General features: G+C 55.6%; 56 protein-coding genes, 2 pseudogenes and 1 riboswitch (1 of these 59 running past the window's edge). Of the genes and pseudogenes, 27 read left to right on the top strand and 31 right to left on the bottom strand.

Features of this window, described 5'->3' with window-relative positions:
• Window positions 1–296, top strand: the 3' end of a protein-coding gene (locus ACWPM9_RS18995; protein ID WP_484756155.1) for a right-handed parallel beta-helix repeat-containing protein. The gene continues 658 nt to the left of window position 1, outside the view; the window shows 296 of its 954 coding nt (coding positions 659–954); its start codon lies beyond the left edge, outside the window; the stop codon is at window positions 294–296.
• Between the two features lie 20 nt (window positions 297–316).
• Here the strand turns inward: ACWPM9_RS18995 and pyrF are convergent, their stop codons facing one another.
• The 3 genes from pyrF to dnaN form a co-directional block, all read right to left on the bottom strand.
• A complete protein-coding gene (gene pyrF, locus ACWPM9_RS18990; protein WP_484756154.1) occupies window positions 317–1015 on the bottom strand; it encodes an orotidine-5'-phosphate decarboxylase in 699 nt (232 codons plus the stop codon).
• Between the two features lie 120 nt (window positions 1016–1135).
• The gene (gene pmtA / locus ACWPM9_RS18985) at window positions 1136–1729 is read right to left on the bottom strand and encodes a phospholipid N-methyltransferase PmtA (protein WP_484756153.1); all 594 of its coding nucleotides are present in this window, start codon (window positions 1727–1729) and stop codon (window positions 1136–1138) included.
• A 111-nt stretch (window positions 1730–1840) separates the two neighbouring features.
• On the bottom strand, window positions 1841–2959 hold the full coding sequence (gene dnaN / locus ACWPM9_RS18980; RefSeq protein ID WP_484756152.1) for a DNA polymerase III subunit beta: 1119 nt from the start codon (window positions 2957–2959) through the stop codon (window positions 1841–1843).
• Between the two features lie 261 nt (window positions 2960–3220).
• Between dnaN and rsmI the strand changes: the two genes are divergently transcribed.
• The 13 genes and pseudogenes from rsmI to ACWPM9_RS18915 all read left to right on the top strand — a co-directional run bounded on the left by rsmI (window position 3221) and on the right by ACWPM9_RS18915 (window position 15976).
• Complete coding sequence (rsmI, locus tag ACWPM9_RS18975) at window positions 3221–4138, top strand: 16S rRNA (cytidine(1402)-2'-O)-methyltransferase (RefSeq protein ID WP_484756151.1); 918 nt, start codon at window positions 3221–3223, stop codon at window positions 4136–4138.
• Window positions 4125–4493 carry a YraN family protein gene (locus ACWPM9_RS18970; protein ID WP_484756150.1) on the top strand — a complete coding sequence of 123 codons (369 nt, stop codon included), beginning with the start codon at window positions 4125–4127 and terminating at the stop codon, window positions 4491–4493. The genes rsmI and ACWPM9_RS18970 overlap by 14 nt, the downstream gene beginning before the upstream one ends.
• A gap of 140 nt (window positions 4494–4633) precedes the next feature.
• Window positions 4634–5932 carry an extracellular solute-binding protein gene (locus ACWPM9_RS18965; protein WP_484756149.1) on the top strand — a complete coding sequence of 433 codons (1299 nt, stop codon included), beginning with the start codon at window positions 4634–4636 and terminating at the stop codon, window positions 5930–5932.
• A 74-nt stretch (window positions 5933–6006) separates the two neighbouring features.
• Complete coding sequence (locus tag ACWPM9_RS18960) at window positions 6007–6888, top strand: ABC transporter permease subunit (protein ID WP_484756148.1); 882 nt, start codon at window positions 6007–6009, stop codon at window positions 6886–6888.
• 11 nt (window positions 6889–6899) lie between these two features.
• On the top strand, window positions 6900–7742 hold the full coding sequence (gene ugpE, locus ACWPM9_RS18955) for a sn-glycerol-3-phosphate ABC transporter permease UgpE (RefSeq protein ID WP_428186178.1): 843 nt from the start codon (window positions 6900–6902) through the stop codon (window positions 7740–7742).
• A 14-nt stretch (window positions 7743–7756) separates the two neighbouring features.
• Window positions 7757–8881, top strand: coding sequence for a sn-glycerol-3-phosphate import ATP-binding protein UgpC (locus tag ACWPM9_RS18950; RefSeq protein ID WP_484756147.1), 1125 nt, complete (start codon window positions 7757–7759; stop codon window positions 8879–8881).
• Between the two features lie 128 nt (window positions 8882–9009).
• Window positions 9010–9510: a cupin domain-containing protein gene (locus ACWPM9_RS18945; protein ID WP_428186176.1), complete on the top strand. Its 501-nt coding sequence runs from the start codon at window positions 9010–9012 to the stop codon at window positions 9508–9510.
• A gap of 97 nt (window positions 9511–9607) precedes the next feature.
• A complete protein-coding gene (gene gshB / locus ACWPM9_RS18940) occupies window positions 9608–10555 on the top strand; it encodes a glutathione synthase (protein WP_484756146.1) in 948 nt (315 codons plus the stop codon).
• 190 nt (window positions 10556–10745) lie between these two features.
• Window positions 10746–11393: pseudogene (locus tag ACWPM9_RS18935) on the top strand (magnesium chelatase domain-containing protein); the annotation flags it as partial.
• Window positions 11394–11574: 181 nt separating this feature from the next.
• The gene (locus ACWPM9_RS18930; protein ID WP_484756145.1) at window positions 11575–12120 is read left to right on the top strand and encodes a hypothetical protein; all 546 of its coding nucleotides are present in this window, start codon (window positions 11575–11577) and stop codon (window positions 12118–12120) included.
• Between the two features lie 16 nt (window positions 12121–12136).
• A complete protein-coding gene (locus ACWPM9_RS18925) occupies window positions 12137–13525 on the top strand; it encodes a hypothetical protein (protein ID WP_484756144.1) in 1389 nt (462 codons plus the stop codon).
• A gap of 2 nt (window positions 13526–13527) precedes the next feature.
• The gene (locus ACWPM9_RS18920; RefSeq protein ID WP_484756143.1) at window positions 13528–14334 is read left to right on the top strand and encodes an N-acetylmuramidase domain-containing protein; all 807 of its coding nucleotides are present in this window, start codon (window positions 13528–13530) and stop codon (window positions 14332–14334) included.
• A 376-nt stretch (window positions 14335–14710) separates the two neighbouring features.
• On the top strand, window positions 14711–15976 hold the full coding sequence (locus ACWPM9_RS18915; RefSeq protein ID WP_484757685.1) for an ATP-binding protein: 1266 nt from the start codon (window positions 14711–14713) through the stop codon (window positions 15974–15976).
• A gap of 56 nt (window positions 15977–16032) precedes the next feature.
• Here ACWPM9_RS18915 and ACWPM9_RS18910 read toward each other — a convergent pair whose 3' ends face one another.
• The 5 genes from ACWPM9_RS18910 to ACWPM9_RS18890 all read right to left on the bottom strand — a co-directional run bounded on the left by ACWPM9_RS18910 (window position 16033) and on the right by ACWPM9_RS18890 (window position 20112).
• Window positions 16033–16593, bottom strand: a complete 561-nt coding sequence (locus ACWPM9_RS18910; RefSeq protein ID WP_484756142.1) for a recombinase family protein — start codon at window positions 16591–16593, stop codon at window positions 16033–16035.
• A gap of 1162 nt (window positions 16594–17755) precedes the next feature.
• Window positions 17756–18088, bottom strand: a complete 333-nt coding sequence (locus ACWPM9_RS18905; protein WP_484756141.1) for a hypothetical protein — start codon at window positions 18086–18088, stop codon at window positions 17756–17758.
• A gap of 24 nt (window positions 18089–18112) precedes the next feature.
• Entirely contained in the window at window positions 18113–18646 is a 534-nt protein-coding gene (locus tag ACWPM9_RS18900) for a virion core protein, T7 gp14 family (RefSeq protein ID WP_484756140.1), read from the bottom strand.
• Window positions 18639–18998, bottom strand: coding sequence for a hypothetical protein (locus ACWPM9_RS18895; RefSeq protein WP_484756139.1), 360 nt, complete (start codon window positions 18996–18998; stop codon window positions 18639–18641). The genes ACWPM9_RS18900 and ACWPM9_RS18895 overlap by 8 nt, the downstream gene beginning before the upstream one ends.
• 793 nt (window positions 18999–19791) lie before the next feature.
• On the bottom strand, window positions 19792–20112 hold the full coding sequence (locus tag ACWPM9_RS18890) for a Rha family transcriptional regulator (protein WP_484756138.1): 321 nt from the start codon (window positions 20110–20112) through the stop codon (window positions 19792–19794).
• A gap of 96 nt (window positions 20113–20208) precedes the next feature.
• On the opposite strand from ACWPM9_RS18890, the gene ACWPM9_RS18885 reads away from it, so the two are divergent.
• Entirely contained in the window at window positions 20209–20622 is a 414-nt protein-coding gene (locus ACWPM9_RS18885) for a hypothetical protein (protein WP_484756137.1), read from the top strand.
• Window positions 20623–20862: 240 nt separating this feature from the next.
• Here the strand turns inward: ACWPM9_RS18885 and ACWPM9_RS18880 are convergent, their stop codons facing one another.
• Window positions 20863–21156 (bottom strand): hypothetical protein, encoded by a 294-nt coding sequence (locus tag ACWPM9_RS18880; RefSeq protein WP_484756136.1) that lies wholly within the window; start codon window positions 21154–21156, stop codon window positions 20863–20865.
• Between the two features lie 986 nt (window positions 21157–22142).
• Between ACWPM9_RS18880 and ACWPM9_RS18875 the strand changes: the two genes are divergently transcribed.
• Window positions 22143–22775, top strand: coding sequence for an SOS response-associated peptidase (locus ACWPM9_RS18875; protein WP_484757684.1), 633 nt, complete (start codon window positions 22143–22145; stop codon window positions 22773–22775).
• Window positions 22776–22787: 12 nt separating this feature from the next.
• Here ACWPM9_RS18875 and ACWPM9_RS18870 read toward each other — a convergent pair whose 3' ends face one another.
• Window positions 22788–24326 carry a recombinase family protein gene (locus ACWPM9_RS18870; protein WP_484756135.1) on the bottom strand — a complete coding sequence of 513 codons (1539 nt, stop codon included), beginning with the start codon at window positions 24324–24326 and terminating at the stop codon, window positions 22788–22790.
• A gap of 56 nt (window positions 24327–24382) precedes the next feature.
• Between ACWPM9_RS18870 and ACWPM9_RS18865 the strand changes: the two are divergent.
• A pseudogene (locus tag ACWPM9_RS18865) lies at window positions 24383–25285 on the top strand (YifB family Mg chelatase-like AAA ATPase); the annotation flags it as partial.
• Window positions 25286–25344: 59 nt separating this feature from the next.
• On the opposite strand, the gene cysK reads toward ACWPM9_RS18865, so the two are convergent.
• From cysK to dut, 3 genes are all read right to left on the bottom strand, one after another.
• The gene (gene cysK / locus ACWPM9_RS18860; protein ID WP_484756134.1) at window positions 25345–26313 is read right to left on the bottom strand and encodes a cysteine synthase A; all 969 of its coding nucleotides are present in this window, start codon (window positions 26311–26313) and stop codon (window positions 25345–25347) included.
• 144 nt (window positions 26314–26457) lie between these two features.
• Window positions 26458–27357, bottom strand: a complete 900-nt coding sequence (locus ACWPM9_RS18855) for a GNAT family N-acetyltransferase (protein ID WP_484756133.1) — start codon at window positions 27355–27357, stop codon at window positions 26458–26460.
• Complete coding sequence (gene dut, locus ACWPM9_RS18850) at window positions 27354–27821, bottom strand: dUTP diphosphatase (protein WP_484756132.1); 468 nt, start codon at window positions 27819–27821, stop codon at window positions 27354–27356. The genes ACWPM9_RS18855 and dut overlap by 4 nt, the downstream gene beginning before the upstream one ends.
• 94 nt (window positions 27822–27915) lie before the next feature.
• Here dut and ACWPM9_RS18845 point away from each other — a divergent pair, with 94 nt between their 5' ends.
• A complete protein-coding gene (locus ACWPM9_RS18845; protein WP_484756131.1) occupies window positions 27916–29499 on the top strand; it encodes a peptide chain release factor 3 in 1584 nt (527 codons plus the stop codon).
• Here ACWPM9_RS18845 and ACWPM9_RS18840 read toward each other — a convergent pair whose 3' ends face one another.
• Entirely contained in the window at window positions 29500–30171 is a 672-nt protein-coding gene (locus tag ACWPM9_RS18840) for an HAD-IA family hydrolase (RefSeq protein WP_484756130.1), read from the bottom strand.
• Between the two features lie 224 nt (window positions 30172–30395).
• Window positions 30396–30492: riboswitch (TPP riboswitch) on the top strand.
• A gap of 114 nt (window positions 30493–30606) precedes the next feature.
• Between ACWPM9_RS18840 and thiD the strand changes: the two genes are divergently transcribed.
• Entirely contained in the window at window positions 30607–31413 is an 807-nt protein-coding gene (thiD, locus tag ACWPM9_RS18835) for a bifunctional hydroxymethylpyrimidine kinase/phosphomethylpyrimidine kinase (RefSeq protein WP_484756129.1), read from the top strand.
• 31 nt (window positions 31414–31444) lie between these two features.
• On the opposite strand, the gene ACWPM9_RS18830 is transcribed toward thiD, so the two are convergent.
• Both ACWPM9_RS18830 and ACWPM9_RS18825 read right to left on the bottom strand, forming a co-directional pair.
• On the bottom strand, window positions 31445–31846 hold the full coding sequence (locus ACWPM9_RS18830; protein ID WP_484756128.1) for a GFA family protein: 402 nt from the start codon (window positions 31844–31846) through the stop codon (window positions 31445–31447).
• Window positions 31847–31955: 109 nt separating this feature from the next.
• Window positions 31956–32867 (bottom strand): pirin family protein, encoded by a 912-nt coding sequence (locus ACWPM9_RS18825; protein WP_428186166.1) that lies wholly within the window; start codon window positions 32865–32867, stop codon window positions 31956–31958.
• A 239-nt stretch (window positions 32868–33106) separates the two neighbouring features.
• Here ACWPM9_RS18825 and ACWPM9_RS18820 point away from each other — a divergent pair, with 239 nt between their 5' ends.
• On the top strand, window positions 33107–33910 hold the full coding sequence (locus ACWPM9_RS18820; RefSeq protein WP_484756127.1) for a class II glutamine amidotransferase: 804 nt from the start codon (window positions 33107–33109) through the stop codon (window positions 33908–33910).
• A gap of 46 nt (window positions 33911–33956) precedes the next feature.
• Here the strand turns inward: ACWPM9_RS18820 and coaBC are convergent, their stop codons facing one another.
• From coaBC to ubiE, 6 genes are all read right to left on the bottom strand, one after another.
• Entirely contained in the window at window positions 33957–35171 is a 1215-nt protein-coding gene (coaBC, locus tag ACWPM9_RS18815; RefSeq protein WP_484756126.1) for a bifunctional phosphopantothenoylcysteine decarboxylase/phosphopantothenate--cysteine ligase CoaBC, read from the bottom strand.
• Between the two features lie 76 nt (window positions 35172–35247).
• Entirely contained in the window at window positions 35248–36534 is a 1287-nt protein-coding gene (locus tag ACWPM9_RS18810; protein WP_484756125.1) for a TRAP transporter large permease, read from the bottom strand.
• A 24-nt stretch (window positions 36535–36558) separates the two neighbouring features.
• Window positions 36559–37059 (bottom strand): TRAP transporter small permease, encoded by a 501-nt coding sequence (locus ACWPM9_RS18805; RefSeq protein ID WP_484756124.1) that lies wholly within the window; start codon window positions 37057–37059, stop codon window positions 36559–36561.
• Window positions 37056–38087 (bottom strand): TRAP transporter substrate-binding protein, encoded by a 1032-nt coding sequence (locus ACWPM9_RS18800; RefSeq protein ID WP_484756123.1) that lies wholly within the window; start codon window positions 38085–38087, stop codon window positions 37056–37058. Before ACWPM9_RS18800 ends, ACWPM9_RS18805 begins: the two co-directional genes overlap by 4 nt.
• Before the next feature lie 156 nt (window positions 38088–38243).
• Complete coding sequence (gene ubiB / locus ACWPM9_RS18795; RefSeq protein ID WP_484756122.1) at window positions 38244–39830, bottom strand: 2-polyprenylphenol 6-hydroxylase; 1587 nt, start codon at window positions 39828–39830, stop codon at window positions 38244–38246.
• Between the two features lie 5 nt (window positions 39831–39835).
• Window positions 39836–40612 carry a bifunctional demethylmenaquinone methyltransferase/2-methoxy-6-polyprenyl-1,4-benzoquinol methylase UbiE gene (gene ubiE, locus ACWPM9_RS18790; RefSeq protein ID WP_484756121.1) on the bottom strand — a complete coding sequence of 259 codons (777 nt, stop codon included), beginning with the start codon at window positions 40610–40612 and terminating at the stop codon, window positions 39836–39838.
• A gap of 147 nt (window positions 40613–40759) precedes the next feature.
• Here ubiE and mutM point away from each other — a divergent pair, with 147 nt between their 5' ends.
• The 5 genes from mutM to ACWPM9_RS18765 all read left to right on the top strand — a co-directional run bounded on the left by mutM (window position 40760) and on the right by ACWPM9_RS18765 (window position 46066).
• Window positions 40760–41650, top strand: coding sequence for a bifunctional DNA-formamidopyrimidine glycosylase/DNA-(apurinic or apyrimidinic site) lyase (gene mutM, locus ACWPM9_RS18785; RefSeq protein ID WP_484756120.1), 891 nt, complete (start codon window positions 40760–40762; stop codon window positions 41648–41650).
• A 29-nt stretch (window positions 41651–41679) separates the two neighbouring features.
• On the top strand, window positions 41680–42453 hold the full coding sequence (locus tag ACWPM9_RS18780) for an enoyl-CoA hydratase (RefSeq protein ID WP_484756119.1): 774 nt from the start codon (window positions 41680–41682) through the stop codon (window positions 42451–42453).
• Between the two features lie 190 nt (window positions 42454–42643).
• Entirely contained in the window at window positions 42644–42910 is a 267-nt protein-coding gene (gene rpsT, locus ACWPM9_RS18775) for a 30S ribosomal protein S20 (protein ID WP_428186156.1), read from the top strand.
• A gap of 781 nt (window positions 42911–43691) precedes the next feature.
• Window positions 43692–45254 (top strand): chromosomal replication initiator protein DnaA, encoded by a 1563-nt coding sequence (dnaA, locus tag ACWPM9_RS18770; protein ID WP_484756118.1) that lies wholly within the window; start codon window positions 43692–43694, stop codon window positions 45252–45254.
• Between the two features lie 8 nt (window positions 45255–45262).
• On the top strand, window positions 45263–46066 hold the full coding sequence (locus ACWPM9_RS18765) for a phosphate/phosphite/phosphonate ABC transporter substrate-binding protein (protein WP_484756117.1): 804 nt from the start codon (window positions 45263–45265) through the stop codon (window positions 46064–46066).
• Here the strand turns inward: ACWPM9_RS18765 and ACWPM9_RS18760 are convergent.
• From ACWPM9_RS18760 to rph, 6 genes are all read right to left on the bottom strand, one after another.
• Window positions 46048–47046 carry a fatty acid desaturase gene (locus ACWPM9_RS18760; RefSeq protein ID WP_484756116.1) on the bottom strand — a complete coding sequence of 333 codons (999 nt, stop codon included), beginning with the start codon at window positions 47044–47046 and terminating at the stop codon, window positions 46048–46050. The two genes, ACWPM9_RS18765 and ACWPM9_RS18760, sit on opposite strands and share 19 nt — an antisense overlap.
• A gap of 191 nt (window positions 47047–47237) precedes the next feature.
• A complete protein-coding gene (locus ACWPM9_RS18755) occupies window positions 47238–47975 on the bottom strand; it encodes a class I SAM-dependent methyltransferase (protein ID WP_484756115.1) in 738 nt (245 codons plus the stop codon).
• 18 nt (window positions 47976–47993) lie between these two features.
• Window positions 47994–49175 carry a radical SAM family heme chaperone HemW gene (gene hemW, locus ACWPM9_RS18750; RefSeq protein ID WP_484756114.1) on the bottom strand — a complete coding sequence of 394 codons (1182 nt, stop codon included), beginning with the start codon at window positions 49173–49175 and terminating at the stop codon, window positions 47994–47996.
• 5 nt (window positions 49176–49180) lie between these two features.
• Window positions 49181–49825 carry an RdgB/HAM1 family non-canonical purine NTP pyrophosphatase gene (gene rdgB, locus ACWPM9_RS18745; protein ID WP_484756113.1) on the bottom strand — a complete coding sequence of 215 codons (645 nt, stop codon included), beginning with the start codon at window positions 49823–49825 and terminating at the stop codon, window positions 49181–49183.
• A gap of 2 nt (window positions 49826–49827) precedes the next feature.
• The gene (locus ACWPM9_RS18740) at window positions 49828–50250 is read right to left on the bottom strand and encodes a VOC family protein (RefSeq protein WP_484756112.1); all 423 of its coding nucleotides are present in this window, start codon (window positions 50248–50250) and stop codon (window positions 49828–49830) included.
• 17 nt (window positions 50251–50267) lie between these two features.
• Window positions 50268–50984 (bottom strand): ribonuclease PH, encoded by a 717-nt coding sequence (rph, locus tag ACWPM9_RS18735; protein ID WP_428186148.1) that lies wholly within the window; start codon window positions 50982–50984, stop codon window positions 50268–50270.
• 156 nt (window positions 50985–51140) lie between these two features.
• On the opposite strand from rph, the gene hrcA reads away from it, so the two are divergent.
• Together hrcA and grpE are read left to right on the top strand one after the other, a co-directional pair.
• The gene (gene hrcA, locus ACWPM9_RS18730) at window positions 51141–52229 is read left to right on the top strand and encodes a heat-inducible transcriptional repressor HrcA (protein WP_428186147.1); all 1089 of its coding nucleotides are present in this window, start codon (window positions 51141–51143) and stop codon (window positions 52227–52229) included.
• Between the two features lie 103 nt (window positions 52230–52332).
• Window positions 52333–52962, top strand: coding sequence for a nucleotide exchange factor GrpE (grpE, locus tag ACWPM9_RS18725; protein ID WP_428186146.1), 630 nt, complete (start codon window positions 52333–52335; stop codon window positions 52960–52962).
• Between the two features lie 60 nt (window positions 52963–53022).
• On the opposite strand, the gene ptsN is transcribed toward grpE, so the two are convergent.
• The 3 genes from ptsN to rpoN form a co-directional block, all read right to left on the bottom strand.
• Window positions 53023–53487 (bottom strand): PTS IIA-like nitrogen regulatory protein PtsN, encoded by a 465-nt coding sequence (gene ptsN / locus ACWPM9_RS18720; RefSeq protein ID WP_428186145.1) that lies wholly within the window; start codon window positions 53485–53487, stop codon window positions 53023–53025.
• Between the two features lie 68 nt (window positions 53488–53555).
• The gene (gene hpf, locus ACWPM9_RS18715; RefSeq protein WP_428186144.1) at window positions 53556–54134 is read right to left on the bottom strand and encodes a ribosome hibernation-promoting factor, HPF/YfiA family; all 579 of its coding nucleotides are present in this window, start codon (window positions 54132–54134) and stop codon (window positions 53556–53558) included.
• A gap of 228 nt (window positions 54135–54362) precedes the next feature.
• Window positions 54363–55910: an RNA polymerase factor sigma-54 gene (gene rpoN / locus ACWPM9_RS18710; protein WP_428186143.1), complete on the bottom strand. Its 1548-nt coding sequence runs from the start codon at window positions 55908–55910 to the stop codon at window positions 54363–54365.
• Window positions 55911–55914 lie beyond the last annotated feature (4 nt).

The raw sequence follows: 55914 nt of genomic DNA, 5'->3' as shown, positions 1-55914 counted from the left end.
ACCGCAATTGCGGGGAGGGCGGAACGATCCGCCATCAAAAGCCGCAATATAATGAGATCATCGGCAATACATTCACCTATGATCATTTTCGGCTTGCTGCACCGGCGATCTGGCTCAATCACCGCGATGTAGGTAAGCTGTACTGCAAACTGAACCCGAAATATCCATTTGGCAGCAGCCTGGACTGGCACGATTTTGCCAAGCACAATCTTGTCAAGGACAACCGCTTCAAGGGTCCCTGGTCGCTTCGGATTGTCAACTTCGACGACACCAATAAGATCACGGGCAATAAGTGACCTTTACCGGGACAATTTGATCAGCTTGAAAGCGCTGCATCCATTTCCGAGAGAATGGCGCAGGCTGCGGACAGTGGATCGGCAGCCTTCACGATAGGCCGACCGACAACGAGATGGCTGGAGCCAGACTTCAATCCTTGGGTAGGTGTCATGACGCGCTTCTGATCGCCCTTGTCTGCGCCGACGGGTCGAATGCCGGGTGTGACGACAGCTAAGCTTGGTCCGACGATCTTTCTGACCGCACTTGCCTCTTCTGCGGAGCAGACAATGCCACCCATGCCCGCCTGAAGCGCTTGTTCAGCACGACGGAGCACCAGCGTGTGCGGATCATATTCATAGCCGGCATCGGTGAGATCCCGTTCATCCATGGAGGTGAGGACGGTAACCCCCAGCAAGCACAGGTCGGATCCCCTGGCGGCATCCACGGCAGCGCGCATCGCCTTTGGGTACGCGTGGAGGGTCAGCATGGTCATGCCCATCTTGACGATATTTTCGACCGCAGATGCGACCGTATTGTCGATGTCGAGCAGTTTCATGTCGAGAAAGATCTTCTTTCCCGCTTGCGCCAGTTCCTTGGCAAAGTCGAGGCCACCAGCGAATGCCAGCTGATAGCCTACCTTGTAAAATAAGACGTCGTCGCCAAGCGTTACGACCATTTTTTCGGCTTCGGCGACTGTTGGAAGATCAAGGCCGACGATAAGCTTTTCACGCGCTGTCATGATGCGGAAACCCCTGCCATTTTTCGATGGATGTCAACTCGCATGAGTGCCCGAGCTTCGCAAGAGGCAACAGGGAAACCCACATTGCTCTTTAGACAATATCGACATTTTACGTTGGGCTCAGCCGCGACTGTAGATCCACAATTGCGCAGGCGGAATATTGCGCACGACGAAGTCGAAATGGCGGATGGTGTAGCGGTCCGGATTGGCAATAATGGGGGACACGGGGCCGTAGGTAATCTGCATCACCGGTCTGCCTGGAGGCATCCGGTCGAGAAGATCTTCCAGAAGGGCAATGCGCGATTGCATCGGAAAGCTCAAAAGCGGCACAGCTGAGATGACGGCGTCAAATGTCTGGTCTGCCGCCTTGCCGAGGGACGCCTTGAGGTCGAATGCGTCTCCATGCACGAAATTCACACCTGGATAGCTTGTCAGGAGATGGTGATAGAAGTCGCTGGAATATTCGATGGAATACAGCTTTTCAGGTGCAATGCCGCGAGCAAGGATTGCTTTGGTGATCACGCCAGTTCCGGGACCCAGCTCCAGCACAGGCAGGCCTGAGCTCGGGTTGACGACGCTCGCCATCCTTTTGGCGGTGATGGACGAAGTGGGTACAATAGCTCCGACACTTTTCGGCCCCTGCATCACGCCTTTGAAGAAGCGGATCTCTTCATCGAACTTCTTCTCGAAGCGTTGTTTCAACCCCAATGCCATAGACGTCTCCCTGTACTCTTCCGCACATCATGTACGTGAAAAATCATGTTGGCTGCCTTTGTCGCAAAAACAAGGCGAAACGACGCTATGGAGATATATTTATGGCGATGCCTAGACCCGCATTGGCATCAAAACATAAATAGCATCATCACCGGCCGTATCCCGGATCAATGTCGGCGAACCCGCGTCGGCCAAGAGAAAAATCGCGTCATCGCCAGAAAGTTGCGCCGTGATGTCAAGGAGGTATTTGGCGTTGAAGCCGATCTCCATGGTGTCGTTTTCATAGCCGACGGCAAGCTCTTCCGTCGCGCTGCCGGAATCCGGGTTGTTGACGGCCAGCACAAGATGGCCTTCCGAGAGAGACAGCTTGACCGCACGTCCCCGTTCCGACGAAATCGTCGAGACACGGTCGACCGCATGCGCGAAAGTCTGGCAGTCCACGCGCATTTCCTTGTCGTTATTCGCCGGAATGACGCGCTGGTAATCGGGGAAGGTGCCGTCGATTAGCTTGGAGGTGATCACCACGCCACCGATTGTCAGGCGGATCTTCGCATCGGAAAGTTCAATCGTGACGATCAGGTCCGGATTGTCCATGAGCTTCTGCAGCTCGCCAACGGTCTTGCGTGGAATGATAATACCCGGCATTCCTTCGGAACCCGAGGGGGCGTCGATGTCGGCGCGCGCCAGACGGTGACCGTCCGTTGCAACGGCGCGAAGCTTGAGGTCGTTGCCGGCCTCGATCGTGTGGAAAAAGATACCGTTCAGGTAATAGCGCGTTTCCTCGGTCGAGATCGCAAACTGTGTGCGATCGATCAGCATCTTGAGGTCGCTGGCCTTCACCTTGAAGGAGTGGCTGAAATCGCCGGTTGTCAGATCTGGGAAATCGGTCTCCGACAGGCATTGCAGCGAAAACTTGGAGCGTCCGGAGGCGACAGTCATCGCCGTGCCGTCAGGATTGGTCGACAGCAGGACTTCCGAACCATCGGGAAGCTTGCGCACGATTTCGTAGAGAAGATGCGCAGGAACCGTTGTCGCGCCGGCCTGTTCGACCATGGCCGGTGTCGCCTCGGTGATTTCGAGATCAAGGTCGGTTGCCTTCATGTCGAGGTTTGCACCCTCGGCGCGCAGCAACACGTTGGACAGGATCGGAATGGTATTGCGCCGCTCGACCACCCGGTGGACATGGTTCAGCGATTTGAGAAGGTTGGACCGTTCAAGAGTAATACGCATCGACGCTACCGTTTTCGACCTTGCGCGGACAGGGACCCGTCCGCCGAATTGTTCTTCCGGCCTTCAAAGGCCAGTTCAATATGGACCGGCAAAATGGCAGCAAACTGCCGCGAAATGCAAGTGCCTTGGACGCCATCGACCAATTGGGGCGCGGAAATCACAGGCGATGCACAGAAGAATTGCCGCACTTGCGAATTGAACGATGCTCCACCATAAAGATCGAAGGGCCAACAGGCCGACCAAACGCCAAGGATGCCGCGCTTGAAAAATGAAAACGGCCGTCCTGCACGGACCTACCGTCTGAACGATACAGCTGTCACGCCAAGGCCACTCGAATGTGCGCTTTATCTCGTGGCAACGCCGATCGGCAATCTGGGCGACATCACGCTTCGGGCGCTGGAGACACTGGCCGCAGCAGATGTTCTTGCCTGCGAGGATACACGTGTCACACGGGTTCTGCTTGACCGCTTCGGCATTACGACTCGGCCCTACGCTTACCACGAGCACAATGCAACAGAGGTCGGACCAAAGCTGATCGAGGCACTGGCATCGGGTAAGTCGGTGGCACTGGTTTCCGACGCGGGCACTCCTCTCGTCTCGGATCCGGGCTACAGACTTGGCCAGCTGGCAATCGAAGCCGGGCTTCGCGTCGTGCCGATCCCCGGAGCGTCGGCGCCGCTTGCGGCCCTCGTCGGTTCCGGTTTGCCGAGTGACGCCTTTCTCTTCGCCGGTTTTCTTCCGCAAAAAGACAAGGCCAAACGGGATCGGCTGACAGAACTGATGGCGGCGCCTGCGACATTGATTTTTTTCGAGTCTCCTAATCGCATAGGCGCGACGCTTGCAGCCGCGGCCGACGTGTATGGGAGCGAACGTCCCGCAGCAGTTTGTCGCGAACTGACGAAGACATTCGAGGAATTCCGCCGGGGAACGCTCGGCGAACTCGCCGAATTTTACGGCGGTGACAGGAATGTCAAAGGAGAGGTGGTTCTGGTGATTGGGCCGCCACTGCCGTCTGCACCGCCGGAAGGAGCTGAGGTTGATGCTATTTTGATGCAATTGCTGGCGGAACTGCCGTCAGCCAAGGCAGCATCAGAAGCGGCGCGCCTGACGGGCTTGCCGCGCAAGGAGCTTTATCAGCGTCTGTTGGAGCTGAAAGAGAGATCGGGTGACAAACAATAGGCCGGACCGCAGTCGTAAAAAGGCCGAACGGCGGGGACACTTCGCCGAATATGTTGCCACCCTCTATCTCATTTTGAAGGGCTATCGTGTTCTGGCATTGCGTTACAAGACGCCGCTGGGTGAAATCGACATTGTTGCGCGAAAGGGGGATGTGGCCGTCTTCGTCGAGGTCAAATCGCGCAGAGACCCGAGGGCGGCGATCGATGCAGTGACCCCATCAGCCCAGCGTCGGATCCGTGCGGCGAGCGATCTGTGGCTCGCGCGACGTGCCGATGCCAGCGAGCTTTCGCAGCGCTACGACATTATCGCGGTGTTACCACGGACATTGCCAAGGCATTTTATTGACGCCTTCTGAGGTCGGCGAACTGGCGCATATATTCCCCCCGCAATCGCAGGTCTGCATTGTAATATATCTGTCACCAAACTGTTATTGAGGCGTCACGAGACCTCACTATTGCGATCCGCATCCCCAATTCAGGCGGAGAGGATTTTACCATGTTCAAGAAACTTTCGATGGCCGCGCTGGCTGTCAGCTTCACGGCGTCGTCGTCGCTTGCCGCCACCAATATTACCTGGTGGCACGGCATGGGCGGTCGCAACGGCGAAGTCATCAACGAAATCTCGCAGAAGTTCAACGAAGCGCAGAGCGAATGCTCCCTGACTCCGGTATCCAAGGGCACGTACGAAGAAGCGCTTGCTTCGGGGATCGCCGCTTTCCGTTCAGGCGAACAGCCGAACATCCTTCAGGTTTTTGATGCCGGTGCTGCCACCATCATCAACGCCAAGGGCGCGACCATTCCCGCCGAAGATCTGATCAAGAACGCCGGCTATGACTTTAATCGTGACGATTTCATTGAAGGCGTTCGCTACTTCTATGCCGACTCAGACGGCAAGTTCGTTGGCATGCCTTTCAACTCCTCGGCGCCGATCATGTATATCAACGACGAGGCCATCAAGAAGGCTGGTGTCGAAGCGCCCAAGACTTGGGAAGAGTTCGAAGCGATTGCGCCCAAGATCAAGGAAGCCGGCTATATTCCGCTCGTCCAGTCGCAGCTGACCTGGGAGTTCACCGAGAACTTCTTCTCACGTCACAACATTCAGTTTGCGTCGAACAACAACGGTTACGACAGCGTTCAGGATACGACGATCAACGTTACCGATCCGAACCACGTCATGATGTATGAGAAGCTGAAGGCCTGGTACGACGAAGGCTATTTCGGCTACTACGGTGCCGGCTGGTCCGATAACCAGAAGCCTTTCGAAGAAAACAAGGTCGCCTTCTGGATCGGCTCTTCAGGTTCGTTCGGTGGACTGCAGAAAACGGCCCAGATGCCTTTCTCGGCAACTTTCCTTCCTTACTGGAAGTCGATCATTCCTGAAGGTGTACACACCTTTATCGGTGGCGCTGCACTGTTTGCCATGTCCGGCAAGTCTGACGCTGAAAACAAGTGCACTGCGTCCTTCTTCCACTTCCTGACTTCGCCTGAGATCCAGAAGTTCTACCATCAGGCGACTGGCTACGTGGCGATCACCAAGGAAGCCTACGCGCTTGCCAAGTCGGAAGGCTACTACAAGGAAAAGCCTGCCGCTGAAGTTGGTATCGAGCAGCTTTCCCTGCCGGGCGGCAATTGGGACAAGGGCTATCGCCTTGGCTTCTATCCGCAGATCCGCTCTGTGATGGAACGCGAATACAACCGCATCTTCTCTGGCGAAACCACACCGAAGGACGCCATGGAAACCATCAAGAAGGAAGGCGACGAATTGCTCGCACGCTTCGCCAAGACCGCTGGCTGATTGCCAAAGTCTCGAATTGAAAAGGGTTCCGGGGGTGCTGCACCCCCGGGCTTTTCAGTAAAAAAGGGTTCCTCATGAAGCGCGTGCAGTTCAACTCGCCGGTTCTCCCCTACCTGTTTCTGTTGCCGCAGATGCTGGTCGTGGTCATCTTCTTCTATTGGCCGTCGGTGCAGGCGATCGAGTCCTCCTTCTATATCGAGGACCCTTTCGGCTTCGGTTCCACCTTCGTTGGAGCTGCGAACTACATGGATGCTCTTCTGTCCGTGGAGTACCAGAAAATTGCGCGCTTCACGCTCGTCTTCACCATCCTTGTGACGTTTCTTTCTTTGTCGATCGGTCTGCTGCTTGCCGTAAAGGCCGATGCCGTCATTCGGGGCAACGCAACGTATAAAACCTTGCTCATCTGCGTTTATGCGATTGCGCCGCCAGTGGCAGGATTGATCGGCATGATGTTTTTCGACCAGCATATCGGTCCGTTTGTCCAGATGGCCTCGTATCTCGGCTGGGACATGAAGGTCGGTATCAACTATTTCGATACCGCATTTGCAATGGTCACCGTCGCTGTCTGGAAACAGATCCCGTATAATTTCATCTTCGTGCTTTCCGGATTGCAGGGCATTCCGGCCTCCATTCGCGAGGCGGCAGCCATTGACTGTCGTTCAAGCAGTCGGCGATTCTGGACTGTCATTTTGCCGCTTTTGACGCCAACCGCATTCTTCCTTCTGATCATCAATATTACCTATGCGTTGTTCGACACCTTCTCGGTCATCGACGTCATGGTGAAGGACAAGGCAGCCAACAATCCTATTACGCTGGTCTACAAGGTATTCCTTGATGGCTTCCGCGGCAACGATCTCGGCTCCTCATCGGCGCAGTCGGTGATTTTGATGGTGGTCGTGTTTGTCCTCACCATCGTCCAATTCCGCTTCATCGAGCGGCGCGTTCATTACGGTTGAGGACAGACAAGATGTACAAGACCAAATTCTGGGACCATCTCGTTCTCATGGTGGGTGTGGTGTTCATGCTGACCCCGGTCGTGGTGGCGTTCATGACCTCCACGCATGAAGCCGCCGATATCCACATGAAGGGACTGATGCTCACCTGGGGCGGACACTTCACCGATACCTATGAGGCAGTTCTCACCAAAAAAGGCGGCTTTACCGGTCAGGTGACCGGCGCTCGGATGGTGCTCAACTCGCTCATTCTGGGGCTCGGCTTCGCCATCGGCAAGATCGTGCTGTCCATGTTGGCGGCCTATGCGATCGTCTATTTTCGCTTTCGCTTCGCGACACTGGCCTTCTGGATGATTTTCACCACGTTGTTGCTTCCTTTGGAAGTGCGCATCGTCCCATCCTATCAAGTGGCAAGCCAACTTGGCATGCTCAACAGTTATTCCGGCTTGATCGTGCCGCTGCTGGCATCGGCGACCGGCACCTTCTTCTTTCGGCAATTCTTCAAGTCTGTCCCGGATGAATTGCTCGAGGCTGCACGGATCGACGGCGCAGGTCCCTTCAAATTCTTCATCGATATCTTGCTGCCGATATCGCGTACGATGATCGCGGCAGTGTTCATCATCATGTTCGTCTATGGATGGAACCAGTATCTCTGGCCGTTGCTGGTGACGACCGATGAGACCTATTACACGTTGATGCGGGGCATCAAGCAGATCCTGCAGGTATGGATCGGTTCCCAGATCCCCGACTACAATGAAGCCTTCGCGCTCGCCGTGCTGGCACTTCTGCCCCCATTGTTGATTGTCGTCGTCTTCCAGAGTTGGTTCATCAAGGGCCTGACCGAAAGCGACAAATAAGAGGTAAGCGTCCCATGGCGTCGATTGCAATTGAACACGTTTCGAAGATCTATGATGGCGGCGTCCGCGCCGTAAAATCGGTCGACATCGATATCGTCGATGGAGAGTTTATCGTCCTTGTCGGCCCGTCCGGCTGCGGCAAGTCGACTTTGTTGCGAATGGTTGCCGGACTTGAAGACATATCCGAGGGCACGGTTCGCATCGGCGACCGCGTGGTCAACCAAGTGGAACCTGCCGACCGCGACATCGCCATGGTGTTTCAGAACTACGCGCTCTATCCGCATATGACAGTCTATGACAATCTCGCCTATGGCCTGAAAAACCGGAAAACACCCAAGGACGAGATCGCAGCCCGGGTTGCCGAGGCAGCGCGCATGTTGGAGCTTGAGCCCTATCTCAAGCGTAAGCCGAGAGCACTTTCAGGCGGGCAGCGCCAGCGCGTTGCAATGGGGCGAGCCATCGTGCGCAAGCCGGCGGCCTTTCTCTTCGATGAGCCGCTCTCCAATCTCGACGCCAAACTTCGCGTGTCCATGCGCGGCGAAATTCGTCGTCTCCAGCGCCGTCTCGCAACCACTGCGATCTATGTAACCCACGACCAGCTGGAGGCCATGACACTGGCGGACCGTCTGGTCGTTTTGAACGGTGGTGCAATCGAGCAGATTGGAACCCCGCTGGAGGTTTATCACCAGCCAGCATCCACTTTTGTCGCAAGCTTCATCGGTTCGCCGGCCATGAACCTTTTGAATGGTACGGTCGAAGGGTCTCGTCTTAGCATAGGCTCTTCGCAGATCGAACTCGGTGCCACGATCAGCGAGGCTGGACCAGTGACGATCGGTATTCGCGGAGAGGATCTGTCGATTGCGACCGACCCGGAGCATGCCATGCTGAGGCTGGAAGTGGATTACGTGGAGGAACTTGGTGCGCAGCGTCTCGTTCATGGACTGCTGGGCGATCAAGCCCTGACGGCTGTACTGCCGACCGAAGTCACCATATCGGGCCGGATGCCTCTTGCCGTTACCGTCGACCGGTTGCATTTCTTCAACGCCGATACGGGCAAGCGGATCGCGACACCGTTTCAGCGTTCCGTGACAGCGGAGCTGGGGCAGGTGGAGATCAATGCACCGGCAGAAGTTCTGTAAATATCCCAAATGCCTGCCCGGTCCCCAACGCTTTCGATGGTTACAAGTCTAACAATCCGCTGAACATGTATTTTACCGGGTAATGATAGCGTCGAAGGATCAGAACGTCTTTCGAGGGGGCAGGTATCATGCCGATCAAACTTCTTATTGCCGGGTTGGCCGGGACCATGGCAATCCGCAATGGCTATCGGCAGGCGCCGGTCGCACCGCCGCTTGTGGCCGCAAGCAGCGGGCTTCTGGCGTTGGAAGCGGCACCAATCAAGCCCGAGTGGATCATTCGCGGCACACCTGTCGCGCGGCTTGCCCATCATTCTTCCAGCGATGACGGGGGCGGTATGACAGCTGTTTGGGACTGCACAGCAGGCGAGTTTCGCTGGTTTTTCGGTTGGGATGAGACGGTCGTCATCCAGGAGGGCGAAGTTCATGTTACAGCCGAAGATGGCACGCAGCGTCTCTTGAGGGCCGGTGACATTGCCTATTTCCGTGGGGGAACCTGGGCCGTATGGCGTGTCGATAACTATGTACGAAAGATAGCATTTCTGCGTCGGCCTTTGCCTTTTCCGCTTGCAATTGCGCGTAAAATAAAGGCTGCGATACGCCCCTCTAAACAGCCAGGCATTGACGCGTGACCATGATGGATCTGCGGGCCGGCTAATTCACGTCCGGGCCGTTGCCTTTGCAGTTGGCTCGCCCTAAATCAGGGTGGGTTTCAATGAGGTTCTGGCAATGGCAAAAATTACATCCGTCGCGGTTCAGATGGACCACGTCTCTGGCATCAATATCGCCGGCGATTCTACATTCGCCATGAGCCTTGAGGCGCAGAACCGCGGCTACAAGCTTTTTCACTACACACCAGATCGCTTGGCCATGCGCGATGGCAAGGTTTTTGCGGTTGTAGAGCCGATGGAACTGCGCGACGAGAAGGGCAATCATTTCACCCTTGGTCAGCCCGAGCGGATCGATCTGTCGACTATGGATGTGGTTCTGCTGCGTCAGGATCCGCCCTTCGACATGGCCTATATCACCTCCACCCATTTGCTGGAGCGTATCCATCCGAAGACACTGGTGGTGAATGATCCGGCCTGGGTTCGCAATTCGCCAGAGAAGATCTTCGTTACCGAGTTTGCCGATCTGATGCCGCCGACGCTCATTACCAAGGACGGTGATGAGATTGCGCGTTTTCGTCAGGAAATGGGCGATATCATATTGAAGCCGCTCTACGGCAATGGCGGAGCCGGCGTTTTCCATTCCAGCAAGGATGACCGCAACTTTACCTCGCTACTGGAAATGTTCGGCCAGATGTACCGCGAACCCTATATAGCGCAGGCCTATCTGCCCGCGGTACGCAAGGGTGACAAGCGCATCATTCTGATTGACGGCGAACCGGTTGGCGCCATCAATCGTGTGCCTGCCGAAACAGACAGCCGTTCCAACATGCATGTCGGTGGTCGTGCAGAAGCAACCGAACTGACTGCACGGGAAATGGAAATCTGCGTACGCATCGGGCCGGCGCTGCGCGAACGCGGATTCATTCTGGTCGGCATCGATGTGATCGGCGACTATATGACCGAGATCAACGTCACCTCTCCAACTGGAATTCGAGAAGTGAAAAACTTCGGAGGCGCTGACATTGCCGCCTTGATGTGGGATGCGATCGAGAAGAAGCGCGCCTAGGTTATCCGAGACTCCTTCTCTCTGGACACGTTTTGTTCTTGTCGCTCAACCGCTTACAACCCAAATGCTCGCTTGGGTTTAAGTTGTTCGCTAAATGTTCTTGTTTTTCGCGGGAAATGATGTCACCTTGCAACCTGTTGTCCGCGAAAGATGTATTTCGTGGTCCTCTCCGGGTGGATTGGGGCAGGCAATGGTTGCACGTGTCAGTACAGTTGCATTTCAGGGAGTCGATGGCGTTCCGGTCGATGTTCAGGTCATGGTCGCGCCTGGAAAGGTCGGCATGCAGATCGTCGGATTGCCCGACAAGGCAGTGGCCGAGAGCCGAGAACGGGTACAGGCGGCACTCCACGCCTCTGGCCTGGCACTGCCGGCAAAGCGCGTAACGGTCAATCTCGCGCCAGCGGATTTACCCAAAGAAGGCTCTCATTTCGACTTGCCGATTGCGCTTGGTCTTATGGCGGCACTCGGTGCCATTCCAGCGGACGCCCTGCAGGATTATGTCGTGATCGGGGAGTTGAATCTGGACGGCACCATTGCTCTGGTCGCCGGCGCACTTCCTGCGGCAGTCGCCGCCAACGCCATGGGCAAGGGACTGATCTGCCCTGCCGATAGCGGATCGGAAGCTGCTTGGGCCGGCGCCGATATCGACATCTTGGCACCCAGAAGCCTGATTGCGCTCGCCAATCATTTTCGTGGCACACAGGTGCTGAGCAGGCCCGAGCCGGTCGTACGCGCTTTGCCAAAAAACGTGCCGGATCTGGCAGATATAAAGGGGCAGGAAAGTGCCAAACGTGCGCTTGAGGTCGCGGCCGCAGGAGGCCACAACCTCTTCATAATAAGAACGAATGCCCCACGTTGAACAACCTGGGCACAGGCTGCGGGCTCCAAGTTTATGTGGCTCTGGCCAAATTAAGCTATTTTTACACGCGATTTAGGCTTTCCGAGCGCACGTATCGATTGTATCGTTGTCAGATATTCAAGCATGTAAAGAACGTTCGAAGAAGCTGGAAGGGGGCGTCATGAACAGCTGGGCATTACTGGCGGCTTCACTGGGATACTTGCTTTTGGGGTCAGCGGAGGCATTTGCACTTGGAAGCAAATGCGACGCAAACGAAATAAAGGATGTGAGGACAAAGTATCCATTCATCAGCGATTGGGCAGTTCTTAAGCATAGGAGTGCTTGTCCTACCGTAGATGATAGCTCGTTTCCAATTGTAGTTAAACGAAGTCAGCTTTCTAAGCAGTTATACGTGTGGTTGAGGATCCAGGGAGATGAATATTATATATCAAATTTGCGAACTGATCCGGAGTTTAAAATAAAGATATACCAAAAAGATGATGTCGTAGAAAATGAAAGAATTATAAGTATGGGTAACTTGAAGAGAAAAATTGCTCTGATGGAGGCCCGGTCTGAGTCCAACGGTGGCAGATTCGATTGGAGGGTAGACGCCAATTATACCGCTTGGTCTATCCCAGGCGAATATGCGCTAGAGGTAAGCTTGGATGGACGTAAGATATGTCTGATAGATGGCCGGTGCGCATTGACATTTAAGATCTCAAATTGAGCCGACGGAGATTGTTGTGGGAGACGAAGAGGAACGTGGAGCTAAGGCCGATGCTTCTTCGAGGACTGAAAATAGTCTCGACGATGAAAAGGCTGATGATCAGGGGCAAGGTAATCCTGCGCTAACTGGAGATAATGCCGTAACGCAGCTGCCGCAATTCTCTGAGCAACAAGCTGACGAGCTTAAACCGAAAGATATGGTAGATTCTGGTCCGGAAGTCGGTGAGTGCGTTAGTGCAAGCAAGCCGGACCGAATTTTGTTGAATGCCGTGGAAGACTGTAAGGTTCTATACTCGTATTGTGCTCGGCAAGGTGGTGATAAGTTTGGTAAAGGCTTGGAAGGGTTTGTTGATACGGTAGCCGCAATCGACAGGCGAAAATATGTTAATGACGATGTGCAAAATGTATATCTGTATCTGAATACTCTTACCAACGCTGCATATCCGGCCACACCTGCATCAATTCGCGGAACATTTTTTGCCAATATAATCGGTGTAGATGCCCATAAAAGCAGTAATGAACGACTAAATACATCGTTACGCACCGTTGAGAGGTTGGCTATATGTTGTTTTGTGCTGACAGTTTTGTTGGCGCTGTATGTTTCACTTACAGATAGCATAGCCAAAAATGCTAATAATTTAAGTGTCGAGTATCTATTGTTGAATGGGGGGCAGACCAAAGGTACGCGACTGGAGGGCGTAGAGGGTCTTTCTTCATTTGATGACGCGAGGGACAAAGGCGAACCTAATCAAGACAACTCGGCAAACGATATTGGAATTGAAGAATCTGCTGAAACGCTCAAGAATGCCCCTGAGAGTGGTGACGGCGGATCAGAGAATAAAGTCGAAAAAGGGCTACCGGATGACGCGAAAGCGAATGCTGCTGTTGCTCAGCAAAAGAATGAATCAGGAAATGACAAGGAAGTTGGAGATACTTTAACGAAGGAAGATCTGATTCGTACTGCACTTCAGCAGGTCGGAAAAGAAATAAAATATTTTCAACAGACGTTGTCGTTTTTTACTGCCTACTTGGTGCCAGAAGGCGCTAGCTCATCAGTAACCGCTCGGGGACAGATTTATGTTCAGAGTTATATAAACTCAGTGATGACTAATTCTGTAATGCCAGTTCTGGCATCAATTTTAGGCGTCGTTGTTTTCATTATGCGCGACGCGAGCCGCAGATTGGAAAGTGTCTCGCTTTCTCCCCTCCAATCAAGTGGCTATAGACCTAGATTAATACTCGGTGTCATCGCGGGCCTGGCCGTGGGGTGGTTCACAAGTAATGGTGACTCGAGCGTAGTAGGAGCGCTGTCTCCAACCGCTGCCGCATTCGCCATCGGATACTCTACCGAAATCCTTTTTAACATTTTGGATTCACTTCGGCAGGGGTTGGGATCGAAAGAATAGGTGTGGACGGGTCAAATGTAGAGGGCATGCCAATGTGGAATTTCCGGGTGGCAGGTTTTCCTCTCTCCAGTGTAGCAATGGAAGAGGTTGGGGCTCTGTTAGATATCGAACCCGCAAAACTCTGGGCAATAATGGAAATTGAAGCTCGGAACTGCGGTTATCTAGCTGATCGACATCCAGTAATTTTATTTGAGCGGCACAAATTCCATGGCTTCACGGCGGGGAGATTTGACTCGCTCGCTCCAGATCTCAGCAACTCTAAGGCAGGAGGGTACGGACGAGGTGGCAGAAGTCAGTATGAAAAGTTGCTGAGGGCAGCAGAGTTTGACCGAGACGCCGCGCTTATGAGTTGTTCGTGGGGACTGGGACAAGTCATGGGTTATCACTTCGGACTAGTCGGCTATGAGACAGTTGAAGATTTCGTGCAGAATATGTTCGCGTCTGAGGCGGCACAACTCACTGCGATGGCTAAGTACATTAGTCAGACAGGAGCCCGAAGTTTCCTGGCCAAAGATGATTGGGCTTCGTTCGCAAGAGTCTACAACGGGCCAAATTATGCGATAAATCAATATGATCTGCGCCTGGATGGTTCGTTCAAAAAATTCAAGATTGGCCCACTACCTGACCTGAAGGTTCGCGCAGCGCAGATTTTGCTGACCTACCTCGGATATAACCCGGGACCGATTGACGGTTGGTGCGGGCGTCTCACTTTGATGGCAATAAACCAATGGAGACATTCGCGTGGCCAAGAAGAAGTTGAGGCTATATCAGTTGGTGATGTGGAAATTCTGCAAGCATGCTTCTTATGAATCCAGAACAATGGCTCCGCTAGCAGCTATTCTACCCACCACCAGCGAGGTCTGCTCTGTTTCCTTATATGGCTATTGTTGGTAGTCCAGCGAATATTGGGAGTTTGAAGACGCGTAGGTTATGCATGGCGCAAACAGATTCTGTGGAGTCCACCGGCCACAGGCGCCCTGTTAAAAACTATCGACACGTGGCAGCCGTTCAATCGCACCGGCTTTCCGCATATCGCTTCGCCGCTGATGAAGTTCCTTGGTCTGAAGATATTTTTCGTTGAAATGCCGAGTGGGTCTCAGGTTATGATTGTATATCCGAATCGGAAGCAATTAGAGGTGGACGACCTTGACCAGAACTCTCTCGACTACTCGGCCTGTTGTGGACATGCGGGAGTACAATTTCGGTCAAGAGCTGGCACACGTTCTGTCGCCTTCTCGACCGCTACAGTCGGAGGAACTGCTACGGGGGCGTGAACAGCAACTGTCGGGTATACGTAAGGCACTCTATGCACCGGGCAGACATGCATTTATCCATGGATTTAGGGGTGTTGGGAAGTCCTCGCTTGCACAGACAGCGGCCTATTCCCTGTCTTCAGCTGAGCAGGATCCTATCTTGCTGGGATGCGACAGAACTCAAACTCTCCATAGTATCGTGAGAGACCTCTTCGAAGAAGTAGTTGATAGAAAACCGAGTATCGAAAAAGTCATCAAGGAAGGCGGCATTGGGGCTAGTTTGGCTGGGTTGCTACTTCAAGGCAAAGTCGCAACTCATGAAGCTCCTGCCCAGATCCCCATCACCACCAATGAGGCTGTTAGACTGGTTCGTTTCTTGTGTGAGAACTACAGTAACCAGTTGGTCATTGTCGTTGATGAGTTCGACCAGATTCAAAGTGTGTCCGAACAGGAAAGCTTCGCGAACTTCATAAAGCACCTATCCGATGCCCATGTGTCAGCCCGGTTCATATTCTGCGGAATTGGTGAGAGTATCGATGCACTGATGGCGGCACATGGTAGTGCCGATCGATACTTCCACACCGTAAGTCTTGAGAGACTAGGATGGGATGGGCGAATTGAGATCATTGCTTCAGCCGCAGACAAGCTCGGGATCATCATTGACGACACCACGGCTTACCGAATAGCCAAGATATCGGATGGCTTTCCGCATTATGTGCATCTCATTTCTGAGAAACTGTTCTGGAGGGTGTTCTCGGCAAAAAATGGTGGTTACGTCACAGGAGAACTCTTCGAGGCGGCGATGAATGACGCGAGTGACGCAATGGAGATGAAACTTAAGCAACCCTATGAAGCAGCAACAAGGAAATATACCAACGACTACGAGCCTGTATTGTTTGCAGTGGCTGATGGCCATGAACTTCAACGCCGAAGCGCCGACATTTTCGATTCATATCTTCGAATTATGAATTCACTACAGCGCGAGGCTTTGCCCAGGCCGAAGTTTAATACCCGGATGAATACACTCAAGGGGCCAGGTTACGGATCAATTCTGAGTGCAACGCGATCTGGCTGGTACGAGTTTACCGAGAAGGTCATTAGGGGATATGTCCGATTGCGTGCTGAGCAATGCCGAGTCCTGCTTGAAGTGGATCATCCAATTGCGAAGCGAAAGCTTGGATGGAATGGTGACTCCTAATCGTGCTCGAGCCGAAAACACATTATCACAACCTGAAGCGCACACATGATGGACATTCAGTCGTGCCTGAGTATCCTGAAAACACTTGAGCGGCTGATTGCTAGTGCCTCGACAATTTGATCTGCAGTCTTGCCTTCAGCCTTGAGCCGCCTGACATCCCCAGCCTTCCTCTGAGCAGTTGGTGCACGGCCCTTGTACTTCCCCTCCTCCTTGGCCTTGGCGATGCCCTCACGTTGCCGCTCAAGCATGATCTCCCGTTCGAACTCAGCAATGGACCCTAGCAGGTTCATCATAAGCTTGCCGGTAGGGGTCGAGGTGTCGATTCCCAGTGCCAAGACCTTCAAGGTGACCTTCTTGGTCTCAAGCAGGTCTCTAATCCTTACGAGGTCAGCCATGGAACGGGCTAAGCGGTCCAGCTTGGTCACGACAAACACGTCATCTTCACGAGCATATTCAATGGCCCGCTCAAGCTCTGTCCGGTTCTTGTCGACTGACGATACTTGCTCCTGAAAAACCTTCTGGCAACCAGCAGCCTCAAGGTCACGAAGCTGGGCTGCGAGGCCGTAAGTCTGGTCGAGGGTCGAGGTGCGGGCATAGCCAATGATAGTCGAGGGCATGGAATGAAACTCCGAAAGTGCAATACAGATCTAAGACCTTGTGACACTATCGGTGTCAAAAATCAATACCCATTCATGTGGCACACTTTAAGCAGCCAGTCTCAGGGAGTCACTAGGGCGTGGTCTATTGGCACTAGGTCGCAGGTGGCTTGCCTTTTTCTAAGCTAAATGCTCTTCTCTCATAAGGGGAGTATCTCATGAAATACAACCGTTTGGCATTGGCGTTCGTATCGGCATTGATTTCCGGCTGTGGGTCATTGACGCTTCCAGCATCTGTGCGGATGGATAGTGGTGAGGCACTGATAGGCACGACCACGGCGTCGATGAGTGGGGGCAGCTTTAGGGTATTAGACGCTACCGGAAGCAAGGTGTGCACAGGAACGTACGATGCCTTCGACACTAGCCCAACGATCTCTGCCCCGGTATCCTGCAACGACGGTCGGTACGGAACGATCACGGTCACGCGTTCAAGAGATGGGATGTCAGGTTCGGGAGTTGTGCGTTTAGCTGACGGTTCCACGGGTAACTTAACCTTCGGACGCACAGCAACTACGGTTTTGCCAACTACTAGCAGTTACAGCAACGCGTCGCTGATGTCCTCCGGTGGAGGGACTAGGATCTACACCGGCAATTGTCCAACTCCAGAAAGTCTAGACGCAGCTGGCCGTCGTTGTGGGGCAAGGAGTGCGGCTTCGAGACCGGGCGGTTATGATGGCTACGGTGGATGGAGCAGCTCAGGTTCGGGCTTTGGGCCGGTCTATGTGAGAGGGCACTATCGCCGTAACGGCACCTATGTGAGACCGCACTACCGAAGGCGGTAGAAGTTGGTGAGGGAACTGTATGACGAAACGGCCTTACATCGTCGCGATGATATTATGCGCCCTGCTGCTGATGGCTCAGCTGTTCGCTCTCATCAGAACGTTGGTAGATTACCTCAACTGAGCACTTTCAAAGGAAAGCCAAGCCCACCGGGGGGATCTCTGTCAGCCGTATATCTGATTTGCCTTCTCAGATTTTTGTTGCGAACATTTCGACCTCGGTGCCGAGGCATTCCGTTGTGAGGTGGTGACCGTACAGCGCGTTTCTAGGTCCAGATAGGTCAATATACCCGGAGACTCGAAATCCGCTCCCACGGTCACCCGCTCGAAAGAAAGAACGCCAGTTAGAGCCGGGGCGTCGGCAATAAAGCTGACGTCCGCTGATGAAGCGCCATTGACGCCTTGTCGACCAGATCTCGATAGCCTTCTTCTGTCACGGCAGCCACTGGTCCGGTAATCTGTCCTCGGTCATCAACCTCGATATCCTCAAAGGGAACATCGAGTGATAGCATGGTTGAGCGATAGTCGCCGTCTGTGTCCGCTTCGAAGCCGAACAGGTGACCGACGTCACGAACTAAATGATAGTTGGTCGCACCGATGCTAACGAACCGGTAGATGATGACCGGGCTGCCATCATGGGCGTCAATGGTCATGGTCTTGATACGTGGATAGTTCATTTCCGTTTCCTTGGGATGGGGGCGTCAGGCAATCTTGCCGTTGCGCCGTTGATAACCGCTGTAGCTTTCTAGGCCGACATCAGCGATCTTGAGGCCTGTGTTGAAGAAGGATGGAGATGCCGCACGCTGAACCCCATTGATGCGGTTCTCGGCGTTGGACTGGATGCCCCTGACTTCGTCCTGGAGCTGGTCCATCGACCACTCAGTGTTCTGGTCGATACGGTCGTTATTGCGTGCCTCTGTCTGGGAGAACTCAGCCAGCAGTGCATCGACAGAAAGACCGGACACACCGGCTTCACCAGCAGCGGCTGATGCGGTCGCCTTAGCGGCCCGAGCCTCACGCATGTTGTCGATCTTCTGTTCAGCACCAGATGCCTGTTCCTGAAACATACGCTGCTGCGTCTGGAACATTTCATCCTGAGCGGATCGGTTCGCCCTCTGGGCATTCTCGCGGTAGAATTGGTTCTGTTGCTTAGCGGCGTAGCTCTCGGACTGGTACTGCATGACCGACTGAGCGCCGCCTACGGCCAGACCGAGTAGGGCAAGGGGATCACACATAAACGGTCTCGTCTTTAGCCTTCTGTAGACTGGCATTCACACGGTGCATTGCTGCCCCTTCAAAGGGCACGAACCGCACGACACGCGGGCCATGCCTTTCCGATTCACTGACAGTGAGCTTCGCGGCGCGCTCGATACTGTCGATGGTCATGCGCGGGTGTTTCTCTTGGCCTGACCAGACTTCAGCACGACCGCTGAAGCCTTGCTCGACCAGCCAGCGGCACGCTGCGAACGATGGGGCGTAGGATCGTTCGATGATCAACTGACCAACCGCCTGAACAGCAAAGGGTGTTCCCTTGGCGGTTGGTTTCAGAGGAGTAATTGAGATCCTGATTGATTGTTTCGTTGACATGGATGTTCCTTCGTCCAAGGGGCGAGCCCTTGGTACGTTTTATCTTCGGTTGATGCGGATGGTGTGGATGTCTGGTCAGGCCAAGAAAAACCCCGCCTCATGTCGATGTGACGAGAGACGGGGTCATAGGCTCAACCAAGGAAAGGCAAGCCGGTCAGCCGGCAACTATGGCATGACATGACCGGGCAGAAAGGAACGTCATCCACGAACGTTCTCGACTGTGGAGTGGCCATCGGGCCTACGTTTTGGATGACGATGTTATCAGGAGGAACCAATAGGTACACCTTTGGGTATGGCCTATAGGTGATATTGAAGTGTTAGAAGATAATGATATCCATTATAATATGTAAATTCTAATATTCATCTTATGTCTCACTTAGAGGGGCACCATAAGGTTCACCTAAATATTCCCTTTTATCCTATGTGGGTGGTAATCATCTTAAGCAGTTCTTCTTCGTCGGTCAGCCTTGCGCTCAAAGACCCAATGACGGTCTTTCCCGTTCGGTCCCTCGAACCACTGAGTGCGTGACCAGAAGAACTCATGTCGTTTGGTCTCTCCATAAATCCAACTCGTTCCGGCGATCTCCAAAAACAGCTTTAACCGAAGAAACTCAAAATGAATGCGATGCATAGATGCTCCATTCGGGCGACGTGCCCGTTGCGGTGGGTTGATCCCTGAGGGGGGAGATGAGTCGCCTTCGAAGGTGATGGGAAGAGACTCCAGAAACTGCTTCGGGTCAAGCAAATATTGGAAGTAAGTTCAATGTTTTCAATAACATACCCACGCGTGGGTTTAACCCGCTAGTGGGTTGGTTAAATGCACCGTTGCACCCTTGGCCAGCTTAGCTTCCATCTCGTTGAACCGCTCGATGTACTTGAGCTTGAACGCCAGTGCCTTCTTGCCGGTGAACCCCATGGCGAGGAGAGTGAAGCCATCACGGGTCATCTCGAAGGCGCGATCCTTTCGAACACCGAAGCCGACCTTGGTCTCGATCTCAATGGGCCGAAAGTTCGGCTCAATGGTGGGAGCGGTGATGATGAGTTGATCGATGGCATCGAGAACGTGCTTGTGTGCCTTACCAAAGTAGGCCGCAATGTCCCGGCTGCTGGCCACGACTGCGTTGCTCTTGATGGTGACGATAGGGGTGATTTCGTTGCTTCTAACGATAAACCTGCCTAACTATGTTGGGTTTTAACTCCGGGGGTAAGCATGGAAACTGGTGAGAGCAACGAAGATCATCGACTGTCACGTCTTGAACAGGCCTCTCTTGACTCCGCACGTGACGGTTTGAAGGCTCTGTTGCTCCTAAATGGAGGTGCTTGTGTTGCCATTCTAGGATTCTTGGCAAGCACATTAAAGGACATGAAAGGAGGCGGCTTTGAGCCAATGGTCGCCCTCATGATGGACTCATTGATCTGGTTTTCCACTGGTGCTGGCTTGTCTGTTGTCACTACGCTGATCGCTTATCTCGCAAACCAAGCCTATGTGACTGCCATGCTGGACACTCGAAAGGCTTGGCAAACAGGTGGTTTCCTCAATTCCCTTGGCATAGGATTCGCGCTTCTATCGCTCGGTGCCTTTGCGAAAGGCGTGTATACTGTGGCACAGGCGATACCAGCATAAGCGACAGCTTCGCATCGTCTAACCCCGCCGATCTTCAACTTCTCCTCACCGGCCACGTACATGCCTTCTTTGCGGCTTTCCGGTTTGTCGGAGCGCATGATGAGCTTGGTGCAGCCGCTCTCGGACATGATCAAGCGCCCGGCAGACGTCCTTAGCGATGAACCACGGGTTGACCTCGATTTCGAAGACGCGGATGGAGTCGGAAAGGTAGTAGAAGGTGTTAAGGTTGCCCATTTCAAATCACTTTGGGATCGGTCGGTCAGGGGCGGGCTGTCCAATCCTACCTTCGAAACTGATGCGTGCAGCCCATGCTCGGGCAGATGCAGCGGGGTTCGTGAAGTCTGGTGGTGAGGGGGCGGCAACAGTCTCTTCAAGTTCCATCCAGCGGGTGACGATGCGGTGACGGGGGGTGACTGAGTAGCCAGAGACCAGCGTGATGGTCAGGTCTTTGGGGAGAAGGTATTCCTTCGAAGGACGCCCACCTGTAGACGGCATCACCTTTTCTTCAATTTTGAGGGAAAGCTCTTCCGCCAAAGTTCGGATGTCACGTCGAACATTGTCGTGCTCTTGCCGGTCAGCTCAGCGATCTCGCGGCTGAACATGGTGGGGGTGGTGTTCGACGTGGTGATGAGATCAGAGGGTCGGCTTCTCTTGTGACCTGAAGCTCGCATGGTCCGATCAGGCCAAGAGCCTTGGGATTGCCCTGTATAACGGGATAAAAGCCGCCAGCAAAAATTGGTGGGAGGGCAGCGTATCTCAACCCACGTTGCCGGAAGCTTCTCTATCCGGGTTAGGAACCCAGCCTCTGGTAAACCCTTTGCTCATAGCGGTTTGGGCAATGGTCAACTGGGCGTGGAGGTGATGACAATCGTCGAGGACGCTACGTAGAGCCGCCAAAGCGTCACCGCCAAAAGCGCCCAGCAACGCCTCCAGTTCATCGGTTTCCTCGATCCTCAGTGGGAACACTTGGTTTCCCCCTGAAGCTTAGATTTTGACGCCAGCACGTAGACGGTAGATTTCGGTGGGATACGGCTGAAAGATTCTTGCCGGAGCTGTGCTGTCCGCTCCCTGAAAGCGCGTGCCCTTGCAACTTCTGCCATCGCTCTGGCCACCACATCGTCATTCTGTGCTCTGTTCATATGCTCACCCACTGGCTGGACATTTGTTCTCTTTATGTTCTCATTGATGGTTTCTAGAGTCAATGAAGAAGTGGGGATCAAGTGGGACGTAGAAAGGGTGAGATCACTATGGCTCAGGTAAACCGCGATTGGCCGCATAAGGTTGTGCTGCCTTGGGGGCACGACCAACTTAGGCCGGACCGGCGTGCGATCCTTAAAGATGCCGAAGCAAGAGGCTGCAGTCCTAGAAGTCGTTTCGTGCAGCTAGATGATCAGCCTTTGCTCATGTTCTCATTCACTTCTCTGGAAGCTGCTCTCGACTTTCGGACATGTTATCAAGGCGAGCTTGTCGCGCTATCCGAGTTCGACAAGGTTGGGAACTGGACGCCAGCGGAGGACGGTATGTGTAACCTGTACAATGTGACCACTACACAGGAGGCTATGCGCTCATTTGCCAAGGCCGTAGACAAGCTTGGCAACCTTGAACCCTCGCTCGACATTTACCCTGACAGACCGGCACCTGTGATCCGCAATAGTGGCGAGGAACGCGAAATTACCATGCTCACTTGGGGTATGCCTTCACCTTCATTCGTGACGAAGGGCAAGCCCGACACGGGGGTCACCAATATCCGAAATGTCTCCTCTCCCCACTGGCGTAGGTGGCTGAAGCCAGAAAGCCGTTGTGTAGTGCCCTGGACGACTTTCTGCGAATGGGAGGACACCAAGCCGAGGAAGACCAAAAGGTGGTTCGCAATCAATGACAACAGGCCGTTGGCTTTCTTTGCGGGGATCTGGACAGACTGGGAGGGCGAGCGTGGCAGCGTGAAGAACCCACGACCGGGTAACCATCAGCTGTTCGGCTTCCTAACCTGCCCGCCTAATGGCATCGTTGCTCCCATCCATCCCAAAGCAATGCCAGTGATCCTCACGACGCCAGAGGAGGTTGATGTCTGGATGTCAGCGTCTTGGGATGAGGCAAAGGAACTGCAGAGGCCGTTACCAGATAATGGGCTGATTTTGTTACCGGTCGCTTAGGAGTGCATCCTCTTAGGTGATTTGACCCTGAGTCGGCCATCCATACTGGATATGTGCCTCGGACTCCTGACCGCCTCGCCAAATCGGAACAAGTTGACCGGACCGGAAGTCGACAATGATACGATCAAACACTGCCCTGAGGCGTATGTTCAGCTCAGCAGCATCTGACGCCAGAACACTTCGCAACTCGTCGCGGCGGCGCTGGGCACCGGCACCCCAACTCATATCGAGCTTCGCGATTTCAAGGCGGATCTCCTGTTCCAGCCGAAGTTTTTCTTCCTCGGATGCTGAGAGAGCCGTCCTAATTGCCTTGCTACTTCCCTGCTCAACGAGGGCGTCAATCAATTGGCTGATAGCGTGATCCGCATCCTGCAGTGATGCGGACAATTCTTGTACTCGGCTCTGCATGGCATCATCGGCCAACGGGGCGTGAGCCAGAACTCGGGGCAATTCGTCCCTGAGTGCGACCTCAGCTTTCTCCAGATCGACCGAGTGATAGTCGCAGCCCGCACCTGCCTTGGCGCGTGTGCAAACAAGCTTAGGTCTCCCTGAGCGAAGCTTCGTGCCTTTCATTACACGGGTCATTGAAGATGCGCATAACGGGCATTCTGCCAGCCCTGCAAAGACATTCTTGACGCCTGTCGCTCTATCTTGTGGTGCACGAGCCGACCTATCTCCAACGATTGCTTGAAGCCTGTCCGCTTCCTCATCACTAATGACCCTTGGATAGTAGCCTTTCACCGGATTCAGCGGCTTCCGTTGCCTCCCTTTCTGGTCGTCAAAATACGTCTCATGGGGGATTAACTCACCGACTAGGGCGGGGCTTTTCAGGATCTTCGAAATGTATGACCTATGCCACATAGTGCCCTTCCGCTTGCCGTGGCCGAACGTGGGGACACCCTCAGCATTCAGTGTCATGGCGATAGAGTGCTGCCCCCTGCCGTCTATGGCCATCTTTACGATGCGCTTAACTGTGGCTGCTTTGGACTCATCCAACCTAATCGCGCCATTCTCTAGCACCATCCATGCAGGGACCACACTGGTGAGTGGCCTCTCTCTTGCGGCAAGCCGTTTGCCTTCCCACGATGACCTGAGCCTTCGGGACTTAGTCTCGCTTTCCTCGTTAGCTCGAATAAACAGCATCAGCGCGATGAGGAGTGAGGTCGGATCTTTGTCGAGGGTGTCGAGGTCATATGCTCGCCCGTCGTTCAAAGTGACCACAGTCACCCCGCTCTCGACTATTTCGCTAAGAATGTTCATGGCTCGCCGCGCTGACTGGCGAGAGATGCGATCAAGGCTTTCGACTAGCAGATAAGATCCATGAGGCACCTCGCCGTCCTCAATAGCTTGCTTGAACTCGGCCAACTTTCCTGTCTCAGCATTCTTTCCTCTGAAGGCAGATACCCCCAGATCCCTGAATGACAGCCTCTCGTCGAGTGTCAGGTCATTTGCGGCAGCATACCGTGCCGCCATCTCTGTCTGACGACGGAAGCTGTCACCCTGAGCTTGCTCAGGAGTGGAAAACCGAAGGTATGAGTATGCAGTGGGCATTGGAGAAGTGATCCTGATTCAATAGGATCAATAGGTTATACTAGAGGGCATTAGTTCACAAGAGGTTGATGGTCGGCCCGCCGGGGTCCGGAAAATCCATGCTCGCGGCACGCCTGCCTTCAATTTTGCCGCCACTGTCCGCGGCAGAACTGCTGGAAGTCTCGATGATCCACTCGATCGCAGGTCAGTTGTCAGGCGGCAAGCTATCGGACACCCGGCCTTTCCGCACGCCTCATCATTCGGCGACCATGGCAGCGCTGGTTGGAGGCGGTTTACGGGCCAAACCAGGCGAGGCATCGATTGCCCATCACGGCATTCTCTTTCTCGACGAACTCCCGGAATTCTCGCCCCAGGTGCTGGATGCCCTGCGCCAGCCGCTGGAAACGGGAGACTGTATCATCGCCCGGGCCAACCACAGGGTCACTTATCCCGCGCGCTTCCAGCTCGTGGCTGCCATGAATCCATGTCGTTGCGGTATGGCTGGCGAGCCGGGTCACAGCTGTGCGCGCGGTCCGCGCTGCGCCTCTGACTATCAGGCTCGTATTTCCGGCCCGCTCATGGACCGCATCGATATCCGTATTGATGTCCCATCCGTGTCTGCAACGGACCTTATAAGGCCGCGACCGGCTGAGGCGAGCGCAGAGATCGCAAGACGTGTAGCCACTGCGCGGGAAAGGCAGAGGATACGCTTCGAAGAGGCCGGCATGCCCGACATCTACCTCAATGCAAGGGCTTCCACTTCCCTCATCGAAAAACTGGCAGAACCTGATCCCGGCGGCCTGCAATTGCTGAGAGATGCAGCCGAGAAATTCCGGTTTTCCGCAAGGGGTTACCATCGGGTATTGAAGGTTGCCAGAACGCTTGCCGATCTCGATGGGTCGGACAAGTTGGGCCGCATCCACTTGGCCGAAGCGATATCCTACCGTATTCCGGCCGAACGGCAGATGGCCGCTGCGTGACGTCGCGCGCAGCGGCCGGTTGATAGATTTTGTCAGTCATTCAATTGGGCCGAGCGGCCTCACTCGCCAAGGCCGTCGAACAGTGACGTCGACAGGTAGCGTTCGGCAAAGGATGGAATGATAACCACAATTGTCTTGCCGGCGTTCTCCTCGCGGCTACCGATCTTGACCGCGGCTTCCAGGGCTGCACCTGACGAAATGCCGACAGGTACACCTTCCAGACGCGCAACCAAACGGGCATTGGCAAAGGCTTCGTCGTTGCTCACGGTGACAACTTCGTCGTAGATCGATGTGTCGAGGATCTTGGGTGCAAAGCCGGCGCCGATACCCTGGATCTTGTGTGGACCGGGATTGCCGCCTGAGAGAACCGGACTGTCTGCAGGCTCAACTGCGATAACTTTGATGGAAGGCTTTCTCTCCTTCAGTACCTGGCCGGTGCCGGTAATCGTGCCGCCGGTGCCAATGCCCGCCACCAGAATGTCGATCGCGCCGTCGGTATCGTTCCAGATCTCTTCGGCAGTAGTCTTCCGGTGGATTTCCGGATTTGCGGCATTTTCGAACTGCTGTGGAATGAGGGCATTCGGCGTGGATGCAGCAAGTTCTTCTGCCTTGGCAATCGCGCCTTTCATACCCTTCGGACCCTCCGTCAGAACCAGCTCTGCCCCAAGAAGCGCCAGCATCTTGCGGCGCTCGATCGACATGGTTTCGGGCATGGTCAGGATCAGCTTGTAGCCTTTGGCGGCAGCGGCAAAGGCAAGCGCGATGCCGGTATTCCCGGATGTCGGTTCGATCAGAGTGGTCTTGCCAGGTGTGATTTTTCCTTGAGCTTCCAGCGACTCGATCATGGCGACACCGATACGGTCCTTGACGGACGCAATCGGGTTGAAGAATTCCAGCTTGGCCAGCAGATTGGCTTTAACGCCCTTAGCCTTGGCGAATTTGTCGAGCCGCACGATCGGCGTATCGCCGATAGTTTCCGTGATCGAAGCATAGACGCGTCCGCGTCCCGGTTTCTTTGCATCGGCCATTGTGGTGCTCCCTTTGAATATTGTCGTTGCTTAAAAGATAGGATCAACAGGCACAAATCGCCAGCATGCAATCACTAAGTCCTCAACTGGCGAGGAAAAAAACGCATGTCCTGACGACGCAAGGCAGATCTTTATTCCGCTGACTTAAAAATCGGCCATAGGTGTAAGGCGGAACGCCCTCTTTGGTCGATGTTCAATTGGGCCGCGCATCATCAAAACGAGATCGTCATCGTCTTGACGTATGTCGACGTTTTCAACGCCGATCTTGTCGGGAGGAAAGCCGATACGGATGCACTTTTCGTCCCAACTCAGTGATTGCGCAATATCGGCCAGCGATGGGATGCAGGGTCCGATAATATCAAGAAGTTCAGTCTCGCCATCGGTTGTCTTGCGCCATGCGATGATAACCCTGCTTCTTTCCATCAAGGTCAGGTGAACGCCGGTAATGAGATGACAGTTCAGGAAAAACATGCGCGAATGGCAGCACACTGAAAAGCGCGAAGAAACCGGAATGCGCTGGTCGAGATGGTGGCTCAACAGATCAACATCGTTTGGTATCGCGAGATCGAGCATTCGTGTCTGCTCACGAGAACCATCGCGAGGGACCGAAGCTTCGAAGATGTGTTGGGCCAGCACTTCGAATTCGTAAGGTGCATAGAGTGTTGGTTTGTCCGTCAGCAGGACCAAGCTCTCAAAGCCTGCCTCCTCACATCGCTCAAGCATTCGCTGAATCAGGCTCCGAAAAAGGCCTCTCCCCCTGTATTCAGGTAGCACCGCGCCACTTTGCCAACCGCCACAGCGTCTGACCTGCCCGTCAATCATCATTGGCAGTGAAAACGCGCTGAGATTGGCGACAACTCTGCCATATTCATCGAACCAGGCGCATGCAATGCTGCTGCGGTCATGGCCGCCATAAAGATCGATCGGGTCGATCTCGACGTCGAAGACGTCACGAAGCAACTGTTTGACCGACTGCCAGCCAGCGGCATCAGCGAAATAGTCTTCTCGGTAAACGAGTCCGGGTCGAGCGGGGGGTAACGTCATGCCGTTCCCGTCGATCCGAAGCCGCCATGTCCGCGTGTCGTTTCACTTGCAGACGATGTCTCGGCAACACGTGCTTGCACCACCGGCGCGATCACCATCTGCGCAATTCGCATGCCGCGATTGATCACGAAGGGATCATGGCCCAGATTGACGAGCAGCACCTTCACCTCTCCGCGATAGTCGCTGTCTATGGTGCCCGGAGTATTGAGGCAGGTTATACCGTTTTTGTAGGCGAGGCCGGACCGCGGACGGATCTGGGCTTCAAATCCATGTGGCACCTCAAACACAAAGCCCGTTGGAATAAGCGCGCGCTGACCGGGGTCGAGAACGACAGCATCGTCTTCACCGACAGCTGCACGCAGGTCCATGCCAGCGGCGCCCGCCGTCTCATAGGCTGGCAATTCCATGCCGTCACCGTGGGGGAGGCGAACGAGATTGAGCAAGGGTCCGAGAACGTCGCGCATGGCATTTTCCTTCCTGGCGGGAGTTGCGTGTCTCCAATTGCATATTCGCCCTCAAGTCGCTAGATAACCGCCAACGAATAAGGATTTTCAGCTCATGGCCGAAACACTTGCCGAGGCGGTCTCTCGCCGCCGAACCTTTGCGATCATCGCGCACCCGGATGCGGGTAAGACAACGCTCACCGAAAAGCTGTTGCTGTTCGGCGGTGCGATCCAGCTCGCCGGCGAAGTTAAGGCAAAGAAAGACCGGATTCAGACCCGTTCGGACTGGATGAAGATCGAGCGCGAGCGCGGCATTTCGGTTGTCACCTCCGTGATGACCTTCGAATACGGCGGCAATGTCTTCAACATTCTCGACACACCCGGCCATGAAGATTTCGCAGACGATACCTATCGCACCCTGACCGCTGTCGATGCAGCGGTCATGGTCATCGATGCTGCAAAGGGTATCGAGTCTCGCACGCTGAAGCTCTTTGAAGTGTGCCGGATGCGCGATATTCCGATCATCACCTTCGTCAACAAGATGGACCGTGAAAGCCGCGATCCGTTTGAAATTCTGGACGAAGTGGAAGAAAAGCTGGCGCTGGATACCGCTCCGGTCACTTGGCCTGTTGGCCGCTCGAAGTCGTTTTGCGGTTCCTATCATCTGACCAACAACACCTATCGCGGCCCAGACTCACAGGTCCAGGCAACACCGGTCAACGGACCTCAAACTGTCGCGGAAAATTTGCCACAGAACGAGCGCGAAAGCTTTATCGAGGAGCTGGAACTCGCCCGTGAAGCTTGCCGTCCGTTCGACCGGCAGTCTTTCCTCGAAGGGCATATGACGCCAGTCTTCTTCGGTTCGGCGCTTCGCAATTATGGTGTGCGCGACCTCATCAACGCGCTTGGCGCACTTGCCCCGCCCCCGCGCGACCAGGTGGCGGATATTCGTACCGTCCATGCAAGCGAAGACAAGATGACGGCCTTCGTCTTCAAGATACAGGCCAATATGGACCCGAACCACCGCGACCGTATTGCCTTTGCGCGTGTCTGTTCTGGCAAGCTGGAGCGCGGCATGAAGGCAAAGCTTGCCCGCACCGGCAAGCAGCTTGGCCTGACCGCGCCGCAGTTTTTCTTCGCATCCCAGCGTCAGCTTGCCGACACGGCCTATGCCGGCGATGTCGTTGGCATTCCGAACCACGGAACACTGCGTATCGGCGACACACTGACAGAGGGCGAAGCGCTCGTCTTTCAGGGCGTGCCCAATTTTGCCCCGGAAATCCTGCGTCGCGTTCGCCTGGAGGATGCCATGAAGGCCAAAAAGCTCAAGGAAGCCTTGCAGCAGATGGCGGAAGAGGGCGTGGTTCAGTTGTTTCAGCCGGAGGACGGCTCACCCGCCATCGTCGGGGTTGTTGGAGCGCTGCAGCTTGACGTCTTGAAGGAGCGCCTTCAAGGGGAATATGGCCTGCCGGTCTCGTTCGAGATGGCGCGCTTCTCTGTCTGCCGATGGATTTCAGCCGATCAGAACGCCGATCTGGAAAAGTTCATCACCGCACGTCGCGGCGATATCTGCCGGGACCTAGATGGCGATCCAGTCTTCATGGCGCAGGATACGTTCTCGCTTCGCTATGAATCCGAACGCCATCCTGCGATCAAGATGGTCGAGATCAAGGAATATCACGTCGCAAAGGCGGCGTGATTACCGCCTGACCAATCGCAGTCGGCCATCCTCGTCTGTCGTAGCCGAGATTTCGCGATAGTCGATGATCGATGGCTCGCCAAGGGCGTGCTCGTGCTGATGCGTCGAGGTGATGACCATCACATCCGCGCCCGCTGCCTTGCCCGCCTGAACGCCGGCCGGCACATCTTCAAACACAAGGCAGCGGCTGGGGTCGAAGCCGAGCCGGGACGCGCCCAGGCGGTACCCGCTCGGATCTGGCTTGCCCACCGTTACATCCTCTGCGGTCACGCTGCCTGACGGTAGTGTCAGTCCGACCGCGCCCAGACGGGCCTTTGCCAGATTGATGGGTGACGATGTCACGATGGTCCACCGCGACGGCGGCAGCGACGATAGGAACGCTGCGGCACCTTCGATCGTGACCACGCCCTCGACATCCTCGATTTCCCCGCGTTCGACGTCAGCTGCCTCTGCCAACGGATCCACTCCCGGCAGGGCAAGTCCGCGGATTGTGTCGATGCCGCGCTTGCCGTGCATGGTCGGCAGAAAAGCTTCCACATCCAGACCATGCTTTTCTGCCCAACGGCTCCACACACGCTCGGCGGCCAGAATCGAGTTAATCAAGGTTCCGTCTAGATCAAACAGAAAGGCGTCGTAACCGGTTGCAAAGACGTCATTGGTGTTCTGAGGCATTGAGGGACTTTCAGATGGAAGCGGTCTGCGCGGATGTGGCAGGGTGGGGAACGGATTCGGTAGGCAAGGTAATCTCTCGAGGCGGGCTGTCCAACAGGCCCGCCGGAAATATTTCAGGAGGCAAAGTCGGAGCGCCAGCATCAGGGCCGAAGGCTGTTTGCTACATCCCAGCGCGCCTCAGCTTCGCGCGTGACACAGCGTTGGCTTTGCCGTTAAACTGAGGTCTGGAGAGACAGGGGCGTTCGTTGCAAGACGGGCTGAGAGGTACCCTTGGAACCTGAACCAGATAATGCTGGCGGAGGGAGTCGCTCGGGATCGTCCGATTGGATCGCTTTCTGATCAAGATCTCCCGCGTCTTCGTCCGGTTGAAAGGGACGAGATGAAGTACAGCGCAAATTCGAGATCATGTTTCACCGGTTGTGGGGGGATGAACGCATGATCCGAAACGTCCTTTCCATTGCAGGATCTGATCCATCCGGCGGGGCGGGCATCCAGGCAGACCTGAAGGCCTTCTCCGCTTTGGGCGCCTACGGAATGGCAGCGCTCACCGCATTGACCGCGCAAAACACGCAAGGCGTGTCTGCGGTTTATCCGCTGCCGCATGCCTTCGTTGCCGAGCAGATCCGCATGATCTTTGCCGATATTCGCGTGGATGCCATTAAGATCGGCATGATCGCCAATGCAGATATTGCGAAGGCTGTGGCGGAGGCATTGCAGCGCCATCGATCTGTCCCGGTCGTCCTCGATCCGGTCATGATCGCCAAGGGTGGCGCACCGCTTCTCAAACCGGATGCCGTCGCAGTCTTGAAAAGCGCACTCCTGCCACTTGCAACCTGCCTCACACCAAATCTGCCAGAGGCTGCCGTTCTGCTCGGTTTAGCGGAAGCTGCGACTAGAGAGCAGATGGAAGGTCAAGCGCGCCAGATATTGACGCTCGGACCAAAGGCAGTTCTGTTGAAGGGCGGACATCTGGAAGGCAAGGACAGTCCGGACGTTCTGGTGACGAGCGACATAACCCACTGGTTCGAAGCAAACCGCATCGATACGCCCAACACCCATGGAACCGGTTGTTCCCTGTCGAGCGGGATTGCAGCAGAACTTGCAAAAGGTGTGGACGTCCTCACTGCCATTTCGACTGCCAAGATCTGGCTGACGGGGGCTGTTCTGGCTGCCGGTCAGTTGGCGGTCGGAGCAGGTCACGGCCCGGTCCATCATTTTCATGAGCTGTGGCGCCAAAGCTGACCTCCAAGGGCAGGCAGTCCGTTGCCTCGCGTCAATCTTCCTGATCTTCGGGAAGGTCATTGATGTCAGGCAACCAGGTTGCTGCGGACCGGCACCACATCTGTTCGCGAGGAAACAGTTGTGAGCGTTGGTTGATGCTTCCCCAGCGAATTCCGCGCTCACCGGTTTCATCTTCGCCTGTGGTAAAGAGTGGCGATCCGCATTCGGGGCAGAAAAACTGCTTTCGCACATTCCCGTTGTCGCCGTGCTTTATATAGAGCTTTGGTGCCGAACCTGTCAGGCGAACGGTATTTGAGGCGGTGATAACCGTGACGCGGAACGGCGACCCGGTCAGCCTTTGGCAGTCTGTGCAATGGCAGATATAGACTTCGGCCGGATCGATCTCTGCCTCATAGGTCACCTTGCCGCAATGGCACTGCCCGTCTATCCGCATTGTCCGCTCCCTCGTTGGTTCAAGACAACATCGCAATCCGGGCGAAGATCTGCCACCCGAAAATGCCGAATTTTTCATCCCGCACTTTCGAGTGGTTCAGGCCGCGCCGTTAGTGATCGGCCTTGATGAATGTTCCGTTTTGCAGTTCCTGCATCGCCAGCATCAATTCTTCACGGGTGTTCATCACGATCGGGCCATGCCAGGCGACCGGTTCTTTGATCGGTTTGCCCGACACCAGAAGGAAGCGGATGCCTTGATCACCTGCCTGAACCGTAATTTCATCGCCCGTGTCGAAGACGACCAGTGTACGATTGCCGGAGAGGTCGCGGATATTGAGTTCTTCGCCCTCGAACTCCTTCTCCACCCGCACGCCGAACGGCTTCGAGGCATCCCGAAAAGTGCCGGAACCCGCAAAGATGTAAGCAAAGGCCGAGCGGTAGGTATCAACTGGAAACGTCTTGCGCTTGCCCGGCGGCACCGAGATATCGAGATACACAGGCTCGGCAGCGATACCGTCCACGGGTCCGGATTTACCCCAGAAGCTGCCGGAGACCACCCGCACTGCCGTGCCATCGTCGTCGACGACGACCGGAATGTCTGCGGCCTTGATGTCCTGATAGCGCGGTGCCGTCATCTTCAGTGAAGACGGCAGGTTGGCCCATAGCTGGAAGCCATGCATCTTGCCGGCGAAATCGCCCTTCGGCATTTCCTGGTGCATGATGCCGCTACCGGCTGTCATCCACTGAATGTCTCCGGCACCGAGCATGCCTTGATTGCCAAGACTGTCGCCATGCTCAACGGTGCCTGCCAAGACATAGGTAATCGTTTCGATACCCCGATGCGGATGCCAGGGAAAGCCGCGAATATAATCCTGCGGATTGTCGTTGCGAAAATCATCCATCATCAAGAAGGGGTCAGTCATCGACGGATCGCCGAAGCCAAAGACCCGATTCAGTTTGACACCGGCGCCTTCCATGGTGGGCTGGGCTTGGCTTTCGTGTTTGACAGGTCGAATGGACATCTGTGGCTCCTTTCGAGCAAAAGCAGAATTGCAGCCAATATAGTCGAAACAGCCGTGACGCGAAGAGGGTGGGCCAGAACGCACTGTTCACCTTTTTTGCTGCCGTATCTCCGTTCGATTTGGCGAGGCCGACAAAAATCTTTCAATGAAAGATGGGCGGGTTAAGATAATCTTAGCCAAGAATGCCAACACTGTCTGGACCGCCGCATGCGGATGCGGCTGGCCGGAGAACAAAAGACATGTGCCGTTGGGCAGCCTATCGCGGAGCGCCTCTCTATCTTGAAGAGCTTGTCAGCTCGCCTGCTCATTCCCTGATTGAACAATCCCATTGTGCCACGAAGGCCAAGACCGCGACCAATGCGGATGGTTTCGGCATCGCCTGGTATGGTGATCGTCCTGAACCGGGCCGTTTTCGCGATGTGCTGCCGGCATGGTCTGACTGCAATCTGAAAAGTCTTGCCGGGCAAATCCGGTCACCGCTCTTTCTTGCCCATGTGCGGGCAGCAACCCATGGTTCGACACGCCGTGACAATTGTCATCCCTTCGTGCACGACACCTGGTCTTTCATGCACAATGGTCAGATCGACCATTTTGACAAACTGCGTCGCTCCATGGAAGCCATGCTCGACGATGATTTGTTTAATGCGCGCTGTGGTTCGACTGATTCCGAACTTCTGTTTCTGTTGGCTCTCCAGCTTGGCATGCGCGAACAACCCTTGCAGGCCATGGCCAATGCAATAGGTTTTGTCGAACAGCTGAGCAATGAGATCTTGGGCTCAGCGCGCGTGCGCTTCACGGCCGCCTTCTCAGATGGAAAGGCCTTGTATGGGGTCCGCTACGCGAGCGATGCCAACGCGCCGACGCTGTTCGCCGCACCCATGGGCGGCGGCTACTGCCTTGTGTCAGAGCCGCTGAACGACGAGAAAGACACCTGGGTCGAAATTCCGGAATGCAGCGCTGTGATCGTCACCGACAACGGGCTTGACGCTGCGGAGTTCAAGCCGGCGGTGGCGCAGTCGCACGCAGTTGAGGCTGCGGAATAAGCGACCGATACACATGAATGCATTCGGTGTCTTGGATACTGCTTTGCTAGGACTTTGCCTTCAGCCTGTCCGCGATCTCCTGAGCAAGCTTGGCGGCGACCTCGTCCTTTGATAAATCGGGCCATTCGCTGATGCCAGATGCCTCAATGATCTTTACGCGATTGCGCAGGCCGCCCATGATGCCGGTCTCGGGCGAAACATCATTGGCAACAATGATATCGGCACCCTTGCGCTCAAGTTTGGCGCGACCATTGTTTTCCACATCCTGCGTCTCCGCCGCAAACCCGACAACCATACTGGGGCGCAACGTGTGGTGTCCGACGGTTTTCAGGATGTCGGGGTTTTCCGTAAGCTCAAGCGGTTGCGGTGCTTCGCCCGGCTTTTTCTTGATTTTCTGGCGATCCATGGAGGCCACTCGCCAATCGGCGACGGCAGCAACCATTACGGCGATATCGGCAGGCAAAAGCCCAAGCACCGCATCGCGCATTTCTTCCGCGCGCTCTACGTGCATAACGGATACACCGGCCGGATCAGGAATCGTCACAGGCCCGGATATCAGGGTTACATCCGCCCCGAGTTTCGCAAGAGCCGCCGCAATCGCATGACCTTGCCGACCAGATGAGCGGTTGGCGATATAGCGCACCGGGTCAATCGGCTCATGGGTGGGACCGGAAGTGACAATGGCTTTCTTGCCGGTAAGTGGGCGCTCCATGGGCGCAAGCAGGCCTTCGACCGCCGCGACAATGGCGAGCGGTTCTGCCATCCGGCCTGTGCCGGACTCTCCGCTCTCTGCCATTTCACCTTGCATCGGACCGATGAAGTGAACACCGTCGTTGTGGAGCGTCTCGACATTGCGTCTGGTTGCCGGATGGTTCCACATTTTCGGGTTCATCGCAGGTGCAACCAGCACGGGCCTGTCTGCCGCCAGAAGAATTGCCGATGCCAGATCTCCGGCAAGCCCGTTTGCCATCTTGGCCATCAGATCAGCCGTCGCCGGGGCCACGACAATCAAGTCGCAGTCCCGCGCCAGCCGGATATGGCCGACATCCTGCTCATCTTCGCGGGAAAACAGATCGGTGAAGACATGGCCCGAAGAAAGAGCTCCCACAGCCAGCGGAGTGACGAATTCTTGCGCAGCCTTGGTCATCACGGGTCGAACCTCGGCACCGCGTTCACGCAGCCTGCGAATAAGGTCGAGGCTTTTATATGCCGCGATCCCGCCGGCCATGATCAAAAGAATTCGCTTGTTTTCCAAGACCATCGCTATTTTCAGCCTTCTATGTATCCGGCGGCGACCCTAGCGCAAAAGCCATTGCGCTGGAAAGCGCCATTGCTTCTCACATATGCGACGGCAGAAAAAGAACAATGGCGGGAAAGGCAAGCAGGATGGCAATGCGAACGAAATCGATGGCCACAAAGGGTATGAGACCGGAAAAGATCGTCTTCAGGCGGACATTGCGCACCACTGATCGCAAGACGAAGGCGTTCATGCCCACCGGCGGTGTGATGTAACTGATCTCGGTCACCACGACGATGAAGATGCCGAACCAGATCAGATCAAACCCGGCTGCGGCAACCACCGGATAGAAAATCGGCACAGTCAGTGTGATCATCGACAAGCCTTCAAGCATGCAGCCGAGCACAATATAGATGGCAAGGATTGTGAGGATGATCGCTGTCGGGCTGTCACCGAATATGGTCAGCCCCGTTTGAAGGTCTTGGGTCATGCCGGACAGGTTCACGTAGCTGGTGAATGTCAGCGCGCCGAACAGGATGAAGAACATCATGGCCGTGTTCTTCGCCGTCTCAAACAGCGTTCCCAGCGCATCGGTCAGCTTGAAGCGTCCGCTCAGAACGGCCAGCAAGAAGGCACCGGCGGCTCCCATGCCGGCCGATTCCGTCGGCGTGAACACACCAAAGTAGATGCCGCCCATGACAAAGGCGAACAGGATCAGGGCGCCAAGTGTCCCGCGCAACGCCCGCAGTCGCTCGACAAGAGGCAGCTTTTCCTGAACGGAAAGGTCAATGCCCCGCAAGCGGACAGAAATCGCAACCGCGATCATATAGCCGATCACCCCGAGGATGCCCGGAATGAGGCCGGCAAGAAACAGCTTGCCAATGTCCTGCTGGGTCATGATGCCATAGAACACCAGAATGACGGATGGCGGTATGAGGATGCCAAGTGTCCCGCCGGCTGCGATCGAGGCCGTTGAGAGACTATCCGGATAGCCGAAACGCCGCATGGATGGCAGCGCAATTTTCGACATGGTGGCCGCTGTTGCAAGCGATGATCCGCAAACGGAAGAAAAGCCGCCGCAGGCAATCACAGTTGCCATGGCCAAGCCACCTTTGCGGTGTCTCAGCCACGCATTGGCCGAGCGATAAAGATCCTCGGCAATTCCCGACTGAACGACAAAATTGCCCATCATCAGGAACAGCGGCAGTACGGAGAGTGAGTATTCCCGGCTGTTGTCGAAGAAGGTTTGTCCAAGGAGCGAGAGTGCCGGCTGAAGACCGATGATCGACATTGTTCCGAGTGTCCCGACGATTGCCAGAGCAAAGGATATAGGCATGCCAACCAGCATCAGGACGAGAAGAAGAAGGCTGCCGATCGGCCAGGTCATGAGGATCTCGAGAAATTTCGCCCGCTAGCGTTTGCTTGACAGGACTTGGGAAAGGGTAATGAGAGCCGCGACTGCAGTGGCCGTTGCACAGAGATAGGCGATCGGCGCAACAGGCAAGTGCAAGCTCACCGTGCGTTCGCCATAGTTCGCCATGGCCTGACCCTGCGCCAGTAAGCGCCAGGCGATCACTGCAAGAGCGCCTGATGATAGCAGGCTTATGGCCGCACGCCGTATCGGCTGGAACCAGGAGGGCATGCGGTCAACAAGAAGATCGACCGTGACATGCTCGTCGTCGAGACAGACCGCTGGCAGACCGATGAAGATGACAGAAGACAGCAGCAATGCGGTAATTTCCGTTGCACCGCTCAGCGGGCTATTGAACGCATAGCGTCCAATGACGTCGGCAACGGTGACCAGCATCATGATCATCAGCAATACCCCACTGACGATCGCAAGCAGCATTCTGACGGGCGACAGCCTGAGAGCCGTCGCCGTTTCCTGTCCGCCTGCCTGTTCCGGGGTCATTCGCCTTTTTCTGCCTTGGCGATCTCGGCCTTCAAGGCGTCGACGGCGGCTGTTACATCGATGCCGGTTTCAGCTGCCTCAGCGAGCTTTGCGTCGATGATCGGCTGGAGGTCGGCTTTGATTGCCGTCATCTGCTCCTGAGACGCGTCAATAAGCTTGATCTTGCCCTCCATCGCAGTCTTGCCGTCGGCATCGGCCTTATCCCAGGCCTTGCCGGCCATGCGGGCCAGTGCCTCACCGGAAACGCTGTCGATAGCCGTCTTGTCCTCGTCAGAAAGCGCATCCCACTTCGCCTTGTTCATGACGACGAAGAACGAGGTGTTGTAGAGACCGCCGCGTACCACGAGTGCCTGGTCGAGCATCGGGATCAGCTTGAAAAAGGCGACAGATTCGAACGGGAACGTAATGCCGTCGGCCACGCCGCTCGAAAGCAGTTCGTAGGTCTTGGAGGAAGGGCCTTCCACCGGCACGGCGCCGAGGCCCTTGACCAGTTCGCCAACAATGCCGCCGCCGACACGCAGCTTGGCGCCATCTACGCCATCCATGGTCGAAAGATCACGGCCCTTGGCGAAGATTTCGCCCGGTCCGTGGGTGAAGACGGCCAGAACCTTGACTTGATCATATTCTCCAGCCTTGCGCAGCATCTTGTCGAATACGCGCCAGTAGCCGACGGAGTTTGCTTCCGCGCTGTCGCCCAGGAACGGGATTTCAGTCAGGTTGGTGGTCTTGAAACGGCCGGGGTTATAGCCCTGCACACCATAGGTGATATCGGCGACGCCATTGACGGCAAAATCAAAATGCGCAGCCGGCGGGCCAAGCGGAGCCGGCAGCACGTTGATAGTCACGCGACCGTCGGTGGCTTCCTTCACGGCCTCGGCATAGGGCACCATCAGATCCTTCATCAGCGGGTGCGACGGTGGAAGCCAGTTTGCCATGTTCAATACGGTTTCGGCACGTGCGACCGACATGGAGGCGAGGCTTGAGCCGAAGGCGATGGCAAGCGGAAGGATGAACTTCGAAAGCTTCATAAAATACTCCAGGAGGTGGCCGACAGCCGAACCAGATTTTGAGAGGGCGATCGGAAATCGACCGTCAGGAACGTGTGAAGACGGGGACGTCGTCAAATGAATATGTGGCACAATATGCGTATTTTCCGCCACCAAGGTCAAGGCGGGGCAGGCGCATCAATGCATGGATGAGAGGAGGCTGAACGCAATGGCCATCAGTGAAAGGGCGATCACCCAAAGAGCAATGCGTCCTGACCGTGTGTGACGCGCTTCCGCCTTGCCGATCGCTTCTGCCGTCGAGGCGTCAAAGCGCAGACCGTTTTCGCTCATATTCATCAGCGAGGTGTGAAGCTTCTCCGTCTGGGCAGCGATTTCAGGAGCGGCTTCCGCCAGTCTAAGCGCGGCCTTCAGGCCGTCCTGAACATCAACGAGTAGTCGCTTCGGACCGAGATTGTCCTTGATCCAGCCGCTCACAACGGGTTCGGACGCCTTCCACATGTTGAACTGCGGATTGAGGATGCGCGAAACGCCCTCGACCACGACCATGGTCTTTTGCAGCATCACGAGTTCTGGCCGCGTTTCCATCTCGAACAGCTCTGTCACCTCGAACAGAAGTGTCAGCAGCTTGCCCATGGAGATCGTTTCTGCAGGCTGGCCATGGATCGGTTCGCCGATTGCGCGAATCGCCTGGGCAAAACTCGCCATATTATGATGGGATGGAACATATCCGGCTTCGAAATGCACTTCTGCCACGCGCATATAGTCGCGGGTTATGAAGCCGTAGAGAATCTCGGCGAGAAAACGCCGTTCCTTTTTGCCAAGGCGTCCGGTTATGCCAAGGTCGACGGCAACGATCATGCCGGCAGGATCGACGAACAAATTGCCCGGATGCATGTCGGCGTGGAAAAACCCGTCCCGCAACGTGTGGCGCAGGAACGACTGGATCAGCGTGTCAGCAAGCGCGTTGAGATCGTGACCAGCGTCCCGCAGACCGTCCACATTCGACATCTTGACGCCGTCGATCCATTCCATCGTCACGACGTCGCGACCGGTGCGCTCCCAGTCGACGGTTGGAACCCTGAAGCCCGGATCGTTGCGGGTATTTTCGGCCAGTTCGGACAGCGCCGCAGCTTCCAGCCGCAGGTCCATTTCGATCTTCGTCGTCTGCTCCAGCGTCTGGGTTACTTCAACCGGACGCAGTCGCCGGCTGAGCGGCAGGAAACGCTCCTGCAGATGTGCAACGAGATACATTGCCTCCAGATCGTCGGCGAAACGTTTGCGCACACCGGGACGGATAACCTTGATTGCAACCTTCTGCGGTCCGCCATCGCGCATGACAGCGCCCGCATGAACCTGGGCTATCGAGGCTGCTGCGAGAGGTTCCTGGAAATCGGTGTAAAGGGCTGAAATCGGCCTCCCGAGAGAGGATTCAATGGAAGCCTTGGCTTCGGATGTGGGAAAAAACGCCATGCGATCCTGCAGGCCGGCCAGATCTTCGGCCATGTCGGCACCGACAACATCGGGTCGTGTAGCCAGAAACTGTCCGATCTTCACATAGGAAGGCCCAAGCCGCTCCACAGCTTTTGCCAACCGGTCCGATCGTTCGCGGCTCTTGACCTTGCGTCGGGCAAAAACCCCGGCCACTGCCTTTGCGAAGCGCACCTTGCCTGGAAGATCTTCAGACGGAAGCTCGGCAATGACGCCTTCGCGCATCAACACCCAGCCTACCCGAACAAGACGGAAATATGCGCCAACAGTGCTCATGAATGTCAGAGCTTCCAGGCGGAGTGCAAGGCAGCGATGCCACCGCTGTAATTCGTATAGGTGACGCGCGCAAAACCGGCTTCGCTGATCATCTTGGCAAAGTCCCCCTGATTGGGAAACTTGCGGATTGACTCCACCAAATACTGATAGGGTTCACTATCTCCGGTAATTGCCTTGCCGAAGCGCGGTATCGCGTTGAACGACCACTGGTCATAGACGCGGTCGAGCAATGGCATCTCCACTTCGGAAAATTCCAGCACCAACAGACGGCCGCCACGCTTCAAGACCCGAAAGGCCTCCTGCAATGCCACATCGATGCGCGGCACGTTCCGGATGCCGAATGCGATCGTATAGGCATCGAAACTATTGGCCTCGAACGGGAGGCTTTCGGCATTGGCCTCTACGAACGTCAGATTGTCGGAGAGTTTTCTTTGTACCGCACGCTCCTCGCCAACCGCCAGCATGGAGCCATTGATGTCGAGCACAGTGCAGTGCGCCTTGCGGTCTGATGCCTCAACGATGCGAAAGGCGATGTCGCCTGTTCCGCCGGCAACATCCAGCGCCTTGAACGATGCATCCTTGCGTGGGTTGAGCGCCGCGATCATGGCATTCTTCCACACCCGGTGCAGTCCTGCCGACATCACGTCATTCATGATGTCGTAGCGCTTGGCCACCTTATGGAAGACGTCATTGACCAGTCCCTGCTTTTCGCCTTCGGTGACGTCGCGGAAGCCGTAAGAGGTTTCCATGCCGCCGTCTGCGGAAATACGGCTCTTCGCCATGCGGTCTGCTCCATTCAATTCTGGTCGAAAGACCATAGCGGTTTCGTCCCGCCCGCGCTATCTCTGCGGAGAAATGCCCACCACCGTTAGCCAGCGGCAGGTCTATAGACCACATGGGTCGAAGAGAAAACAGAAAGATGGAACGGCATGCCCGAATTGCCCGAGGTTGAAACGGTGAGGCGCGGCCTGGCGCCGGTTATGGAACAGGCGATCATCACACGCCTTGTTCTGCGTCGTCCCGACATGCGCTTTCCCTTTCCTGTCGACTTTGCCATGAAAGTTGCCGGGCAGCGCATCATCTCGCTGTCCAGGCGCGCCAAATATCTGCTGATCGATCTCGAGAACGGATTGACCATCGTCAGCCACCTCGGAATGTCCGGTTCATTTCGCATTGAAGCGGGTGGAACCGCAGATGTGCCGGGTGATTTTCTCATGGAACGATCAAAGGACGAGAAACACGATCACGTCATCTTTCATCTCGAAGGCCCATCTGGTCCGTCGCGCGTCATATATAATGATCCACGCCGGTTCGGTTTCATGGATCTTGCTCCGCGCTCTGAACTCGAGACCCTTCCAGCCTTTAGGGACCTCGGTCCAGAGCCAGTCGGAAACAGTCTCGATGCCGAATATCTCGCCACACGTTTTGCCGGCAAGGCGCAGCCCATAAAACTGGCCTTGCTGGATCAGAAGGTCATTGCCGGACTTGGCAATATATATGTGTGCGAAGCCTTGTGGCGCACGGGCATATCGCCTCTGCGTCCAGCCTCAAGCCTGCTGACAAAGACGGGCCGCATGAAGAAAGAGCTTCCCGCTCTGGTCGACGCCATCCGCCAGGTCATCGCGGATGCGATCGCTGCAGGCGGTTCGTCTCTCAGGGATCACATCCAGACCGACGGATCGCTCGGTTATTTTCAGCACAGCTTCAAGGTCTATGATCGTGAAGGTGAGGCTTGCTTGTCGCCGGGATGCGGCGCTACGATTCAACGCATAACACAAGGTGGCCGTTCGACGTTTTATTGCGCGCGCTGCCAGACATAAGTCACAGCGCGAACTTTCGGAGGACTATAATGACGTTCGATAATTTGTTGGTCGAAACCCGAGGCAAAGTGGCCGTTATCACCATCAATCGAGCTGAGGCTCTGAACGCCCTAAACTCGGGCGTTATGACGGATCTGGTGAAGGCGCTAAAGAACATTCAGGCTGATCCCGAGATTGGTGCGGTCGTCTTGACCGGCTCGGAAAAAGCCTTTGCCGCCGGCGCTGACATTAAAGAGATGCAGGCTCTGACTTTCCCTGATGTCTATCTGGGCGATTTTATTGGCGGTTGGGATGAGGTTGCCGGTTTTCGCAAGCCGATGATTGCAGCCGTCTCCGGCTTTGCGCTGGGGGGCGGTTGCGAACTCGCTATGATGTGCGATTTCATCATAGCCTCGACGACAGCAAAGTTCGGACAACCGGAAATCACACTCGGTGTCATGCCCGGCATGGGCGGCAGTCAGCGGCTGACTCGTGCTGTCGGCAAGGCGAAAGCCATGGATCTGTGCCTGACTGGTCGAATGATGGATGCGACCGAAGCCGAAAGTGCAGGTCTTGTGGCGCGTATCGTGCCTGATGAAGCTCTTCTCGATGAGGCAGTGGAAGCGGCCGCGAAGATAGCGTCTTTCTCACAGACGGCGGTCTCTATGGTCAAGGAGAGCGTGAACCGCGCTTTCGAACAAACCCTGACCGAAGGGCTTCGGTTTGAGCGCCGCCTGTTCCATTCGCTCTTTGCGACCGAGGACCAGAAAGAGGGAATGGCAGCCTTCGTCGAGAAGCGGAGGCCGGAATTCAAGAACCGATAGGCTAAAGAGTCTGCCTATAAGGCGATTGCAGCAATTTGCGCGTTGACGCCTGCGGACTTTCCAGCTATATGCCCGCCCACAGTTAGGAAAGTTTGTGACTTTCCGAGATTGCTCCCCGATCGCTGGCAGACAGGTTGTACGACCCGGTGTGGCGGAGGTGGAGTTTGTTTGAATTTGAAGAGAGGCATCTATGGCCAATACGACTTCGGCGAAAAAGGCGACCCGCAAGATCGCTCGCCGTACTGCTATCAATAAAGCCCGCCGCTCGCGCGTTCGTGGTTTCATCCGCAAGGTAGAAGAAGCACTTGCTTCCGGTGACGCAGCGCAGGCGAAGGATGCCTTCCAGGCTGCTCAGCCTGAATTGCATCGCGCAGCCACCAAGGGCGTTCTTCACGCCAACACCGCATCGCGCAAGATCTCGCGTCTGGCGCAGCGTGTTAAGGCACTGTCTGCCTGATTTTTGACGTCTTTTAGACACATTTAATAAGCCCGGTATTCTTGCCGGGCTTTTTTGCGTTTCCCACTCTCGTTTGACTTTGGTTAAAAGTGCATTGCAATATTGTGTCGTCAGAATGACACAAAAAACAATTTAAATTCAGTTACTTAGGAGAGGATAAAACGCCGGGCCGCACTTCACTCAACGGCAGTTTGGCTCAATCATGAGTCAAGAAGATTTTTATTTTTTTTGTTTTTGACCCCGAAAAAGGTCGCCCAAATGGGAATCTCCTTGATTCAAAAGCGATTCTTTTTTTGAGATTGTGGCACCCCAAAACACGCGACCAGAGTCAATGGCTCGAACTTAATTTTGCGTAAAATTCACGGTTGATATTCCCCATCGATCCTGCCTAAATGAATTCCACAAGAGGCGGGGACGCGGCCTGAGAGGGTGGTTCCAGAACGGTTTTATTGAGATCGTTTGAAAGCGCTCCAGCCTCTTGGAGCGAAACGTTTCAGTTTCGTTTTTTCGCAAAGAGCAGACGATTGCACCGGACTCCTACAGATTCCGGGCAGGGGATTTTTGTGTCAATTTGCCTGTTTGGACGGGGCAGGCTGAGCGGAGTGAGGAACAGGAGACTGACCCGGTAGTTTCGTTACGAGGACGAATTTGCTGGTAGGCGGGCGACCGCAATAAACGCCGAGCGGGAGAACCATGAAGGAGCTCTGGCATCGGCGGCAGAAAAAAAGATCGGCGGTCGGACATTTGTCTGGGCGCTGGAGAAAAATTGGAAGGCGGCAGAATGCAGATGACTACAGGGACGGGCAGTGCGCTGGTGGGGGATAACCATGTTCGCACACGGCTTGACGCGGTTTGCTCGGAGACGGCAGAGGAAAATACCCACATGAAGAACGACGTGCTCTTTGAGCGTTTCAGCGCCCGGCTGAAAGCTCAAGTTGGGCCAGACGTATATGCGAGCTGGTTTGGCCGTCTCAAGCTTCATGCCTCATCGAAGAGTGTTGTACAGCTGACAGTCCCCACGACCTTCCTGAAGTCATGGATCAACAATCGTTATCTCGACATCATCACCAGCCTCATCCAGGCAGAAGATCCGAATATCCTGAAGGTCGAGATCATGGTGCGCAGCGCCAGCCGCGCCGCAAAGAGTGTTGCGCCCGAGACGCGCGCCCTGCCGCTTGATACGGCAGTGTCGACTGCGCCGCGCAAGCAGCCTGCGCAACAAATCGGCCAGATCATGTCAGCGCCAGGCGCATCCGCACAGGTGTCGCGTGGACCATCCCAGGGCGGTCCGCTATTTGGATCTCCGCTGGACCCGCGCTACACGTTCGACGCCTTCATTGAAGGTTCGTCCAATCGCGTGGCACTTGCTGCAGCGAAGACCATTGCAGAAGCCGGTGCCGGCGCAGTGCGCTTCAACCCTCTTTTCATCCATTCGTCGGTAGGGCTTGGCAAAACGCATCTGCTTCAGGCCATCGCAAATGCCGCGATCGGCAGCCCGCGCGTACCCCGCGTCGTTTATCTGACGGCTGAGTATTTCATGTGGCGCTTCGCCACCGCCATACGCGACAACGACGCTCTGACACTCAAGGACTCGCTTCGTCACATCGATCTTCTGATCATCGATGACATGCAGTTCTTGCAGGGCAAGATGATCCAGAACGAGTTCTGCCATCTTCTCAATATGTTGCTCGATAGTGCCAAGCAGGTCGTGGTTGCCGCCGACCGCGCACCATGGGAACTGGAATCTCTGGACCCGCGCGTTCGTTCGCGTCTCCAGGGCGGTGTTGCCATCGAAATGGAAGCACCCGACTTCGAAATGCGCGAAGAGATGCTGAAGATTCGTCTGGAAGCAGCGCGCAAGGAAGATTCCTCGCTCGAGATACCAGACGAAGTTCTGGCCCATATCGCCCGCAGCATCACCAGCAGCGGACGTGACCTTGAAGGCGCTTTCAACCAGATCCTGTTTCGCCGCTCATTCGAGCCGAATCTGTCGATTGAACGTGTGGACGAACTCTTGGCTCACCTCGTCGGTGCGGCCGAGCAGAAGCGCGTGCGCATCGAGGACATCCAGCGCATTGTCGCGCGTCACTACAATGTGTCGCGGCAGGAACTGGTATCCAATCGACGAACCCGCGTGATCGTTAAGCCCAGACAAATCGCTATGTATCTGGCAAAAACGCTCACGCCTCGATCATTCCCAGAAATTGGGCGTCGCTTCGGCGGAAGAGACCACACAACGGTTCTCCATGCTGTCCGCAAGATCGAAGATTTGATCAGCGCAGATAACAAGCTTAGCCATGAGGTTGAGCTTCTCAAAAGACTGATCAACGAAAACAACGCCTGAGGCCATCGATGGCCTGCGCCAGCCTTGCCATGTACGACATGCTGGCGCCGGTCTCCCGTGGCAACGATACGCTCTGGCACTTTGTTCGTGATCGATTGCGGGACGCCGGATTTGCGGCTCCAGAGGAGCTCGAGAGGCAATCGTCCCTTGATGCCCTCTGGCCGCAATCGGATCTGATCCTGGCGCAAACCTGCGGCTATCCATACATTACACAACTGAAGGGTAAGGTCCGTCTCGTTGCGACTCCCATCTATCAGTTTGCCGGGGGGCGTGGAACAGAGCGTCTGAGCTATGTCGTGGTCTCCGTTGCTTCCAGCTATCGCACGCTGGCGGATCTGCGTGGCAAGACGGTCGCTCTCAACGATCGCGGTTCCAATTCCGGTATGAACCTGCTGCGCGCTGCCGTGGCACCGCTCGCGCAAGATGGCCATTTCTTTTCAGAAGTTCTCGTGACCGGTGGTCATCATGCATCGCTGGCAGCTGTTGCTGCCGGACACGCGGATGTTGCAGCAGTTGATACCGTAACATTTGGCTTGCTTCAGCGACACGCGCCGGAATGTCTGGCCGACATCCGCGTGCTTCAGTCGACGGATAGTGGCCCGGGTTTGCCTTTTATCACGAGCCTTAACGCATCTGACGAAATGGTTGGGGTGCTGAGGAAGGCGCTATCAGAGGCGGTGGCGACCTCAAGTCTCGGATTGGCGGATGACCTCGGCATGATCGGGATCGAATATCTGACAGACAGCGACTATGCCCGTCTGGATAACTACCGCCTTCAAGCGGAGAAGCTGGGCTATCCAGTGATCGCCTGACCCTCCTTCGACATCAGCGGTACATCATGCTGCTCAGGTTGAGCGCTCTCAGCGTGTTGGGGATGTATCGGCTCGTGGTGCAGCCGAAAGAGATAGCGATTGGCGACCTCGCGATAGCCGTCATAAACAAGCCCGCCATTCAGCGATATGAAGGCCTGACGATGTGTGCGGTAGTATTTGGGGATGTCATACCATGCGACCTGCGGCCACCAATGGTGGACGATGTGGAGATTGTTATGGAGAAAGAGTAAACCGAAGACCGGTGAGTTTTCGACGATTGCCGTGCGCTCTTCCTTTGTGCCGGAATAACGATGCTCCGCGAAGGAGCGCAGGCGCGATAGTGACAGGCCCGAATAGACGAAGGCTGTCAGATAGACCCATATCGGCATGTCACAGACAAGCGTTGTCCAGGCAAAAACCGCGAGGCAGCTGATGATATGTAAAATCCAGATGCGGATATGACGACGGTCACCTCTCACGATGCGGCTGATCTCACAGCTGCCGAATACGGAAAGTGCCACGAATGGCCCGAGAATAAGCCTGCCTGCCAGCGTATTGTTCACCTTGAAAACAAGCCGTCCGATCGGTCCCATCTCGCTCCAGTCTGTGCCGGTCAGATAATAGGTTTCCGGATCTTCTATCGGGTCCGTAAGCCACTCATCATTGTGGTGTTTGAGATGCGAGGATTTGTAGATCCTGTAGGGCAGCCATATCGACAGTGGTGGCCAACCGATCAGATCGTTGATGCGTCGAGAGCGTGTGGGATGGCCGTGCAAAACCTCATGTTGAAGCGAGCCATGCCAGGCGATAATCCATCCGCCAGCCAGAAACAAAATGACGTATGGGATGGAGTGCCAGAAGAACGTCAGTCCGATCCAACTGCCATAAATGATGATCGTGAGAGCAGCCGTATGCCACTCGATCCACGAGCGGGTGCTTGGCTGAGCTTTCATCTCTGGATAGTTGACGGATGACTTCATGAAAAATCGCGCCGGACCTGAGGTATTAAAAAACTGTTTAGACTCAATAACCTGCAGGGATTGTGGTCGTGATTTGGCAGTTGCGTCAATGTCAGTTTGACATGTGTTTGAGCGACCCATGCGGACAAAATTCACCAAAATCCGCGCATGGCGAATTTATCTTTTACGCTGCGGTGTAAAGTCGCCGTCGTCTAGGCGGTGGCAATGACTATGATTTCCGGGCTGTCGTCTGAGAAGGCCGAGCCGTCCCAGTCACCGATCCAGTCGATTTGTCCAAATCCACTGTCGTGGAGCAGTTGCGCAATCGTCTGCGGGTCAGGAAAGCGCAACGTGCTCTCGCTGATTAGCCGCTCACCGGTCGACTTGAGTGTAAAGACAGCGTCGAAGGTGACGAATTCGTCCCAGGTGCGTGTGGTCTGATAATAGACGTCCACATCGCCGATGCCGGGTACATCGGCCGAAGTAAGGGTCTGATTTTCGGTCCAGCTCTCCCAAGCACGATGCAAGGGGTTGCGGCTTTCAAAAACCAGACGTCCGCCGGCTGCCAGATGTCGGCGTGCATTGGCAAGCACCCTGTGGGTCTCATCATCGTCCAAAAACACCTGGAAGACATGGCCCGTCATCACGATCAGATCGAAGCGTCGGGAAAGATCGAATTCCCTGGCGTCTCCGGCCACCCAGCGCACGCTGCCTGAACCTTGCTTGCCAAGTGCTACGCTGAGCATTCCGGCACCAGGTTCAAGACCTGTCACCTGATGGCCGCGCTGCGCATATTCGATTGCAAGCGCGCCGGTCCCGCAGCCCAGATCGAGGATCCGTGACGGTGCGTCAACCAGCCCCAGATAGAACTCGCTGTCTGCACCGGATCGGTTGAAGCTGTCGTAGAGCACCGCCATGTCGTGACGAGAAAAGGCATCATCAATAGGCATTGTCTGCGCTCCATGGCATCAGCAGGCGAGGTCTGCCACCACTGCATCAAGTATCAGCATACCGGCTGGCGTACAGCGCAGGCGGGAATTTCCCAGACGCTCGAGATAACCGTAATCCAGCAGGTTCTGTTCCCGCACAGGATCGGGGGAACGACCGGACAACATCTGCCATCGCGCCAGATCCACACCCTCGCGTAATCTCAGTCCCATCAGCAGCAATTCATCGGCCTGCGCATCATTTTCGAGATGCTCTTCTTCGATGATCCCGTGACCCTGACGTTCGACCAGTTCAACCCAGCGTTCGGGATGCCGTTCCATGACGGTTGCCAGTTTCTGGCGGCCGCGCGTTAGCCGTCCATGAGCGCCGGGACCGATACCGGCGTAATCACCATAGCGCCAATAGGTCAGGTTATGCCGGCTCTCGGCACCCGGGCGCGCATGGTTGGATACCTCATAGGCAGGCATGCCCTGCTCGCAGGTGAAATCCTGCGTGGCTTCATAGAGGTCCGCGGCCTGGTCGTCATCAAGCGTCAACAGCTTGCCTGCCTTGTAGAGGCCATAGAAGGGTGTGCCTTCTTCGATTGTCAGTTGATAAAGCGATAGGTGATCGACCGCGTAGGAGATCGCTTGTTTGAGCTCCGCTTGCCACGCTGCAATCGTCTGTCCGGGCCTTGCATAGATCAGATCGAAGGACATGCGCGGAAAGATATCGCGTGCCAGGCCGACAGCCTTCAGGGCATCCTCGACATTGTGCAGGCGGCCGAGAAATTTCAGGTCCTTGTCATTGAGAGCCTGAACACCAAGAGAAACCCGGTTGACCCCGGCTGATCGATAGCCTCGAAAGCGCTCCGCCTCGACACTGGAGGGGTTTGCCTCCATGGTGATCTCGATGCCTTGCGGTACATGCCAATGCCGGGCGATCCCATTCAGGATCGTCTCGATGGTTGCCGGATCCATGAGCGACGGCGTGCCGCCACCGACAAAAACGCTTGTCACCGTCCTTGGACCACTGATGGCGCGAAGCCACTTCATTTCTGTCAGAAAGGCAGCCGCAAACCGTGCCTGATCAACAGGCTGATGGCGCACATGGCTGTTGAAATCGCAATAAGGGCATTTGGCCGCGCAGAAGGGCCAGTGCACATAGATACCGAAACCGGGTTCGCCGGTATCAGGCAGGATGAGCGCCGTGGGCTCGACCATAAAAATCAGGCCTCCAGGCAGTGTTCGACGAACAATTTGAAGGCGCGTGCGCGATGTGACAACGCTTCCGGATCGCCCGGTTTCCAGCCATGCTTTTCTTCTGCGGACATCTCGCCGAATGTCGTGTCATAGCCTTGCGGCTGGAAAACAGGATCATAACCGAAACCCTTTTTCCCCCGTGGGGGCCATACAACCGTGCCCTCCACTTCGCCACGGAAAAACTCGGTGTGGCCGTCCGGCCAGGCAAGGCACAGCACGCTCACGAACCGTGCTGTGCGCTGTTGCGGCTGTGTCGCGCCGCGCTCTGCGAGTGCCGTTTCGACCTTCTGCATCGCCATGTCAAAGTCGCGTGTGCCGTCTTCCAGTTCCGCCCAGTTGGCTGTGTAGACACCAGGGTTGCCGTCGAGTGCGTCGACCACCAGCCCTGAATCGTCCGAGAGTGCGGGAAGACCGGATGCCTGCGCGGAAGCCTGCGCTTTGATCGCGGCATTTTCTTCGAATGTCGTGCCTGTCTCTTCGGGCTCCGCAAACTGCAATTCTGCAGCCGACTTTGCGGAAAAGCCGAATGGACCAATCAAGTCGGCGATTTCCGCAATTTTTCCGGCATTGTGGCTTGCAACAACGATCGTCTTGGTTTCGAGTTTGCGCATTTCTAATCCTGTTCGATGCCCCACAGGCGGGGCTCGGCACATTCAAGACTATTGCCCGCGGGATCGCGGAAATAGATGGAGCGGGCACCGTTGGGCCAGTTGAAATCGGCCTCTATTTCGATTCCGGCCTGCGTCAGGCGATCAACCATGGCATCCAGCTTGTCACCACGCACTCGAAAGCAGGCATGTCCCGGGCCACGGGTGCCGTGGGTCGGAACCGGCAGCTTGCCGGTCGGTGAAGGCACAGAAGTCGCCTCCGGGTTGAACACCAGCAGGATGCCGGCACCGCAGCGAAAGAACACGTGCCGGTCTTTTACCCGTGTTACCGTTTCCAGACCGATCACCGAACCGTAAAAATGCTCGGCGGCATCCAGATCATCGGCATAAAGCGCCGTTTCCAAGATGCCTTCCGTGAGCGAAGTCATGCCGTTTCCTTTGAGCCTTAGCCGATAGACTGCTTCTGCATGGCCACCAAATCGGCGACGCCGGACTTGGCAAGGCGCATCAGTGTCAGAAATTCTTCTTCGGAGAAGGGAGCGCCTTCTGCCGTGCCCTGAACTTCAACGATGGAGCCTGCGCCTGTCATCACGAAGTTTGCGTCTGTTTCGGCAGCCGAGTCCTCCAGGTAGTCAAGGTCGATCACCGCCTGCTGGGCAAAGATACCGCACGAGATCGCTGCAACATGGTCCTTAAGGACCCGCTCAAGCTTGATCATGTTGCGGGTTTCCATCCACTTCAGGCAATCGTGAAGGGCAATCCAGGCGCCGGTGATCGATGCAGTGCGCGTGCCGCCATCCGCCTGTATCACATCGCAGTCAAGCGTGATCTGGCGTTCGCCAAGCGCTTCCAGATCAACGACCGCACGTAACGAACGACCGATAAGGCGCTGGATTTCCTGTGTGCGACCGCCTTGCTTGCCGGCAGCTGCTTCGCGCCTCATCCGGTCACCGGTGGCGCGGGGGAGCATGCCGTATTCTGCCGTGACCCAGCCCTTGCCGCTATTGCGCAGCCAAGGTGGCGTCTTTTCTTCAAGGCTTGCGGTGCACAGCACATGGGTGTCACCGAACTTCACCAGGCATGAGCCCTCGGCGTGTTTGGAAAAGTTTCGCTCAAACGAAACTGCCCGCATTTGATCTGTTTTTCTGCCTGATGGACGCATACCGACTTCCTTTCGCGATCTACGGTCTTCTACGGATGGCAGTGCCGATTTGCAAAGGAAAAGCGGCAAAAGAGAAGAAGTCAGATTCCCGTTGGTGATTGGAGCGGGAGTGACTATATTTTGTCAGGACGATATCGAAGGCGTCCGGAAGGCAATATGGATTTATCAACGACCATGCAGATGGAGTTCGGCTCTAACCTTGACGATAGGTCGCGCGAAGTGTTCCGTCGCATTGTCGAAAGCTATCTGGAGTCCGGGGAGCCGCTGGGATCTCGCAACCTTTCCCGCATCTTGCCCATGTCGCTATCGCCGGCATCTGTTCGCAACGTGATGAGCGATCTCGAAGAGCTAGGCCTCATCTATTCGCCTCATATCAGTGCTGGCAGGCTCCCAACGCAAACCGGACTGCGGTTTTTCGTCGATGCCTTCATGCAGGTCGGAAATCTCTCCGATGAAGAACGTGGAAGCATCGACAGGCAGATCCGTCCGGTCGGTCCGGACGCGTCGATGGAAAACCTGCTGAGCGAGGCAAGCCTGATGCTGTCAGGGCTGTCGCGTGGCGCAGGGCTCGTGATCTCGTCCAAGAATGACGCCGTACTGAAACATGTCGAGTTTATCCGGCTGGAGCCGACCAAGGCGCTTTGCGTTCTGGTGGGTGAGCACAATCAGGTCGAAAATCGTATCATCGAATTGCCGGCAGGGATCACCACCTCGCAATTGACCGAGGCTGCGAATTTTCTCAATGCCCATTTGGCCGGTCAGACGCTGGGTGAACTCCGTGGCCAATTGGTGAAGCTGAAGCAGCAGGTCTCAGGCGAGTTGGACATCTTATCCCAGGACCTTGTTGAGCGCGGGCTCGCTGTCTGGTCGGGTGGCAAGGAAAACGACAAGCCGACCCGTCTCATCGTCCGCGGACGGGCCAATCTTCTGGAAGGTCTCGCTGGAGAGGAAGATATTGATCGCTTGCGCCTCCTTTTCGATGATCTCGAGCGTAAGGAAAGCCTGATCGAGATCTTGAACCTGGCCGAAACTGGCCCGGGGGTCCGAATATTCATTGGCTCGGAAAACAAGCTTTTCTCCTTGTCGGGATCGTCACTCATTGTGGCACCATTCCGGGATGGAGAGGATCGCATCATTGGTGCGGTCGGAGTGATTGGTCCGACACGGCTGAACTACTCGCGCATTGTGCCGATGGTTGACTATACCGCCCAGCTAATGGCGCGGCTTTCGCGTAATCCGCTATAGCCATACGCGGAGTCAGCCGCTTCTTTTGGCTGAAGCCTTGATTTTTCCGCGACAAACGCTGATATCGGGCACGAAATTCCAATCACAAATTCCGGAGAACGTCATGACCGACGAGACCAATAAGAACGGACCTGACGCAACGGCCACAGAAGACGAAAACGTCGTGTCCATCGATCAGGTTGCAGACGAAGCAGATGCTGGCGAGCCCGATCCTATGGAGGCCGTGAAGGCGGAGAATGCGGAGCTGCGCGACCGCTTCCTGCGTCTGGCCGCCGAGATGGATAATCTTCGCCGTCGCACCGAGCGCGACGTCAAGGATGCCAAGGCATACGCCGTCACCAACTTTGCCCGCGATATGCTGTCGGTGTCGGACAATCTGCGCCGTGCACTTGATGCGATCCCGGAAGAGGCGCGTTCCGCTGCAGAAGCGGGTTTGACCGCACTGATCGAAGGGGTCGAAATGACCGAGCGCGCGATGCTCTCTTCTCTTGAGCGTCATGGCGTTAAGAAGATCGAACCAGAAGGTCAGAAATTCGATCCGAACTTCCATCAGGCGATGTTTGAAGTGCCGAACGCTGATGTCCCGAACAATACCGTCGTTCAGGTCGTCCAGTCTGGATATTCGATCGGCGATCGCGTCCTTCGCCCTGCCATGGTCGGTGTGGCAAAGGGTGGCCAGAAGGCCGAGGGAACAGAGCCCGGCACAGCACCAGTCAACGAAAAAGACGCCTGACATCAGGCGTCCATTTCTTCAGCAATTCGCAGAAATTGAAATGATCCTTGCGCCGCCTTTTCAGGCGGCGTTCGAGGCATGTTCCTCGTTGAGGAATGTGTAGATTGCTGTTGCGGAATCGGTCGCACGCAATTTCGCCACGAGCTCGCTATCCCGAAGAACGCGCGCGATACGCGACAAAGCCTTGAGATGATCGGCGCCGGCGCCTTCAGGCGCCAGCAGCAAAAACACCAGATCGACGGGCTGGTCGTCCAGCGCTTCAAAATCGACAGGTGTTTCAAGTCGGGCAAACACGCCCACAATCTGATTGATACTGGTCAGCTTCCCATGCGGAATGGCGATACCGTTACCAACGCCGGTCGATCCGAGACGCTCTCGCTGCAAGATGACATCGAAGATTTCCCGCTCGGGAATGGATGTGACTTTCGACGCCTTGGCTGCCAGTTCCTGGAGAAGTTGTTTCTTGGAGTTCGCCCTGAGGGCTGGAATGACCGCATCTTGTTGCAGCAAATCTGCCAACGCCATATTTAAATCCTTCATTCCGCCGAAATGAGCGAAGGTGGGTCGGCAGTAACCTGCCGACCCACGCTGTCTCAGCTTTTGATACTGGTGGAATCGATCCAGCCAATATTGCCGTCATTGCGACGGTAGACGATGTTTAGTTCATCCTTGCCCGGGCTGCGAAACAGCAAGACTGGCTCATCCGTCATATCGAGAGCCATGACGGCCGTAGCCACGGACATGGTGCGAAGTTGTTTTGTGCTTTCTGCGACGATGGTCGGCGCGAAGTCTTCAGGCACTTCCTCGTCGTCTTCCGACATCGCGTCCATGACGGTATAGGCGACCGCGATCTCGCCATTCACGTGTTCCGCGGCGTGGTGGTCTTTCAGCTTGCGTTTGTAGCGCCTCAGCCGTTTCTCGATCCGTTCGGCCGCAATGTCGAATGCGACTTGCGGATCGTTCGCCTCGCCGGCGGCATGCAGGTTCACCCCTGTATCGAGATGGACAAGGCAATCCGCAGAAAATCGTGCTTGCGAAAGCTTGCTCACCGTTGCCTGGCTTGAATAGCCACCGTCAAAATATTTGCCGATCGCTTCTTCGATGTGTTCCTCGATCCGTAGGCGGAAGGAATCGCCGATTTCCATATGTTTTCCGGATACACGCACACTCATGGGGTTTCCCTTCATTATCGTGATTTGCGGGTATCAGTTTACGTCAAGCCTCGCTCTCATCCAAGCGTTTCGAGCATCAATCTTGGTCACGTCTCTGACCATCGGCATAAGTTGGACATCGACGCCACTGCGTTTAAAATGTCGACCAATCGCGGCGGGCTTCTATCGACTGAAATGATGAGAGTCAACGGTTGGCGGGTTCTTTTCTGATCACGGAGACGTCAGGTGTCAGCCCGCGGAGACTTTAGACAGGGCGCGCTTTTCACGTCTGCGTTGAACGGAAGAGGGGATGTTCATTGCCTCCCGATATTTTGCCACGGTCCGGCGCGCGAGATCCACACCGTCCCGCTTGAGGCTGTGAACAATGTCGTCATCAGACAGAACGTCTTCTGCGGTCTCTTGGGCAATCAAAGCGCGTATGCGATGGCGCACGGATTCGGCGGAATGCGTCTCGCCACCTTCCGCGGATGCAATCGAGACGCTGAAGAAATACTTCAGTTCAAACAGCCCACGGGGCGTGAGCATGTATTTGTTGGAGGTTACACGGCTCACGGTCGATTCATGCATCTTGATGGCATCGGCAACCGCCTTCAGATTGAGCGGGCGAAGATGCTCCACGCCGTGGCGGAGAAAGGCATCCTGTTGCCGTACGATTTCCGCTGCCACTTTCGCAATTGTCTTGGCGCGCTGGTCCAGACTGCGCGTCAGCCAATTGGCGTTTTGCAGGCACTCGGACAAGAAGCTCTGATCGGATTCGCTCTTTCTTGCGACCACGGTCAGGTAGTTCTGGTTGACGAGAACGCGTGGCAGAACATCTGGATTAAGCTCAACCACCCACTGTCCGCCGCTGTTTGGGCGAATAATGATGTCGGGAACGACAGATTCACTGATAGCGGGTTCGAAGCAATTGCCCGGCTTCGGATTGAGTTTTCGAATCTCTGCCAGCATGTCGATGAGGTCTTCCTCATCCACACGGCACAGTTTCTTCAGAGTGGCAAAGTCGCGCTTCGCCAAAAGCTCCAGATTGTCGATGAGCACTGCCATCGCGGGATCAAGCCGATCGCGAAGCCTAAGCTGTATGGCGAGGCACTCGCTGAGAGAGCGTGCGAAGACGCCTGGCGGATCGAGGCTTTGGAGCTGAAACAGAATATTTTCGACATGCTCGACACCCGTGCCGAAACGCTCGGCGATTTCGCGGAAATCACCGCTCAGATATCCAGTGTCATCTATTTGATCGAGCAGCGCCATTGCGAGAAGCCGATCGCCGGCGCCATGCACTGCAAAGGGAATCTGTTCTTTGAGATGATCTTGAAGGCTTACGCGTCCCGCGACGAAATCGTCGAGATCATAGGCGTCTCCTCCCGGGGCAGCACTGCCGTGGATGGACTTCCATTGCCCCAGAAGCTCAGGCGTGTCCGCCGAGGTGGCCCCGCCCTCATCGGCAAACGAGGTATCGAAATTCGTGTCGAGGCGCTCCGAGAGCGTGTTATCCTGGCCGGGTTCATACCAGTCGCTGGCAAGCTGCCCGCCTTCGCCCTCTGTTCCCTCGCCAACGCCTGTATCGGAGGCAGCGTCATCGGAACTGCGATGCGGCTCGCCGATGAAGTCGTCATCATCTGGCACGAGTTCAAGAAGAGGGTTCTTTTCAATTTCCTGGGAGATGAAATGCGTGAGCTCGAGATGGGTCATTTGCAGCAGCTGTATCGACTGCATCAGCTGCGGCGTCATGACCAGAGATTGGCTCTGGCGCAAGAAAAGGTTGGCGGATAAGGCCATGGCG

The sequence above is a fragment of the Agrobacterium sp. H141 genome (genome assembly GCF_057158725.1).
Note: the sequence above shows the minus strand (reverse complement) of the source record. Positions and strands in the feature narration are given on the sequence as shown.

What these genes read in the sequence shown, in the direction of transcription:
- pyrF (WP_484756154.1), bottom strand. Translation starts at nt 1,015, where the DNA reads ATGACAGCGCGTGAAAAGCTTATCGTCGGCCTTGATCTTCCAACAGTC.
- pmtA (WP_484756153.1), bottom strand. Translation starts at nt 1,729, where the DNA reads ATGGCATTGGGGTTGAAACAACGCTTCGAGAAGAAGTTCGATGAAGAG.
- dnaN (WP_484756152.1), bottom strand. Translation starts at nt 2,959, where the DNA reads ATGCGTATTACTCTTGAACGGTCCAACCTTCTCAAATCGCTGAACCAT.
- ACWPM9_RS18965 (WP_484756149.1), top strand. Translation starts at nt 4,634, where the DNA reads ATGTTCAAGAAACTTTCGATGGCCGCGCTGGCTGTCAGCTTCACGGCG.
- ACWPM9_RS18960 (WP_484756148.1), top strand. Translation starts at nt 6,007, where the DNA reads ATGAAGCGCGTGCAGTTCAACTCGCCGGTTCTCCCCTACCTGTTTCTG.
- ugpE (WP_428186178.1), top strand. Translation starts at nt 6,900, where the DNA reads ATGTACAAGACCAAATTCTGGGACCATCTCGTTCTCATGGTGGGTGTG.
- ACWPM9_RS18950 (WP_484756147.1), top strand. Translation starts at nt 7,757, where the DNA reads ATGGCGTCGATTGCAATTGAACACGTTTCGAAGATCTATGATGGCGGC.
- ACWPM9_RS18945 (WP_428186176.1), top strand. Translation starts at nt 9,010, where the DNA reads ATGCCGATCAAACTTCTTATTGCCGGGTTGGCCGGGACCATGGCAATC.
- gshB (WP_484756146.1), top strand. Translation starts at nt 9,608, where the DNA reads ATGGCAAAAATTACATCCGTCGCGGTTCAGATGGACCACGTCTCTGGC.
- ACWPM9_RS18930 (WP_484756145.1), top strand. Translation starts at nt 11,575, where the DNA reads ATGAACAGCTGGGCATTACTGGCGGCTTCACTGGGATACTTGCTTTTG.
- ACWPM9_RS18915 (WP_484757685.1), top strand. Translation starts at nt 14,711, where the DNA reads ATGCGGGAGTACAATTTCGGTCAAGAGCTGGCACACGTTCTGTCGCCT.
- ACWPM9_RS18910 (WP_484756142.1), bottom strand. Translation starts at nt 16,593, where the DNA reads ATGCCCTCGACTATCATTGGCTATGCCCGCACCTCGACCCTCGACCAG.
- ACWPM9_RS18905 (WP_484756141.1), bottom strand. Translation starts at nt 18,088, where the DNA reads ATGAACTATCCACGTATCAAGACCATGACCATTGACGCCCATGATGGC.
- ACWPM9_RS18900 (WP_484756140.1), bottom strand. Translation starts at nt 18,646, where the DNA reads ATGTGTGATCCCCTTGCCCTACTCGGTCTGGCCGTAGGCGGCGCTCAG.
- ACWPM9_RS18895 (WP_484756139.1), bottom strand. Translation starts at nt 18,998, where the DNA reads ATGTCAACGAAACAATCAATCAGGATCTCAATTACTCCTCTGAAACCA.
- ACWPM9_RS18885 (WP_484756137.1), top strand. Translation starts at nt 20,209, where the DNA reads ATGGAAACTGGTGAGAGCAACGAAGATCATCGACTGTCACGTCTTGAA.
- ACWPM9_RS18875 (WP_484757684.1), top strand. Translation starts at nt 22,143, where the DNA reads ATGTGTAACCTGTACAATGTGACCACTACACAGGAGGCTATGCGCTCA.
- ACWPM9_RS18870 (WP_484756135.1), bottom strand. Translation starts at nt 24,326, where the DNA reads ATGCCCACTGCATACTCATACCTTCGGTTTTCCACTCCTGAGCAAGCT.
- cysK (WP_484756134.1), bottom strand. Translation starts at nt 26,313, where the DNA reads ATGGCCGATGCAAAGAAACCGGGACGCGGACGCGTCTATGCTTCGATC.
- ACWPM9_RS18855 (WP_484756133.1), bottom strand. Translation starts at nt 27,357, where the DNA reads ATGACGTTACCCCCCGCTCGACCCGGACTCGTTTACCGAGAAGACTAT.
- dut (WP_484756132.1), bottom strand. Translation starts at nt 27,821, where the DNA reads ATGCGCGACGTTCTCGGACCCTTGCTCAATCTCGTTCGCCTCCCCCAC.
- ACWPM9_RS18845 (WP_484756131.1), top strand. Translation starts at nt 27,916, where the DNA reads ATGGCCGAAACACTTGCCGAGGCGGTCTCTCGCCGCCGAACCTTTGCG.
- ACWPM9_RS18840 (WP_484756130.1), bottom strand. Translation starts at nt 30,171, where the DNA reads ATGCCTCAGAACACCAATGACGTCTTTGCAACCGGTTACGACGCCTTT.
- thiD (WP_484756129.1), top strand. Translation starts at nt 30,607, where the DNA reads ATGATCCGAAACGTCCTTTCCATTGCAGGATCTGATCCATCCGGCGGG.
- ACWPM9_RS18830 (WP_484756128.1), bottom strand. Translation starts at nt 31,846, where the DNA reads ATGCGGATAGACGGGCAGTGCCATTGCGGCAAGGTGACCTATGAGGCA.
- ACWPM9_RS18825 (WP_428186166.1), bottom strand. Translation starts at nt 32,867, where the DNA reads ATGTCCATTCGACCTGTCAAACACGAAAGCCAAGCCCAGCCCACCATG.
- ACWPM9_RS18820 (WP_484756127.1), top strand. Translation starts at nt 33,107, where the DNA reads ATGTGCCGTTGGGCAGCCTATCGCGGAGCGCCTCTCTATCTTGAAGAG.
- coaBC (WP_484756126.1), bottom strand. Translation starts at nt 35,171, where the DNA reads ATGGTCTTGGAAAACAAGCGAATTCTTTTGATCATGGCCGGCGGGATC.
- ACWPM9_RS18810 (WP_484756125.1), bottom strand. Translation starts at nt 36,534, where the DNA reads ATGACCTGGCCGATCGGCAGCCTTCTTCTTCTCGTCCTGATGCTGGTT.
- ACWPM9_RS18805 (WP_484756124.1), bottom strand. Translation starts at nt 37,059, where the DNA reads ATGACCCCGGAACAGGCAGGCGGACAGGAAACGGCGACGGCTCTCAGG.
- ACWPM9_RS18800 (WP_484756123.1), bottom strand. Translation starts at nt 38,087, where the DNA reads ATGAAGCTTTCGAAGTTCATCCTTCCGCTTGCCATCGCCTTCGGCTCA.
- ubiB (WP_484756122.1), bottom strand. Translation starts at nt 39,830, where the DNA reads ATGAGCACTGTTGGCGCATATTTCCGTCTTGTTCGGGTAGGCTGGGTG.
- ubiE (WP_484756121.1), bottom strand. Translation starts at nt 40,612, where the DNA reads ATGGCGAAGAGCCGTATTTCCGCAGACGGCGGCATGGAAACCTCTTAC.
- mutM (WP_484756120.1), top strand. Translation starts at nt 40,760, where the DNA reads ATGCCCGAATTGCCCGAGGTTGAAACGGTGAGGCGCGGCCTGGCGCCG.
- ACWPM9_RS18780 (WP_484756119.1), top strand. Translation starts at nt 41,680, where the DNA reads ATGACGTTCGATAATTTGTTGGTCGAAACCCGAGGCAAAGTGGCCGTT.
- rpsT (WP_428186156.1), top strand. Translation starts at nt 42,644, where the DNA reads ATGGCCAATACGACTTCGGCGAAAAAGGCGACCCGCAAGATCGCTCGC.
- dnaA (WP_484756118.1), top strand. Translation starts at nt 43,692, where the DNA reads ATGCAGATGACTACAGGGACGGGCAGTGCGCTGGTGGGGGATAACCAT.
- ACWPM9_RS18765 (WP_484756117.1), top strand. Translation starts at nt 45,263, where the DNA reads ATGGCCTGCGCCAGCCTTGCCATGTACGACATGCTGGCGCCGGTCTCC.
- ACWPM9_RS18760 (WP_484756116.1), bottom strand. Translation starts at nt 47,046, where the DNA reads ATGAAGTCATCCGTCAACTATCCAGAGATGAAAGCTCAGCCAAGCACC.
- ACWPM9_RS18755 (WP_484756115.1), bottom strand. Translation starts at nt 47,975, where the DNA reads ATGCCTATTGATGATGCCTTTTCTCGTCACGACATGGCGGTGCTCTAC.
- hemW (WP_484756114.1), bottom strand. Translation starts at nt 49,175, where the DNA reads ATGGTCGAGCCCACGGCGCTCATCCTGCCTGATACCGGCGAACCCGGT.
- rdgB (WP_484756113.1), bottom strand. Translation starts at nt 49,825, where the DNA reads ATGCGCAAACTCGAAACCAAGACGATCGTTGTTGCAAGCCACAATGCC.
- ACWPM9_RS18740 (WP_484756112.1), bottom strand. Translation starts at nt 50,250, where the DNA reads ATGACTTCGCTCACGGAAGGCATCTTGGAAACGGCGCTTTATGCCGAT.
- rph (WP_428186148.1), bottom strand. Translation starts at nt 50,984, where the DNA reads ATGCGTCCATCAGGCAGAAAAACAGATCAAATGCGGGCAGTTTCGTTT.
- hrcA (WP_428186147.1), top strand. Translation starts at nt 51,141, where the DNA reads ATGGATTTATCAACGACCATGCAGATGGAGTTCGGCTCTAACCTTGAC.
- grpE (WP_428186146.1), top strand. Translation starts at nt 52,333, where the DNA reads ATGACCGACGAGACCAATAAGAACGGACCTGACGCAACGGCCACAGAA.
- ptsN (WP_428186145.1), bottom strand. Translation starts at nt 53,487, where the DNA reads ATGGCGTTGGCAGATTTGCTGCAACAAGATGCGGTCATTCCAGCCCTC.
- hpf (WP_428186144.1), bottom strand. Translation starts at nt 54,134, where the DNA reads ATGAGTGTGCGTGTATCCGGAAAACATATGGAAATCGGCGATTCCTTC.
- rpoN (WP_428186143.1), bottom strand. Translation starts at nt 55,910, where the DNA reads ATGGCCTTATCCGCCAACCTTTTCTTGCGCCAGAGCCAATCTCTGGTC.